Origin of the sequence: Gemmobacter megaterium, from assembly GCF_900156815.1 — a bacterium.
In the GTDB taxonomy this organism is placed as follows: domain Bacteria; phylum Pseudomonadota; class Alphaproteobacteria; order Rhodobacterales; family Rhodobacteraceae; genus Wagnerdoeblera; species Wagnerdoeblera megaterium.
In genome coordinates, this window is the sequence record NZ_FTOT01000002.1 from 1 (window position 1) to 57,671 (window position 57,671).

Here is a 57,671-nt window from a genome sequence, read left to right on the forward strand (position 1 = left end):
CCATCCGTGAAGGCGGCCGCACCGTCGGCGCCGGCGTCGTCGCAAAGATCATCGCTTAATCAGGATCGGAAGGGGGGCGGCTAACCCCGCCTTCCTTGGGACGAAACAGGGGCCGTCCGGGAAACCGGGCGGCCCTTTCGCTGTCATGGTGTCGGCACGCGGCGCACAAACAGCTGTTCCAGCACCTCTGTGCCCCATTGGTTGCCCTGGCGTTCATCCTGCAAGGTGAACCCTGACGTCTCGTACAGGTGACGCGCCGCCGCCAGCCCTGCAAAGGTCCACAGCCGGGTTTCCGCAAAGGCCAGCCCGTCGACATGCGCCAGCGCCGCTGCCAGCAGGCCGCGCCCGGCCCCGCCCCCGCGCAGCCCGTCCTCCATGAGGAACCACCGCAGATGGGCGACACCGGGGCCCATGTCCTGCCCGTCGATGGCGACAGAGCCGACAATCTCGTCGCCACGCAGGGCAAGCCAGATGCCGTTCCCCGGCATGTCCAGCCGTGTGCAGAACTCGGACAGGCCCTGCGCGACCACGGCCTCGAACCCTTGGCCGAACCCCCAGGCGCGGGCATAGTGGCGGGCGTGCATCGCTGTGATCGCACCGATCATCCCGCTGCGATAGCCCTGCACGATATGGATCGGCGCAGCGGTGCCCGGCGCCAGCGCCTCGGCATACAACGACAGCCCCTGCACGACCGCCGCCGCGTCCTCGGGCGTCAGGCGCGACAGCGCGCCCGCCACCTGCCCGCGTCCAAAGGCATGGATGGCCTGCACCCGCATCTGCCCCGTCTCGGTCAGGTGCAGCACTTTCAGTCGTCCATCGTCGGGATCCGCCGATTCGATAAGGTCGCCCATCCGGACCAGCCGCGCCAGCATCCGGCTGACGCTGGATTTGCCCAGCCGCAGGATGCGCGACAGATCTCGGGCCGATCTGGCCCGCCCCGCCCCGATTTCGATCAGGGAATGGACCGCCGAAGGCGAAAGGTCGGTGCCCGCGAACTGCCCGCCCATGAAGCCAAGCTGGCGAACCATCTCGCGCGACGCGGTGCGGATCTCTTCGATCATGTCAGGCATGAGACACCATATGGTTCGCTTGCGCAACCATATGGCATCCGCAGGCAGCCGGTCAATCGCTGGTTCCGGCGCCGGTCACATCCTGGCGTCAGCGCGCCAGCAACCGTTCCGCGACCCAGCCATCAATGCCATCGCCCTGAATACGCACGCGCACCCAGCCGTTGCCCGCGCTTTCGACAACTTCGACCTCTTCGCCCAGCACGACGCGACCGATCACGCCATGCCCGGTGGACGGCCCGCCACGCACATTCGCGCTGGCGACCTGCACGCTGCGATACTCTCCGGGGAGTTCGGCCACCGGCTGGACCAGCGCCACCTGCGGAACCGGCTGCGCCACGCCGATGATCGTCGGACGCAACGGCCCGTCAACCGGCGAGTCGGCCAGCCGTCGCACCGCCGCAGGCAGCCCATGGGTGCCCGGCGCCGTATCGGCGCGCGTCGCCTGGGGCGAATCGACCGCAGCGGTCACGACCTGATCGCGGCGCAAGCCATCACCCTTGCCATAGACCATTGCGGCGCCGTACAGCCCCGCGCCCAGCAACCCCGTCAAGGCCACAAGCCGCACAATTCCCAAGCCAGCCATCCGATCACCCCTTTTCAAATCACCGCGACCCCCGACACTCTGGCGATCACGCTGTCGTCATACAGCGGGAAAACCCGCAACTCGTTCCCCGGTTCCCGACCGGCCCCACACAGGCGCAATTCCTGCTGGACCGGCGATCAGGGGCGGATTACACCCGCCCCATGACGGACATACCAGAAAACGGCCTGACCTCCGAGTCTCTTTCCAGGGCGATCGGCGCGCGCTACCTGACCTATGCGCTTTCGACGATCATGCACCGCGCCTTGCCGGATGCCCGCGACGGGCTCAAGCCGGTGCATCGGCGCATCCTGTATGCCATGCGCGAATTGCGGCTGTCGCCCAGCGGCGGCTTTCGCAAATCGGCCAAGATCGTCGGCGATGTGATGGGCAACTATCACCCGCATGGCGATGCGGCGATCTATGATGCCATGGCGCGTCTGGCGCAGGATTTCGCCATGCGCTACCCGCTGGTCGATGGCCAGGGCAACTTTGGCAATATCGACGGCGACAGCCCCGCCGCCAGCCGCTACACCGAGGCGCGCATGGCCGCCACGGCAGAGGCGCTGCTGGACGGGCTGGACGAGGATTCGGTTGATTTCCGCCCGAACTACGATGGTACGCTGCGCGAACCCGTGGTGTTGCCGGCGGCCTTTCCCAACCTGCTGGCCAATGGCTCCAGCGGAATCGCGGTGGGCATGGCGACGAACATTCCGCCGCACAATATCGGGGAACTTGTCGCAGGCTGTCTGGCAATGATCGAGAGCCCCGAAATTTCCGATGATGCGCTGGTCGACCATATCCCCGGCCCCGACTTTCCCACCGGCGGCCTGCTGGTGGAAGATGCCGCCTCGATCCGCGAAACCTATCGCACCGGGCGCGGCGCCTTTCGCCTGCGCGCGCGCTGGAGCAAGGAGGATCTGGGTCGCGGCAACTGGCAGATCGTCATCACCGAGATCCCCTATCAGGTCGCCAAATCCAAGCTGATCGAAAAGCTGGCCGAACTGATCCAGTTGAAGAAGATCCCGATTCTGGCCGATGTGCGCGACGAAAGCGCCGAGGATGTCCGCATCGTGCTGGAGCCACGGTCGCGCACCGTGGACCCGGACATGCTGATGGGCCAGCTTTACCGCAATTCCGATCTGGAAACGCGGTTCGCGCTGAACATGAACGTACTGATCGACGGCAAGACCCCCAAGGTCTGTTCGCTCAAAGAGGTGCTGCGCGCCTTTCTTGACCACCGGCGCGAGGTGCTGCAACGCCGCAGCCAACACCGGATGGACAAGATCGACCACCGGCTGGAGGTGCTCGAAGGCTTCATCATCGCCTTTCTGAATCTGGACCGGGTGATCGACATCATCCGCTATGACAGCGATCCGCGCGCCGCCCTGATGCGCGAGGAATGGGGCCGCGCCTTTCCGCGCGCCCTGTCCGAAAAGGAATATGTCTCGCCGCCTGCTGGCGAAGGCGAACTGACCGAGGTGCAGGCCGAGGCCATCCTCAACATGCGCCTGCGGTCGTTGCGGCGACTTGAGGAAATGGAACTGCGCCGCGAACGCGACGAACTGATGAAAGAGCGCGCCGCGCTAGAGGCACTTCTGGGATCCGATCGCAAGCAGTGGAAAAAGATCGGCGAGGAACTGCGCAAGATGGCGATGTTCTTCGGCCCCGACACCCCGGCGGGGCGTCGCCGTACCGGCTTTGCCGAAGCGGGCGAGGTTGTCGAAATCCCGATGGAGGCGATGATCGACCGCGAGCCGATCACCGTCATCTGCTCGCGCATGGGCTGGATCCGCGCGATGAAGGGCCATGTGGCGCTGGATGGCGAGTTGAAGTTCAAGGACGGCGACGGGCCGCGCTTTGCCTTTCATGCCGAAACCACGGACAAGATCGTGCTGTTCGCCGCCAATGGCCGGTTCTACACGCTGCTGGGCGCCAATCTGCCCGGCGGGCGTGGCATGGGCGAACCCGTGCGCCTGATGGTCGATCTGCCCAATGATGCCGAAATCGTCGATTTCCTGATCTGGCGGCCGGGGGAAAAGCTGATCGTGGCCTCGGATGCCGGCGACGGGTTCGTTGTCACATCGGATGACGTGCTGGCCCAGACACGGGCAGGCAAGGCGGTTCTGACGGTGGGCGAGGGTGTGCGCGCCAAGCTGATCCGGCGCGTCTCGGGCGATCATGTCGCCGTTGTGGGCGACAACCGCAAGCTGCTGGTGTTCCCGCTGGTGCAGATCCCCGAGATGTCCAAGGGCAAGGGCGTGCGGTTGCAAAAGTTCAAGGACGGCGGCCTGTCCGACCTAACGACGCTGACCCTCGCACAGGGCCTGTCTTGGAAGGATCCCGCCGGGCGCACCCGGACCGAGGCGGATCTGGCCGAATGGCTGGCAAATCGCGCCGGAACCGGGCGGATGGCGCCGCGCGGGTTCCCGCGCGACAACACATTTGATCAGCCCTGACCGCTGCGGCGCGGCCCCCGGGCCGCGCCCAGACGCGGGTGCAGCCGCCGTGCCAGCCCCCAGCATCCGGCCAGCAAGGCGCCCATGGCCAGGAACAGCCACGGCAGCGGCGCGACCAGCAGCACGGCCCAGGCAAGCCCCGGCGACACGATGGCCGACACATCGCGGAAGGTGGAATAGACCGCTGCCATCTCGGTCCGCTCCGATGGTTTGACGGCCAGCAGGAAGGGCAACCCACCCGCCACATCCAGCAGCAGCAGGAACCCCGTCCCGGCCATCAGCACTGCGACCACCCCCCAGGGCAGCCCCGTCACCGCCAGCAGCGTGGCCGCGCAATAGCACAGCGCCGCCCCCATGAAGCCCACCCGAACCGCCCGCCGGACCGATCGTTTCTGCATCCAGCGCAGCATCAGGGGCGTGGCGAACATCATCCCCGACGCAACCGACAGCGCCAGCCCGCCCACGCGCCGGTCCAACCCGGTCTCGACCGCATAGATCGGCAGATAGACCACGAACATCCACCACCCCGACGACCGTATCACCGCAAAGGTCCAACCCACCATCAGCCGCGGCTGGGCAAAGAACCGCCCCAGATAGGCCAGCGGATTGGGGGCCGGACCGGCCGCACGGGCAATCGCCTTGCCATTGCCCAGCCGCAACACCCAAAAGCTCGCCAGCATGACCGCCGCCAGCCCCGCCGCGATCAGAAAGGGCAGCGGGCGCCACAGTTCCAGCGCGGTCACTCCCGCCAGCGGCCCGACCGTCCAGGCGATCCCGGAATACAGCATCCGGGTGGATTCGTTGCGCCCCAGATCCGACTTGGCGATATAGTCCAGCACATAGGCATTCAGGCAGACAAAGCAGGTCACGGTCCCCAGCGCCGCACCGGCCACCGCCAGCGGCATGGCGGCGCCGCCGACGATCCCCGCCATATGCCCCAGCACATACAGCCCCACCCCCAGCGTATAGGTCCAGCGCCGCGCCAACCGGCTGGCCAGCCAGGGCACCATCAGACCAAAACCCAGCGACAACAGGCCGATCACGACATAGATCCCCGACACCCGGTCGGCATCGCCAAAGACCGCATAGATCTCCAGCGGCAGGACAGAGACCAGCATGGCCCGCACCCCCGCCTCCATCCCGCCAAGCAAGGCAAAGGTGCGCACACCCGGCGCAGGTGCAGCGTGGGACCAATCGGTCATCATGGGGGCTGGCATCGGTATCTCCGCAGGCAGGCCGCAGCCTCCCTGCCGCGACACACCTGCCGGTTGCCAAGGCTATCACCGTGCCAGCAGATCGACCAGACGTGCCCGCGCCTCGGGCAAGGGGCGCGCCCCGGCATCGGCGCACAACTCCCTGTGCAGGAAATGCCCCGTCACACGCAACCCGGCCACCAGATCGGCCGGGCCCGCAGGCCCCGCCCCCAGCAGCACCGGCGGCAACGGCAGCAGACGATCCTCCCAGCCCTGCGCCGCCTCGGCCGTCACGGCACGGCCCGTGCGCGGGCTGACCCAGGCCAGCCCCCCGGTTGCGCCCGTCACCGCGCATCGGCCCAGATCCAGCCCAAAGCCCAGATCGCCCAGCAACCCCACCTCCCAGCGCAGATACAGCACCGGCCAATCCGGCACCGTCCCCATCGCCTCCAGCAAGGCCAGCGTCGCGGCATAGAGGCCCGGATGCGGCTCGCGTTCCGGCACTGCACGAGAGATCATGGCACAGACCGCCGACATCCCCGCCAATGCCTTGCGATCGGCCATCAGGGCCGCCGCCCGCGCCTTCAGCGGCTCTGCCGTGAAATGCCCCAGATGCGCCCCCAGCCGTGCCCGCCAGACCGCCGCCACCTGATTGCCCGGCATCAGCACAGGCGCCATGCGCCGCCCCGCGCCGCCCCGCACGACCCCGGCATGGCGCCCCTGCGCTTCGGTAAAGATCTCGACGATGGCCGCGCTCTCGCCATGCGGTCGCACGGCCAGAACCAGCCCTTCTGCGGCCCATTCCATCGTGGCAAGATGCACCCATGCCCCGCCGCCGTCCAGCCGCGACGGAAAAGGCCGGACACCCCGTTGAACCCCCGGAACCGCGCCCCCGCCAGGAGATCCCGATGACCGCCCCGACCGCCTACAGCCGCACGCAAAAGGCGCTGCACTGGTTGACCGCCCTGCTCATCCTAGCCCAGTTCATCTTTCCCGACGCCATCAGCGCCGCCTGGCGCGCCTTTCGCGCGGGCACCCAGATCGCCGCCGACCCGCTGGTCTTCGCCCATATTGCCGGTGGGCTGGCGGTGCTGGCCTTCGCGCTCTGGCGGCTCGTGCTGCGCGCCCGCCACGGCGCCCCCCCGGCCCAGGGCCGCGCATGGGTCGTGCAAGCCGCCCATTTTGGCCACCTCGCCCTCTATGCGGTGATGATCGCCATGGCGGTCAGCGGCGGCGCCGCATGGTTCGGCGGCCTCGCCCTCGCCGCGGATGTGCACGAATTGCTCAAGCCCGTCCTGGTGCTGCTGGTGCTGGGCCATGTCGTCATGGCCCTGTGGCATCAGTTCGTGCTCCGCGACGGAACGCTGGCCCGGATGCGCTGACCCCGGCACCCTGCCGGGCGCCGCCGCGCCACCCTTGCCCGGACCCAAGGCCCCCCGGTCCGGGCAGCGCCATTGAGCAACCGCCCCGCAGCACGGCAGGGACCCGCGGCAGCGCGGATCAGTCGGCCGCGGGTTCCACCGCCCCTGATCCTGCCTCGCCCTCCGGCGCGGGCGCGGGTGCCGTCAGCAAGCCATTGGTCCAGGTGCCCGGCGCCTCTTGCCCCGAGGCATAGCGGGCAACCCCCTGCCCATGCGGTTTCCCCCCCGCGAACGCCCCTTCGTAGACATCGCCCGAGGCCCAGCGGGCCACGCCCTGGCCCGCCGGCTCGCCTGCCAGGAAATCCCCTTCGTAGCGGTAGCCGTCCGGGCGTTCCAACACGCCCCTGCCCTCGCGCAGATCGGCGCGGAACCCACCCTCGTACCGGCTGCCATCGGGATAGACGGCGACACCCTGCCCGTCCCGGCGGCCATCGACCCAATCCCCCTCGAAACGGTACCCATCGGGCAAGGTCAGCACCCCCTTGCCCTGACGCTGGCCGGCCCGAAACGCCCCTTCATAGACCGCCCCATCCGCCAGCCGCGACACGCCCTGCCCCTCGATGGCGCCATCGACCCAGTCCCCCTCATAGCTCGTCCCATCGGGCCAGGTCATGCTGCCGGTCCCCTGCGGCAGATCGGCAACGAACATGCCCAGATAGACCGCCCCATCGGGATGCTGCATCCGCCCGGTGCCCTCGATCCGGCCCTCACGCCAGTCCCCCTCGTAGACCATGCCCGAGGCCGCGCGATAGGTGCCCTTGCCATGCCGCCGGTCGCGGGCGAAATCGCCCTCATAGCTGCCCCCGTCGGCATAGGACACACGCCCCTGGCCGCTGCGCAGCCCCGTCTCGAATCCGCCGTCATACAGATCGCCATTCGGCTGGGTCAGCTTGCCCTCACCGTGCATCTGGCCATCGACCCAGCCCCCGACATAGGTCAGCCCGTCGGGCATGATCAGCGTGCCCTGCCCCTGACGCTGGCCGTCCACCACCGCACCATCATATCGCGCCCCGTCGGGATAGGTGATCAGCGCCATCCCGTCGCGCCGCCCTTCGGACCAGTCGCCCTCGTAGCGATAGCCCTGCGGATCCTCCATGACGCCGCGCCCCTGGGCCAGACCATTGACCATGGCCCCGGTATAGACGACCCCGCCGGGATAGGTCGCCACCCCCTGCCCGGTCATCTGGCCGCCGGTCCAGTCGCCGTCATAGCTGCCACCATCGGGAAAGGTGATCTTGCCGGTCCCTTCGGGCTTGCCCGCCTCGAAAGCACCTTCATAGACCGCCCCATTGGGAAAGCGCGCGCGGCCCTGCCCCCGGATCTCCCCGGCCACCCAGGCCCCCGAATACTCATAGCCATCCGGCAACCGATAAGTGCCCTGCCCGTGCTGGCGCCCGTCCTGGAATGTCCCTTCATAGACCGAGCCATCGGAATATTGCTTGACCGCAACCTCCTGCGCCAGCGCCCCGCCGCCCAGGGCCACCAGCCCCGCCACGATCCAGACCAGACCCTTTTCCGCCATCGCCAGCCCCCCGGTTGCCTCGGACGCCAGCCTACGCCGCCGCCGCCCCGCCTGACAAGCCGCCGGGGATCACGGATCCCTCATCGCTTTCATCTTGCCCGAAATACCCTCGGGCGGGGTCCGGGGAGGGTCGGAAGACCCTCCCCGGCGGGGGGTGCGGGGGGCTGGCCCCCCGCTTTCCCCCTTGATCCGCCCCCCCCAGCGACTAGAACCACCAAAGACGCGAAAGGAACCCCCATGGCCGAACGTTTCCGCCTGCTCATCGCCCAGTGGAATCCCACCGTGGGCGCGCTTGCCGCCAATGCCGCCGCGGCACGGGCCGCCTGGGATCAGGGCCGCGCGGCGGGGGCCGATCTGGTCATGCTGCCCGAGATGTTCCTGACCGGCTACCAAACCCAGGATCTGGTGCTGCGCCGCGCCTTCCTGCGCGACGTGGCCGCCACGCTGGCGCAACTCGCCGCCGATTGCGCCGATGGTCCGGCGCTGGGACTCGGGGCGCCCGATCTGGTGGGCGAGCGGGTCTACAACGCCTGGCATGTCCTGCACGAGGGGCGGATCACCACGGTGATCCGCAAGCATCATCTGCCGAATACCGATGTGTTCGACGAACACCGGCTCTATACGGCGGCGCCGGTCTCCGGCCCCTGGCGTCTGGGGCCGATCCGGATCGGCACCCCGATCTGCGAGGATGCCTGGCATCCCGACGTGGCCGAGACCCTGGCCGAAACCGGGGCCCAGATCCTGCTGGTGCCCAATGGCTCGCCCTATGCGCGGGGCAAGCATGACACACGGATGCAGTTGATGGTCGCGCGTGTGATCGAAACCGGGCTGCCGCTGGTCTATCTCAACATGATCGGCGGTCAGGATGATCAGGTCTTCGACGGCGGATCCTTCGTGCTGAACCCCGGCGGCCGGCTTGCGGCCCAGCTGCCCGCCTTCGACAGCGCGACGCAGGTGATCGACTTTGCCCATACCGATGACGGCTGGCGCGCGGATCCGGCGCCCCGCGCCCTGCTGCCGGATGAGTGGGAATCGGACTACCGCGCCATGGTCGACTCCTTGCGCGACTATTTCGGAAAATCCGGGTTTTCCCGCGCCATCCTTGGCCTGTCCGGCGGTATCGACAGCGCCATCGTCGCCACCATTGCCGCCGATGCGCTGGGGCCGGAAAACGTGCATTGCGTCATGCTTCCGTCCGAATACACCTCGGCCCATTCGCTCGAGGATGCGGCAGCGGTTGCCACCGCACTGGGGGTCAGGCTGGACACCGTGCCGATCGACGATCCCCGCGCGGCGGTAAGCCGCGCGCTGGCCCCGCTGTTCGCAGGCACCGCCCCCGATGTGACCGAAGAGAACATCCAGTCGCGCCTGCGCGGGCTGCTGCTGATGGCACTGTCGAACAAGTTCGGCGCGATGCTGCTGACCACCGGCAACAAATCCGAGGTCGCGGTCGGCTATTGCACGATCTATGGCGACATGGCCGGCGGCTACAACCCGATCAAGGATCTCTACAAGACCCGCGTGTTCGAAACCTGCCGCTGGCGCAACGCGAACCACCGCCCCTGGATGAAAGGCCCGGCGGGCGAGGTCATCCCGCCCCGTGTCATCGACAAACCCCCCAGCGCCGAATTGCGCGCCGATCAGAAGGACGAGGACAGCCTGCCACCCTATCCGGTGCTCGATGCCATCCTCGAAGGGCTGGTCGACCGTGACATGTCGGTTGCCGAACTGGTCGCGGCGGGATTCGACCCCGCCACGGTCAAGCGCATCGAGCATCTGATCTTCATCAGCGAATGGAAAAGGTTCCAGTCCGCGCCGGGCACCCGCCTGACCGGGCGTGCCTTCTGGCTGGACCGGCGCTATCCGATCGTGAATCGCTGGCGGGATTCGGGCCGGGGCTGACACGGGCCAATCTGCCGCAGGGCGGACGGAAAACGCTGCGTTGCGCAACGCGTGTCTTGCACGTTGTGCCAGAGCGTCTACTCTTGGCCAAAGCAGATTCGGAGCGTTGCGATGAGTTGGGTGGTTCTCTTGTTTCTTGTCGGCGTGGTCGCAAGCGCCATTGTCATCTCCGGCGACGACGGGGATGTGGATACGGGCGGCGGCGAAAGTCTCTGACCTGCGGCGCCCCTTCGCGTGACCCGCCTGTCCATCATCGTGCCGTTCTATGACGAAACCGCCTTCATCCGGATGGCGGCACAATCCATCGCAGCCCAGGGCATCGACGACCTGGAGATCCTGATCGTCAATGACAACCCCGACCAGTTCCCCCCCGGCTGGCTGGAGACGCTCGACCTGCCCGGCACGCCGCGCGTCCTGCACCATACGGTCAACCGGGGCCTGTCGGCGGCGCGCAACACCGGCATGGCCGCAGCCTCGGGACGGCTGATCGGGTTTCTGGATGCCGATGACTACTACCTGACCGACGGGCTGGCCGCCCAACTGGAGCTGGCGACCCTCTCGGGCGCCGACATCACCCATGCCAACGCCTGCATCAGCTACCCCGGAAGCCCGGCCCTGAAACCCTTGCCGCGCGATGCGGTGCTGTTTTCCCGCCTGCATCAGGGCGACGGGCTGGCCGGGCTGGAATCGGCGCAGTTCTTCACCTCGTCGTGGTCCAGCCTGTATCGGCGCGATTTCCTGCACCATCACGGCCTGCGCTTCGACGAAGAGCAGACCAAGTTCGAGGATCGCCTGTTCGTGCTGGAAACCGTGACCCGCGCCGACACGATTGCCACGCTGGGCCGCCCGGTGCGATGCTGGCGCCGCCGCGCGGGGTCCATCTCTGTCACGCCGCCGGATCCCGGCATCCTGCGGCTTCAGGTGCAGTTGCTGGAAAAATGCCTCGCCGTCATGCGCCATCATGCGGCGCAGCCCGGCAGCCCCGCACGGTTCCTGAAACGCGAAGTCTTCAACACCGTGTCCCGGCTGATCTGGGACATGGATCTGATCCGCCTCGCCGTCGAGTCCCCGTCACCCGACACCGACGCCCTGATCGCCCGCGTGACGGGCCTGCTGGGCGACGACCGGCTGGGCCATCCGATCTTTGACGATCCGGTCCTCCGCAAGATCAGCCGCGTCGGCCAGCCAAGCCGGCACGGCGTGATTGGCCGGTCCGATTTCTTTGCCCTGCACAAGGCGCTGCGCGACGGCAAGGCCGAGGCCGCGCAGGACATCTTGCGCGCCCGCCAGCCTCCGCCACCGCGTGCCCGCCGCCATTCCGGCAAGGGCGGGCCGCTGAACGGGCGGCGGCTGGTGCTGCATCTGGGCCTGCACAAGACGGCCAGCACCTGGTTGCAACGCCAGCTTTTCGCCCGGCGGACGGAACTGGGGCAGCATGGCATTCTGGTGCCGCTGGCGGGCCTGCCCGACAGCAGCTTTCGCCCGGTGCGGCAGGGCGGTTTTCCCGGCCATCAGGGCCTGCTCAGCGCGCTGCGCTCCGGGGACGAGGCCCCGTGGACCGCGCTGGGGCACGAGATTACCGCCGCGCGATGCGACACGGTGGTGATCAGCTGCGAAAATCTTGCGCTGCCGACCGACCCCGACCGCGCCGCGCTGCTTGAACGGCTGTTCCTGCGCCTGTCCGGCGCGCGCGAGGTGACGGTTGTCGCCTTTGTCCGCAGCCCCGACACCTGGGCCGAAGCCTATTGGGCCGAACAGGTCTGCAACGGCCTGCGCGCCGGGGCCCGCAGTCTGGACGAATTCCTGGTCGATCATGCCGACACCCTGACCGATCTGCCCGCCCTGTTCGCCCCGTTCGAGGCTTTCGCAGGTGCAGAGGTGCGGCTGCTGGATCACGATGCCGCCGCCCTGCGCCGCAGCCATTGGGCCGATTTCGGCCATGCGGCGGACCTGCCGCTGGACCGGGTTGCCCTGCCGCAGGATGCACTGGCGCCGGTCTATCCCGGCCCCGACCGGACACAGATCCAGGCGGCCATGGCGGTCAATGCCCTGATCTCTGCCGAAGGGCTGCGCCAGCGCACCTTGCGCGGGTTCTTTGCGGTCAGCCCGCCCGGCAGCGACCGGCAGTCGCTGCACGCCCCGGCGGAACGGCTGGCGCTTGTGCGGCGCTTTGCCGAACGCTCTGCCGACTGGGCCGCCAGACGCGGCTATGCGCCCGACCTTGCGGCGCTGGAGCGCCGGCTGGCAAGCGAAACCTGGCAGCCCCCGCCCCCTTGCCGACCGATGTGCTGGACCGTCTGCGCCACGCGCGCCTGCAAGCGGAATACGACAGCGCGCCCGCCGCCTCGCCGCGTCCCGAACCGGCCCCGGCCCTGCCCGGCCGGACGGTTGCCCGCGACGGGCTCGTCCTGCGTGTCCGGCTGCGGCCATGGGCGCGCACCGCGCTGCGCGGGCTAGGCGTGCTGCGCGACTGATCCCCCGGCACGCGGATCGGATATCCATGGCGGCAGACGCGCGGCGCCGTCAGGCATGACCACGGGCATCGGGGTCAGCGCCGCCCGCCGACAGCCCGGCGGCGCATCCCTGCCCCCGGACAGGGGCCGCACAACGGCCCCCGCCGGTTCGCCTGTCATGGCCTCACTCGGCCGGAACCGCCTCGGCATCTGCCGACAGCGGATAGGGCAGATGCACCAGCATCTCTCTGGGGCAGACTTGCAGGAAGTTGCTGCGCTCGGTCTCCCAGTTTTGCAGGATGCGCGCGGCCTTGGCGCTGCCGGTCTCTGCGGCATGGCGTTCCACCAGCCCCTTGAGTTGAGCGTCCCAATGCGGATGCGAGACCGCACACGTCACCAGGCTTTCCAGGTTCATCCATTCCTCGGCCGTGCCGTCGGGGTCATGGACATAGGCCATGCCGCCGGTCATGCCGGCCCCGAAATTCGCGCCGATGGTTCCCAGGATCACCGCGACGCCGCCGGTCATGTATTCGCAACCGTTCGAGCCGCAGCCTTCGATCACCACCGTGGCACCCGAGTTGCGCACGGCGAACCGCTCGCCTGCCCGACCAGCCGCGAACAGGAAGCCGTCGGTCGCACCATACAGCACCGTATTGCCGATGATCGTGTTGCGCGAGGCCTCCAGCGGGCTGGCCATCGGCGGGCGCACCACGATCATTCCGCCCGACAGGCCCTTGCCGACATAGTCGTTGGCATCGCCCTGCACCTCGATCTTCAGTCCGCGCACGGCAAAGGCCCCCAGCGACTGGCCGCAAGACCCCGACAGTTTCACCGTCAGATGATCGCGCTGCAATTCGTTGCGCATCCCGAACTTGCGCACGATGTGGCTGCTGGCCCGCGTGCCGATGGTGCGCAGCGTATTGCGCACCGCATAGGACAGCTGCATCTTTTCGCCATCCTCAAAGAAGCGCGCACCATCGCGGATGATTTCGGCATCCAGCGTGTCCGGCACCGCATTGCGCGGCTTGGAACGGTCATAGGTGATGCGGTTCGCGCCATCCACCGTCAGCAGCAGCGGATTGAGATCCAGATCGTCCAGATTGGCCGCACCCCGGCTGACCTGGGCCAGCAGATCCGCCCGGCCGATGATCTCGTCCAGCGAACGCGCGCCGATGCCAGCCATCAACTCGCGGACCTCCTGCGCATAGAAGGTGATCAGGTTGACCACCTTGTCCGCGCTGCCGGTGAACTTGTCGCGCAACGCCTGGTTCTGGGTGCAGACCCCCACCGGGCAGGTGTTCGACTGGCACTGACGCACCATGATGCAGCCCATGGCGATCAGCGCGGCGGTGCCGATGCCGAATTCCTCGGCCCCCATCATCGCCGCGATGATGATGTCGCGCCCGGTGCGCAGCCCGCCATCGGTGCGCAACGTCACCCGCTCGCGCAGGTTGTTCATCGCCAGCACCTGATGCGCCTCGGTCAGGCCCATTTCCCACGGCAGGCCGGCATATTTGATGCTGGTTGCCGGGCTGGCGCCGGTGCCGCCATTGTGCCCGGAAATCAGGATGATATCGGCCTTGGCCTTGGCCACGCCCGCCGCAATCGTGCCCACGCCCGACGAGGACACCAGCTTGACCGTCACCTTGCAGCGCGGGTTGATCTGTTTCAGGTCGTAGATCAGCTGCGCCAGGTCTTCGATGCTGTAGATGTCATGGTGCGGCGGGGGCGAAATCAGCGTCACGCCCTTGGTTGAATGGCGCAGCCGCGCGATCAGGTCGGTGACCTTCATGCCTGGCAACTGGCCACCCTCGCCGGGCTTGGCGCCTTGGGCCACCTTGATTTCCAGCTCTTCGCAGGCGTTCAGATATTCCGCCGTCACGCCGAACCGGCCCGAGGCGACCTGCTTGATCTTGGCGCAGGGGTTGTCGCCGTTGGGGAACGGGTGCTGATGCGCCGGATCCTCGCCGCCTTCGCCGCTGTCGGATTTCGCGCCGATGCGGTTCATGGCGATGTTCAGCGTCATATGCGCCTCGGGCGACAGCGCCCCCAGCGACATGCCTGGCGTCACGAACCGCTTGCGGATCGAGGTGATGGATTCCACCTCTTCGATGGCCACGGGCTTGCCCAGCGGCTTGATGTCCAGCAGGTCGCGCAGATGGATCGGCGGATTGGCCCGCATCGTCGCGGAATACTGCTTCCACAGATCATAGCTGCCCCGGTCACAGGCCGATTGCAGCAGGTGCATGGTCTGCGCTTCCCAGGCGTGTTTCTCGCCCGACCGCCGCGCCTTGTAGAACCCGCCGATGGGCAGCACATCCTGCCCGCCCTGCCAGCCCCTGCGGTGGACCTCCTCTGCCTTGTCCTGGATCCCGTGCAGGCCGATGCCGGAAATGCGGCTGTGCATACCGGGGAAATATTCCGCCACCATGGCGCGGCTCAGGCCGACCGCTTCAAAGTTCAGCCCCCCGCGATAGGAGGAGATGACCGAGATGCCCATCTTGGCCATGATCTTCAGCAGGCCCGCATCCACCGCATCGCGGTAGCGGCGCATCGCGTCGATCAGGCTGCCCTCCAGCAGGCCGCGGTCGATACGGTCGGCAATGCTGTCCTGCGCCAGATAGGCGTTGACCGTGGTGGCGCCGCAGCCGATCAGCACCGCAAAGTAATGCGGATCGATACATTCCGCCGAACGGGTGTTCAGGCTGGTGAAGGTGCGCAAGCCCTTGCGCGTCAGCCAGCTATGCACCGCGCTGGTGGCCAGGATCATCGGCATGGCCACCCTGGCCGGGCCCTGGTGTTCGTCGGTCAACACCAGATGCGCAGCCCCCGAGCGCACGGCATCCTCGGCCTCGGCCCGGATGCGTTCCAGCCCCAGGCGCAGCGCCTCCTGATCGGACCCGGCCGGGAAGGTACAGTCGATCACCGCGACCGATCCGCCGAACTGGCGCACCATTTCCTCGTATTCGGCATTGGCGATGAAGGGGCTTTCCAGCACCAGAATCTCGGTCTGCGCGCTGGATTCGTCCAGCACGTTCTTGAGGTTGCCGAACCGCGTCTTCAGCGACATCACCCGGCTTTCGCGCAAGCTGTCGATCGGCGGGTTCGTCACCTGGCTGAAGTTCTGGCGGAAATAGTGCGACAGCGGCCGATAGACCTTGGAGAGCACCGCAGGCGGCGTGTCGTCGCCCATCGAGGCGATCATTTCCTTGCCGTCCTCGGCCATGGCGGCCAGAACCTGTTCCAGTTCCTCGATGCTGTAGCCCGCCGCGATCTGGCGCTTGCGCAGGTCCGCCCCCTTGAACAGGGCCTTTTCCGGCACGTCGCGCATGATGGCGTTCAGGTCCGTGACCTTTTGCACCCAGTCGCCAAAGGGCTGCGCGGCGGCGAGTTTGTCCTTCATCTCGGCATCGTGGTACAGCTTGCCCTCGGCCATATCGACGGCAATCATCTGCCCCGGCCCAAGCGCGCCCTTTTCGCGCACGGTCATCTCGTCGACCGGCACCATGCCCGCCTCGGACCCGGCGATCAGCAGCCCGTCGCCGGTGATCACATAGCGCATCGGGCGCAGGCCGTTGCGGTCCAGCCCACCGCACACCCAGCGGCCATCGGTCATGGCCAGGGCGGCGGGGCCGTCCCACGGTTCCATCACGGCGTTGCAATAGGCGTACATGTCCTGCCAGGGCTTGGGCAGTTCCACGGTGGATTTGCTCCAGGCCTCGGGCACCAGCATGGTCTTGGCCATCGGGGCCGAGCGGCCCGCGCGCACCATCATTTCAAACACCGCATCCAGCGCGCCGGAATCCGACGTGCCCGCCGGGATGATCGGCTTGATGTCTTCGGCCATGTCGCCAAACGCGCCATGCGCCATGCGGATCTCGTGGCTGCGCATCCAGTTGACGTTGCCTTTCAGCGTGTTGATCTCGCCGTTATGGGCCAACATGCGGAAGGGCTGGGCCAGCCACCATTGCGGAAAGGTGTTGGTGCTGTACCGCTGGTGATAGATGGCAAAGGCCGATTCAAAGCGTTCGTCCATCAGGTCGGGGTAGAACACCGCCACCTGTTCGGCCAGCATCATCCCCTTGTAGATGATCGACCGGCAGGACAGGCTGCACAGATACAGGCCCTGGATATGCGCCGCCATCGCCGCCTTTTCGATGCGGCGGCGGATGATGTACAGCTCGCGCTCGAACTCCTCGTCGGTGATGCCCTTTTCGTTGCGGATCAGGATCTGCTCGATCTCGGGGCGCGTCGCATTGGCCTTGTCGCCCAGCACGCTGGTATCCACCGGAACGTGGCGCCAGCCATAGATGTAATGGCCCATCCGCAGCACTTCGGTTTCCACGATGGTCCGGCAGCGTTCCTGCGCGCCGAAATCCGTGCGCGGCAGGAACACCTGCCCCACGGCGATCAGCTTTTTCGTATCGGGCTCGTGGCCCGTGCGGCGGATCACATCATAAAAGAACCGCACCGGGATCTGCACATGGATGCCCGCGCCGTCGCCCGTCTTGCCGTCGGCATCCACGGCCCCGCGGTGCCAGATCGCCTTGAGCGCGTCGATGCCGGATTGCACCACCTTGCGGCTGGGCTTGCCGCCGATCGACACCACCAGACCAACCCCGCAAGAGGATTTCTCGTCCTCTTCCTTGTAGAGGCCATTCTCGTCCAGCCAGCGGCGCTTGGCCTCTTCGGCGACAACCCAGGCTTCATCATACTTCGTCATGGCTCACTCCTCAGGGCTGGCTGGGATGTTCAGCGAGGCCAGAAACTGCGCCTCGGTCATCTGGTGGGTCGGACCGGCAAAGGCAAAGGCCTCCGGCTTGCGGTCGATGTAGATCTCATGCTCCAGCCTCATGCCCGACAGATCGTCCAGCAGGCCGGCGGCGATATAATAGGTCTGCGGCGCATCCGGCGTGGTCAACCGATACCAGAGCGATGATCCGCAGGTGCCGCAAAAGTGCCGGGCCGCCCAGTCCGACGACTGGAAGGCGCGGATATGTTCGCTGCCCTCGATCGTCATGGCATCTTGCGGCACGGCCAGCGTCAGCAAGGCGCCCCCCGACCAGCGGCGGCACATGCCACAATGACAGGCACCCAGCTTGTGCGCCGGGTCGGTCACAGTCAGCCTGACCGCTCCGCACAGGCAATGTCCCGTCCGTGTCTCTGTCATGTCGGCCCCCTGTCGCTGTCCAGCACCGAAAACTTGTCCACGCAGTCCTGCCGGGTCATCAACCTGCGGCCTTCACCGGCAAAGGCATAGCTGTCGGGCTTGTGGTCGATATAGATCTCGTTCGTCATGTTCAGCCCGTTCGGATCGTCGAACAGGCCGATGGGCAGTTCCACATTGCCGCTGTAGGGCCCGTCCAGCGTCACCTTGAAATACAGGCCCGACCCGCACTCCCGGCACCAGGCCCGCATCGCCCAGTCCGATGTCTGGCGGATGGCGATGTGGTCGGCCCCGGTCCAGTCCACATCGCCGTCGGGCACCGTGATCCCCAGCAGTGCCGAGCCGGTCCAACGGCGGCACATCTCGCAATGGCAAACGCCGAAACCGGCATCCTTCAACCGCGCGACAAAGCGTACTGCGCCGCACAGGCAGCCCCCGGACCGTGTCAGGCTCATGGCGCCACGCCCCTGGCCGGGACAACGGGCAGCGCCGCCAGTTGCTCATCGCAGTCATAGTCCGGCAGCACCGACATGAAGCCGCGATCACCGGGCATGTCAAAGCGCACGGGGCTGCGGTCATAGGCGGCAAACCCGTCGCCGCCGTCCCATTCCGACGGGCCGGAAAAGAACAGACGCCACGCCCGGTGAATATATTCCTTGCCCCGCGCGGCATTCAGAAAGCCGCCCTCTGCCGTGGTCTCGCGGAATTCGAAACTGGTCTCTTCCAGCTCCACCCCGTCGATCACCACCTTGCGCCCGGTCAGCGTGTCAAAGCCCCGCACACGGGTCCGGCTGCCATCGCTGGCCATCTGGCTGAAATCATAGGTATCGGTGCCGCTGTCCAGCAGCGCGCTGAACGAGGCCGGATCGGTCGCGCCCGGCGCCAGTTCCTGCGCCACTCCGGTGGCCAGATCCAGCGAATAGACCCACTGCGCCTCGGCGTCGATGCGGCTGACGAAATAGGGGCCGAACGGCCCGAAATCCACTCGCCACTGATGCCCGGCCGGATCGCCGGAACAGATGTAATGGTGCGACACCTTGCAGCCCCGCGACTGCACCGAGACGAACCCCTCGCAGCCCGGCGGCGGGGTGAACACCTGCGCCATCACCGGCGCAGGACCGAACAGCATCAGGGCCGCCACCGCTGCCCTGATCCATCCTTGCGCTGACATCCGCTGTTTCACCTGTGCTGTCCTTGACCGGCCCCGCAGGGCGATTGCTATTCTGCCGCCACGGCGGCGGACTGGGCCAGCCAGTCCAGGATGGCGCCGCCTGCCTCGCGCCCGTCGCGGATCGCCCAGACCACCAGCGAGGCCCCGCGCACGATATCGCCCACGGCATAGACGCCGGGCAGATTGGTGGCATGGGTCTGGTAATCCGTCTTGATCGTGCCCCAGCGGGTCACGCCCAGCTCTGGCACCCCCCACAGCGCGGGCAGATCCTCCGGCTCGAACCCCAGCGCCTGCACCACCAGATCGGCAGGTTCGACATAATCGGCCCCTTCGATGATCTCGGGGGTCTGGCGGCCGGTGACATCCGGCGCCCCCAGACGCATCTTCTGCACCATCACACCCTCGACCTGCGTGCCGCCGGTGAACCCCTTGGGCGCCGACAGCCAGACGAATTCGACGCCTTCTTCCTCGGCGTTCTGGGTTTCGCGCTGGCTGCCCGGCATATTGGCCCGGTCGCGGCGATAGAGGCACTTGACGCTGACCGCCCCTTGCCGGATCGCCGTGCGCACACAGTCCATCGCCGTGTCGCCGCCGCCGATCACCACCACGCGCTTGCCCTTGGCGTCCAGATCGCCGTTGTCGAATTCGGGCACATCGTCGCCAAAGCTCTTGCGGTTGCTGGCGGTCAGGTAATCCAGCGCCTTGACGATGCCCTTGGCGCCCGAGCCCGGCGCCTCGATGGCGCGCACCTTGTAAACGCCCGTGGCGATGACCACGGCATCATGCTGGCCGCGGATGGCGTCAAAGCTGATATCCTGGCCCACCGCGCAATTCTGCACAAAGGTGACGCCGCCATCCTCCAGTTGGGCGATGCGCTGCATCACCACCGGCTTTTCCAGCTTGAAACCGGGGATGCCATAGGTGAGCAACCCGCCCGCGCGATCATAACGGTCATAGACCGTCACCTGCACCCCCGCGCGGCGCAGCACATCGGCCGCCGCCAGCCCGCCCGGACCCGCCCCGATGATCCCCACCGATTCCGGGCGCTCCTGCGCCGGGCGGATCGGCTTGACCCAGCCGTTTTCCCAGGCGGTATCGGTGATGTATTTCTCCACCGCGCCAATGGTGACGGTGCCATGGCCCGATTGTTCGATCACGCAGTTGCCTTCGCATAGCCGGTCCTGCGGGCAGATGCGCCCGCAAATCTCGGGGAAGGTGTTGGTGGCCTGGCTCAGTTCATAGGCTTCCTCCAGCCGGCCCGTCGCGGTCAGGCGCAGCCAGTCGGGGATATTGTTGTGCAAGGGGCAATGCGACTGGCAATAGGGCACACCGCACTGGCTGCACCGGCTGGCCTGGTCGGCGGCTTTTGCATCCGCGAACTCACGGTAAATCTCGTGGAAGTCCTGTGCGCGCAGATCCGCCGGGCGCTTTTCAGGCATTTCCTTGCCCAGCGAGACGAAACGCAGCATCTTTTCCGTAACCATGGCTGGGCCCCCTACCTTGCGTGCGTTGGAGATACCGCACGGCGCGACAGATGAAAAGTCAGAAGTACTGACCAGTTTCAAGGATAATATCCCACCCGACACTTTGGAGACGAGAATTTTCCGATATTTAGGTCAGTATGAATTCCCTATTCATCCGTGCGCCGCTGATCTACATGGATTTTCACTGCCACAGGCGAATCACCCACTGCCGCGAAAGGCCCCCTCATGCCCCTTCTGACGCTCTGCCTGCTGGCCATCGTGCAGGGACTGACCGAGTTCCTGCCGGTCTCCTCCTCGGCGCATCTGATCCTGCTGCATGAATGGTCCGGCCAGACTGCGGACGCACTGGCGCTGGATGTGGCGGTGCATGTCGGATCGGTGCTGGCGGTGATCCTCTATTTGCGGGCCGAGGTGGGGCGCGTGATGCGCGGCCTGGGTCAGGCGGTGCGTGGGCAGACAGAGGGGGCGGATGCGCGGCTGGCGCTGTATCTGGTGCTGGCGACCATTCCCACGTTGATCGTGGGCGTGATCCTTGCGGCCACCGGACTGATCGACCGGCTGCGTGACCCGGTGATCATCGGGATAACGATGATCGTCTTCGGCCTCTGGCTGTGGTGGGCGCACCGCACCGCGCCGGAAGAGCGCGGCGTGGAAGACTGGCGCCTGCGCGATGTGGTGCGCATGGGCCTGTGGCAGGCGGTGGCACTGATCCCCGGCGTCTCGCGGTCGGGCATCACCATGACGACGGCGCGGCTGCTGCGGTTCGAGCGGCACGCGGCGGCGCGGCTGTCGCTGCTGATGTCGATTCCGGTGACGCTGGCAACAGGCGGTTATCTGGGCATCAAGGTGGTAAAAGAGGGGATGACCGCCGCGCAATGGACCCAGATCGGCTTTGCCGCGCTGCTGGCGCTGATCTCGGCCTGGGTGGCGCTGGTGCTGATGATGCGGTTTCTGAACCGTGTCAGCTTTACCCCCTATGTGATCTACCGCGTGGTGCTGGGGATTGTGCTGTTGGCCGTGGTTCTGTGATCCGGGCGGATGGCCTGTGACCGGCCGACGCTGGAGGGGATCGTTCGATCAGGGACAACGGTGGCGCGGCATCGGAAAGATGCCGCGCCCTTTTGCTGTCAGCGCTTGGGCTTGAAGCCGCCGCGGGGTGCCGGTTTGCCGAATTTCGGGCCGGTGCTGCGCGGCTTGCGCAAGGACTGGCTGGGATCGGAGAAATTCGGCCGGGGCGCTGCTGCACGGGTTGGGCGCGCATCGGCCCCTTTGGCAGCGGCACTGCGAGGGCCGGAATCTTCGCGTTTTGCAAACGGCTTGCGATCGCCATCTTCGCGTTTCGCAAACGGCTTGCGGGGGGCATCCTCGCGTTTTGCAAAGGAACCGCCCCGGCTGTCTTCGCGCTTGACCCAAGGCTTACGGTCGCCATCTTCGCGTTTCGCATAAGGCTTGCGCTCGCCGTCCTCGCGTTTCACGTAAGGCTTACGGTCGCCGTCCTCGCGTTTCGCATAAGGCTTGCGGTCGCCATCCTCGCGTTTCGCATAAGGCTTGCGGTCGCCGTCCTCACGCTTTGCATAAGGCTTGCGGTCGCCGTCCTCGCGTTTCACGTAAGGCTTACGGTCGCCATCCTCACGTTTCGCCCAGGGCTTGCGGTCGCCCTCGTCCCGTGGCGACTGGCTGCGCTCTTGCGGGCGGTCGGCCATCAGCGGGCGCGGGCTGTAGGGGCGGCGGTCGCCCTCGGCCGCGTCACGCGGCGGACGTGGCGCATAGGGTTTGCGGTCGCCAGACTCGGCACGATCCCCGAACGATTTGCGCGCGGGGCCTTGCGGGCGATCAAACGCCTTGTAGGCCGGTTTGCGCGGTGCCGACGGGCGGTCGAGATCCGGGGCAGACTCCATGCGGGTGGCGACAAGGCCGGGTTCCAGTTCCAGCGAGGCGCCCAGTTTCGGGGCCGCGCCTTCGCCGATCTGCACAAAGGTCTCGCGCTGCTGCACCCGGATCGCGCCGATGTCGGTGCGGGTGATGCCCGCACCATCGCAAAGCTTCGGCAACAGCCAGCGCGCCTCGGCCCGGCCTTCGTGACCGACCGAGAGCGCATACCAGACCGAAGGGCCGAAATCGGCCTTGTCGCGGGGCGGACGTGCCTCGCGCGGTTCGGCGGGCGGCAGATCGCCGACAATCTCGGGGGCGGACCGTCCGGCACGCCACAACCGCAGGAAGCCCGCAGCCGCAGCCTCGGGGCTGGCAGATCCCAGGATCGCCTCGACCAGCGGGGCCTCGTCCTCGGTGATCGCATCATGCAGCAGATCGGCAGACAACATGCGGCCATCATCGGCGGCCTGCACTTCGTCTGCGGTGGGCGCCTTGACCCATTCCGCCTCGACCTTGGCGCCTTGCAGCAGGCGCTGCGCCTTGCGGGCATCGGCGGGGGCAACGACCAGAACCGCCGTGCCCTTGGCACCGGCGCGGCCGGTGCGGCCCGAACGGTGCAGCAGGGTTTCCGAGTTCGACGGCAGGTCGAAATGCACCACCAGATCCAGCCCCGGCAGGTCGATGCCGCGCGCAGCCACGTCGGTTGCAATACAGACCTGTGCCCGGCCATCGCGCAGCGCCTGAAGCGCATGGGTGCGCTCGCCCTGGCTGAGTTCGCCCGACAGCGCCACGACCTTGAAGCCACGGTTGGCCATGCGGGCGTGCAGATGCGTCACAGAGGCGCGGGTCTTGGCAAAGACGATGGCCACACGCGCCTGTTGCAGCAGCAGCAGGTTGATGATGGCGTTTTCCTTGTCGCGCGCCATGACCGACATGGCGCGATAGGCGATGTCGACATGCTGGCGGGCTTCACCCTTGACCTGGACGCGGGCGGCATCGCGTTGGTAGCCGCTGGCCAGCGCCTCGATCGCCTTGGGCACCGTGGCCGAGAACATCAGCGTGCGGCGGGTTTCGGGGGCAGCGGACAGGATGAATTCCAGATCCTCCTGGAACCCCAGGTCCAGCATCTCGTCGGCTTCGTCCAGCACGACGGCGCGCAGGTCGCTCAGATCCAGCGAGCCTTTTTCGATATGGTCGCGCAGACGGCCGGGGGTGCCCACCACGATGGCGGCGCCACGATCCAGCGCGCGGCGTTCGGTGCGCCAGTCCATCCCGCCGACGCAAGAGGCGATCTGCGCGCCGGCCTGGCCATACAGCCATTCGAATTCGCGCCGCACCTGCAAGGCCAACTCGCGCGTCGGGGCAACCACCAGCGCACGGGGCGCCCCTGCCACGGCCAGATCGCCGGACAGCAGTTCCGGGGCAATGGCAAGGCCAAAGGCCACCGTCTTGCCCGATCCGGTCTGAGCAGAGACCAGCAGGTCGCGGCCTGCCAGATCCTCGGCCAGCACGGCCTGTTGCACGGGGGTAAGCGTTTCATAGCCCTTGTCAGCAAGGGCGGCGGCCAATGGGGCCGCGAGGGTCGTCTCGGTCATGTCGCGTCTTTCGCGGAAAAAGGGGCCTGCCTGTCGGCCCGGTCACGGCGCGCTCGCCTGTTCCGCCCGACCTCCCGTCGGGGGTGAAGACGCTGGCACCAGCCGCCGCACTTACACCCAATGCCGGGCCGTGTATAGCGGCTTTGTATCTTTCGAAGGGGTCGGGTTGCGACCGGGCGTCGCATCCTTTCTAAATGCCCCTGTTCCTCAGGAGTGCCCGATGCCACGGATCATCGCCCTTGCCCTGCTGGTCGCCGCGCTGGCCGGGCCGTCCCAGGCCGACCATCTTCCGTTGCCAATGCCGCAGGGGCCGGTCGTCCTGACGGTGACGGGCGATATCGCCGTGACCAATGCGGGCGATGCGGCGGTGTTCGACATGGAGATGTTGCAGGATCTGGGCTCCGAGGTGCTGCGCACCTCGACCCCCTGGACCGAAGGAGAACAACTGTTCCGGGGCCTGCCCCTGCACCGGCTGACGGAACGGCTGGGCGTGACCGGAAAGCTGTTGTTCGCGCAGGCGATCAACGACTACACCGCCGAAATCCCGATCGAGGACGCCGCACCCGACCGGGCGATGATCGCCTGGGAAATGAATGGCGCCCCGATTCCCCTGCGCGGTCTGGGGCCGCTGTGGATGATCTATCCGTTCGATCAGAATTCCGGGTTTCAAAGCCAGGTGATGTTCGCGCGCAGTATCTGGCAGCTAGACCGGATCGAGGCCCGCCAGATGGCAGGCACCGCCCCGTGACACGCCAGGCCATGATGCGCCTTGCGGGCGCAATCCTCGGGTTGATCGCCGCGGCGGCCTGTGCGGCGGGCATCGCGGCACTGGCGCGCGACGTGCGCGGAGAGATCGGCGCGCTGGCCACCGCGAATTCGGACAATGCGCAGTGGAGCCTCGCGCAGCTTGATGTAGAATTCCTGGCCTTTCAACTGGAAGTGCGCGCGCTTCAGGCCGGGGCGGGCAGTGCGCAACAACTGCGGCGCCGGTTCGATGTGCTGTACGGCCGTGTCCGCTTGATGGAGACCGGCCCGCTGTATGACCCGCTCCGGGGGCGGCCGGATTTCGACACCGGGCTGAAGGATGCGCGTGCATTGCTGGATTGGGCGGTGCCGCTGGTGGACGGGCCCGATGCCGGGCTGATCGCCGCCTTGCCGGAAATGGCGGAACGGTCGGCCCGGCTGCGACCCGAATTGCGCAACGTGACGCTGAGCGGGCAACGCGCCATCGCTGCCGCCTCTGACGCGCGCCGCGAGGAGGCGGGGGCGACGCTGGTCCGGATCGCGCTTCTGGCATTGGGGCTGGTGCTGGTGCTGGCGGTGCTGGTCGGGGTGCTGGCCCGCCTTGTGCGCCAGACCCGGCAGCGCGCCGCGGAACAGGCGCTGACCCATGGGCGACTGCAAGCCATCGTCGCCACTTCGCTGGATGCCATTCTGGTGGTGGACGGGCACGGCCGGGTGCTGGATTTCAACCGCGCGGCCGAGGCGCTGTTCGGCACCTCCCGCGCGCAGGCGCTGGGGCAGGATGTCGGCGGTTTTGTCGCCTTGCCGGGTCCCGGACAGGCACGGTCGCCGGATGTCGCCCTGCCGGTGACCGGGCGGATGCGCGTCACCGGGCAGCGCCGGGACGGCACGACCTTTCCGGCCGAGATCTCGGTCGGCACGGCGGACAGCGAGGATGGGCCGATCCGCGTCTGCTTTCTGCACGACATCTCGGACCGGCTGGCCGCAGAGCAGGCGTTGATCGAGGCGCGCGACCGTGCGCTGGCGGGAGAGCGGTCCAACGCCGAGATGCTGGCCTTGATGAGCCACGAGATCCGCACGCCGCTGAATGGCATCCTGGGCACGCTGGATCTGTTGCAGGACACCCGGCTGAGCGCACGACAGCGTGACTATCTGCGCATCGTGCGCACCTCGGGCGATCTGCTGATGCGCCATGTGAACGACGTGCTGGACATTGCCCGGCTGGATGCGGGCAAGATGCCGGTCACGCGCACCGCGTTCGATGTCGCGGCCTTGCTTGAAGACATTGCCGACAGCCAGCGGCCCGCCGCGCGGCAACAGGGCAACAGCCTTGCCGTGGCGCCGGGTGGAACAGGTCTGGTGCTGGGCGACGCGCTGAAGCTGCGTCAGGTGCTGCTGAACCTGACAGGCAATGCGATCAAGTTCACGCGCGACGGCCAGATCACCCTGTCGGCCCGCCAACTGGACGGCGACAGGGTGGAATTTTCCGTCACCGACACCGGCATCGGAATCGCCGAACGCGATCTGGCGCGTATCTTCGACGATTTCGTGACGCTGGACAGCTCCTACGGTCGCTTGTCCGAAGGCACCGGGCTGGGCCTGCCCATCGCACGGCGCATGGTGCGCGCCATGGGGGGGACCATCGGGGTCGAAAGTCTGGAAGGCTCGGGCAGCCGGTTCCACCTGGTGCTGCCGCTGCCACCGGCCCCGCAGGACGCGGCGGCCCCCTCGGCCCACCTGCCCAAGCCGGGCCCGCGCGCGGCCCCGCTGACGCGGCGTCTGGCGGTTCTGGTGGTCGAGGACAACCCGATCAACCGCTTCGTGGTGCGCCAGCTTCTGGCGGATGACGGCCATAGCGTGGACGAGGCGACGAACGGGGCCGAAGGCGTCGCCCGCGCCGCCGCCCGGCGCTATGACCTGATCCTGATGGATATCGGGATGCCCCAGATGGACGGCGTGACGGCGACCCGTGAAATCCGCTCGACCGGCGGGGCCAGTGCGGGAACGCCGATCATTGCGCTGACCGCCCATGCCCTGCCCGAAGATCGCGGGCGGTTTGCCGCCGTCGGCATGGCGGGCACGCTGGTCAAGCCGCTGTCACGTGGAACGCTGCGCGATCTGCTGTCGCAGGTCATGGCCATCGAGGGCGACACCCGCGCGCCCGTCGATCTGCCACAGGCGGGGGCCCTGCGCGATGGCCTGGGGCCAGAGGCCTTTGCAACCTTGCTGGCCGAGTTCCTGACCGAGACCGAAGCCGGGCTGGCCAGGCTGGTGGCCGCAACCGGCGCCGACGACGCGGCTGAAACCGCCGATCTGGCGCATCGGCTGGCCGGAAGCTCTGCGGTGTTCGGCGCGGTGCGGCTGCGCGGCAGCCTCGTCGCGCTGGAACAGGCCGCCCGCGCCGGGCAGACGGACCAGATCGCCGCGCTGGCCGCCGCCGCTCAGGCCATCTGGCCCGAGACCCGCAGCGCCTATGGCCAGCTTTAGCCGACCGGGGGCGGCAGCGGCGCTGCGCGCCTGCCTCCGCCCTGCGGCCCACGCGGCACGGGCATGGGTGGCGGCGCCGGACCCGCGGCCCGACGGGGTGCGCCAGCGCACCGCGCGCGGTGCTGGCGGCGACTTGCAGACCGGGCCGCGCGCGGGCATCCTGCCGATGCACAACAGGGGGCGGGCGTGATCGGGCAAGGGCCGATGTCACAGGCAGAGCTACACCCACCACGCGCGCGGCCTGGCGGGACCGGGCGGCGATGATCCTGTTCGCCCGCGACTATCCCTCGACCCTTGCCGGTCTGGTGGCGGATCTGCGCTGTGAACAGGCCGAGATCTGGACCTTTGACGACGAACAGACCCGCCGCGCCGCGGAACGCGCCCTTGCGGGGCGGGGTATCCGGGCGCATTGCCATTCGGCGCTGAAGCCGCTTGTCTGCGCCTTTGTCGAACACATCGAAACAGCGGGATTGCGGCAGGCCCATATCACCTGCCCCCGCCACCCCGATGCCGCCCCGCGCCGGTTCCTGCTGGAAAGCTACCCGCTGGTGGCGATGTTTCCCGACGTGGACTTCACCTTTGACGATGGCCCGGACCTGCGCGACCTGCCGGTCTATGCGTTGCGCCTGACCTATGCCGACGGGCGGCAGATCGACAGGCGCGTTGCCGCCCCCAACCGTCTGCACACCGATGCAACCGGCCGCACGGCCCTGTCACCCTGCGGATGGCTGGCGGTCGATGGCCGGGCCGCTCCAATGGAAACCGAGGTCGAGGCGCTGTTTCACCAGACGCTGGAGGCCATCGCGGCAGCAAACCGGGGCGCGACGCTGCCGTTTCAGGAACTGGCGCTGACCGTGACCCTGCCCATGCAGGACCGCGATCTGGGGTGCGGCGACGAGGTGTTGTCCCTGCGCGAGGCGGTGCATGAGGATCTGTATTTCTCGGTGCTGGAACTGTTCCAGCTCCGCGCGGCCCTGCCGCCGGGCGACCGCAGCCTGCAACCGGGGCAGATTGTGCCCGAAGTGACCCACGGCCCCACCGCATCGGTGCGGATCGCCTTGCGCGACTGGAACCGCGCTGATCTGGCCGAAGCCCTGCAGCGGCTGAAAACGGCAGATCAGGCGCTGTCAGCCGCCCAGATCGCGGCAGAGCTTGGCCGCCTGCCCGGCACGCGGCTGGACTGCCGTTCGGTGGCGGGCCGCATCGTGCAGGCGGTGCATCTGGCGGGCTCCGACCGGGCCGTGCTGGTTTCGGCCGGTCAACATGCCAACGAAACATCGGGGCCGGTAGGGGTGCTGCGGGCCGCGCGGCGGCTGGCGGCGCGGGCAGGCGCGCATCTGGTCGTGCTGCCGCTGGAAAACCCCGATGGCTATGCGCTGCACCGCCGGCTGGCGGCCGACAACCCGCGCCACATGCACCATGCCGCCCGCTACACCGCGCTGGGGGATGATCTGGAACATCGTCAGCCCCCCTGCACGAGGCGGCGCTGCGGGCGCGGGCGTTCCAGCGCGCGGCACCGCTGCTGCATGTCAACTGCCACGGCTACCCCGCCCATGAATGGATCCGGCCCTTTACCGGCTATGTGCCGCATGGCTTTGAAAGCTGGTCGATACCGCGCGGCATGTTCCTGATCCTGCGCCATCGAACAGGCTGGGAGGCCGCGGCGCGATGGCTGGCAGACCGGGTGACAGCGCGGCTGGCGCTGATACCGGGCCTTGCCGCGCGCAACGCCGCGATGATCGACCTGTTCGCCCGGCATGGCGGCGACAGCGGGCTGGAACGGTTGCACGGCATACCCGTCGCCTTTGCCTGCAACGATGCGCAACCCGTACCGCTGACGCTGATCACCGAATATCCCGATGAAACGCTGACCGGCCCGGCGTTCCGCATCGCGCATGAGGTGCAGATGCAGGCCGTTCTGGCGGCCTATGGGGCCGCACAGCAGATGCCCCTGCCACCGATGGCCTAGGCCCCTGCCCCGCCCTTCAGGCCCCCAGCACCTGATCGGCCACCTGATCGGACCGCAGCATGTCTTCGAGCGTCAGGGACTCGATGATCAGCAGATAAGACCAGAACACCTCGGCAAAGACCTTGCGGATCCGGCATGACGCCTCGTCCACGCAATCCTCGCACCGCTGATAGGCGCGACGCGACAGACAGGGCAGCGGCGCAATGGGGCCGTCGATCAGCCGCAGCAGTTCCGATAGCGAGATCTCGTTCGGCTTCTTGACCAGCAGATACCCGCCCGACCGCCCGCGGATCGAGGCGATCACGCCCGCGTTGCGCACCTCCAGCAGGATATGCTCCAGAAACCGCTTGGGCGTGCCCGACCGGCGCGCGACCTGTTCGATCGTCAGCGGCTCGGGGATGTCCCGCGCGGCTTCGTCTGCCAGCACAAGCAAGGCCTTCAGCGCATATTTCATCTTCTGCGTGATCATGCGACGACACTAGGCACAAGCCGGCAGCGACGCAATGTCGGCTTTGGGGAAAATCATCCGCCGACAGGCAGCGCCGGAAAAAACAAGGCGCTGAAAACAAAAGATTTACAAATCTTCTGCCGATGACCCGCACATTCGGAAAACCGCGCCTTCGGTGGGCGCGTGCCCCTGCCCGCAGGCAGGGGCCGTCAGGATCAGGCCGGGGCAAAGGCGGGCAGACGCGTGCCGTCCATCCCGTCGATGAACCGCAGCGCCACCCGCTGGCCGATCCGCAGGCTGTCGGGATCACAGTCCACGATATTGGTGAACAGCGAAATGCCCTCGTCCAGCGTGACATAGGCGGGCACGGTCATGGGCTTGGCCTTGCGCAGCACCGAGAAGGTATAGATCACCCCCTGCCCCGTGCTGTCTTGCCAATGGGTGTCCGCGCTGCCGCAATGGGGACAGATCGCGCGGGGATACCAATGCGCGCTGCCACAGGCACGGCAGGATTTCAGCAGCAACCGCCCCTGCGCGGCGGCCTGCCAGAAGGCGCCGGTTTCGGGATTGTCGAACAGGGCAGGATGGGGGGGATGGGTCATGGTCTACTCCCGTTCCAGAATGACAACGCTGCCCGCATGGCGCATTCCCAGCGAGCCGCCGATCCCGCTGGCCAGCGCCAAAGTGCAATCGGGCACCTGCACGGCGGGATGCGCCTCGCCGCGCAACTGGCGCACGGCCTCGATGATCTTGGTCATGCCGCCCCGGTTGGCCGGGTGGTTGTTGCACAGCCCGCCGCCATCGGTGTTGAAGGGCAGCCGCCCGACGCCGGAAATCAGGTTGCCATCCATCACGAACCGCCCGCCCTGCCCCTTGTCGCAGAACGCCAGATCCTCGATCTGCATCAGCACGGTGATCGTGAAACTGTCATAGAGCGAGGCATAGCGGATGTCGCCAGGCCGCACGCCCGCCTGATCGAAGGCACGTTTCCCCGCAGCGGCAATGGCGGAATATCCCAGATCGACGCGGCCGCCGTTCTGGCCCTTCATCGCCTCGCCCATGCCGCGCACACCAACCAGCGGCCGGGCCAGATTGCGGGCGATTTCCGGCCGGGCAATGACCAGCGCACCACCGCCGTCGGTGATCACGCAGCAGTCCAGCCGGTGCAGCGGATCGGCCAGCAGCGGGGAATTCACCACATCCTCGACCGTCACCACATCGCGCAGCAAGGCGCGGGGATTGTGCTGGGCATGATGCGAGGCGGCGACCTTGATCCAGGCCAGTTGTTCCGAGGTGGTGCCATGGTCGTGCATGTGCCGCTGCGCCACCATGGCATAGGATCCCAGGATCACATTGCCGAACGGCAGCTCGAACGGAATGTCGGGTTGCGCCGGATGGCCGGGGCGGACGGCGGTGCCGGTGGACATGCCATCGGCCCTGGGTCGCCCGCCCAGCGTGACCAGCGCCACGTCGCATTTCCCCGCCGCAATGGCCTGTACCGCATGGGCCACATGGATCTGATAGGAACAGCCCCCCGTGTCTGTGGTGTCGATATGCCGCAGATCAAGGTTGAGGTAATCGACCAGCGCAAAGGCGCCGATCCCCGGCATGTCATTGCCACAGAAGAATCCGTCAACATCGGCAAATGTCAGGCCCGCATCATCCAGCGCGCCCTTGGCCGCTTCGGCATGAAGCTGCGCCACGGTCTTGTCACTGGCCAGCCGGGTCGGATGTTCATAGGCGCCGACGATATGGGCGGGATGCTTGGTCATGGGATGCTCCGTCTCAGTCGATCAGGCGGCCGCCGGTCGCGGCAAGGCGGCGCAGCAGGGCGCTGGGGCGCAGCGTGTCATCGCCCTGCGCCTCTGCCATACGGTCCAGCGTGGCAACGATGGCCGGCAGGCCGCGCGCATCGGCAAACTGCATCGGCCCGCCCCGATGACGTGGCCAACCATAGCCGTGCAGATAGATCACGTCGATATCCCCGGCCCGTTCGACGATGCCTTCTTCGAGGATCCGCGTGCCTTCGTTGATCAGGGGATAGAGCAGCCGCTCTTCGATCTCGGCGGCGCTGACGGCGCGTTGTGTGACGCCCAGCCGGGCCGCGACTTCGGCGACGACGGGGGCCAGCGCAGGGTCATCGACGCCATCCCGCGCGCCGTCGGGGTACAGATACCAGCCCTTGCCGGTCTTTTGCCCCCAGCGGCCCGCATCGGCCAGGGTATCCACCGGCTCCATCCGTTCGCCCCGCGCCTTGCGCAGGCGCCAGGCCACATCCAGCCCCGCCATGTCGCCCATCTGGCACGGCCCCATGCGAAAGCCGAAATCGGTCAGCACCGTATCCACCTGCCGGGGGGAACATCCCTCCAGCAGCAGGCGCTGGGTCTGGACCGTGCGCAGCCACAACATGCGGTTGCCGACAAAGCCATAGCAGACGCCGACCACCACGGGGATCTTGCCGGTCTTGCGGGCCAGATCCAGCACCGTGGCCAGCGTTTCGGGCGATGTGGCCGCACCGCGCACGATCTCCAGCAGCTTCATCACATTCGCCGGGCTGAAATAGTGCATTCCGACCACCCGGTCGGGGCGTTGGGTGACGGCGGCAAGCTCGTCGATATTCTGATACGAGGTGTTCGAAGCCAGAATGGCCGATGGCGGCGCAAGCCGGTCAAGTTGGGCAAAGACCTCCTTCTTCAGTCCCATGTCCTCGAACACCGCCTCGATCACCAGATCGGCCCCGGCGACACCGGCCTCCAGCCCCTGAACCCAGCGGAACCGGGCCAGCGCGGCGGCGGCCGCTTCGGGCGTCAGGCGGTCGCGCGACACCTGGCCGATATAGACGCCTTCGATCCGGGTCTTGGCCGCCTCCAGTGCGGGGGCCGAGGTTTCGACCATGGTGACGGTATAGCCCGCATTGGCGCAGGTGATGCCGATCCCGCCGCCCATGGTGCCCGCCCCGATGATCGAGACCTGGGCCACGGACAGGCGCGGCGTTGCGCGGCTGACACCTGCCACATGGGCGCTGGCGCGTTCGGCCAGAAAGGCATGGATCATGGCCCGTGCCTCTGGCCCCGTGCGCAGGGTGTGAAAGGCCGCATGTTCCCGCGCGATGGCCGCATCGAAATCGGGATCGAAACTGTCCCGCACCGCTGCGATGGCGGCGCGGATGGCTGGCAGCGCGCCCTGCCCCAGCGCGACGGCCCGCGCCTCGAATGCCGCGCGGGCCGAAGGCAGGTCGCCCGCCGGGCCCTGCGGGGTCCGGTCGCGCAGCCGGGGCAAGGGGCGGGGCACCCTGTCCAGCAGCCCCCGCGCCTCGGCCAGCAGATCGCCCGATGTCACCGCATCGACCATGCCAAGGCGCAGCGCCTCGTCCGCCGCGACCTGACGGCCCGACGCGATCAGATCCAGCGCCGCCGCAGCCCCGACCAGCCGGGGCAGCCGCTGCGTACCGCCCGCGCCGGGGATCAGCCCCAGCGTGGTTTCCGGCAGGCCCACCCGCACCCCCGCCGCCGCGATACGCGCGTGGCAGCCCATGGCAATCTCGTATCCGCCTCCCAGCGCCAAGCCCTGAAGCGCGGCCACCACCGGCTTGGTCATCCCTTCGACAAAGGCCAGCAGATCGTTGATCGACGGACCGCTGCGCGGCGCGTCGATCTGTTTGAGATCGGCCCCCGCGACGAACACCTTACCCGTGCCGGTCAGGATCACCCCGCGCACTGCGGCATCCGCCTCGGCCCGGCGCATCAGCTCGTTCAGCGACAGCCGCACATGGGAGCCAAGGGCATTGACCGGCGGATTGTCCACCCGGATGACGGCAATGCCGCCCTGAACGCTGTAATCTGTGCCGGTTCCCGTCATGCCATGTCCCGCCCTGCTGTGTTCCGTCATGCCGCACGCGCCATCGCGCCCAGCCGCGCCCGATGCGCCGCGCCATTGCCCAGCCACGGCCCCCAAGCCATCACCCGCTTGACATACAGGCTGACGTCGCTGGCATCGGTATAGCCGATGGCGCCATGCAACTGGATCGCCTGCCGCACCGCGTCAAAGGCCACGTCGCTGCACCGCGCCTTGCACCCGGCCACCACGCGCGGGCGGTCGGCACTGTCGAACTGCCGCGCGGCATGGGCCAGCACGGAATTGGCCAGTTCGATCTGCACGAACAGATCGACGGCGGTGAACTGCACCGCCTGATTGGCGCCGATCGCCCGGCCGAACTGCTTGCGGTCGCGCAGATAGTCCAGCGTCATGGCAAAGACCGCCTCGGCCGCGCCAACCAGTTCCGCCGACACCGCCATACGGCCCAGATCCAGCACACGGTCCAGCAGCGCGGCCCCCGCATCCGGCCCGGCGATCAGGTCTGCGGCAGGCAGAAACGCGCCGTCAAAATCCAGTTCCGACATTTCGCCGCGATCCACCGCCGTACCGGGGCGCAGCGTCACCCCGGCGGCATCGCGGGACAGCCAGCCCAACAGCACCCCGCCCCCCATGCGCGCCGCAACGATCCAGCCATCGGCCCGCCCGGCCCAAGGCACAAAGGCCGCGCGCCCCGACAGGCGGACCCCATCGCCCGCCGCCTCGGCCACCGGCCCGCACCGATCCGATCCTGTCGCCCCGGCCCCGTCCTGCCAGGCCAGCGTGGCCACCAAACTGCCTTCGGACAGCGCCGCCAGACGTTCGGCAAAGGCGGCCTGGCCCGACCACCCCAGCAGGCTGGCCGCCATCACGCCGCTGGCCACCACCGGCTCGGGCAGCAGACGGCGGCCAAGCTCGCGGTGCAGCGCGACCAGATCGGCGCAGTCCAGCCCCGACCCGGCCTCGGCCAACAGCCCCAGCCAGCCCATGTCCCCCAGCGCGCGCAAAAAGGCCGGATCAAAGGCGCGCCCGGCCGCCAGGTCGCGTTGCGCCGCCAGGGGGCGCCGCCGCTCCAGCCAGTCCCGCGCGCTTTGACGCAGGATGGCGCGATGTTCCGGCTCAAAGGCAGTGATGGCCTGCGCGAACATGTGATCCTCCTGTGATTCCGCCATCAGCTATTGCATGGTGCGGCATCATTGGTCAATAATGTGAATATCATTTCATATTTCGAACGGAATCGCCATGCCAAGCTTCGATTTTCACGGTGCAACGGTCTTCGTCGCCGGGGGCACCAGCGGCATCAACCTTGGCATCGCCCATGGATTCGCGGCCGCCGGGGCGAATGTCGCCGTGATGAGCCGCAACCCCGACAGGGTCGCCCAGGCCCAGGCGGACCTTGCACGCCATGGCGGCAAGGTGCTGGGCCTCACGGGCGATGTCCGCCATATGGATCAGGTGCAGGCGGCCATGACACAGGCGCATCAGGCGCTGGGAGCCTTTGACGTGCTGGTCTCGGGCGCGGCGGGGAATTTCCTGTGCCCCGCGCTGGATCTGTCGTCGAACGGGTTCAAGGTGGTGATCGACATCGACCTGATCGGCACCTTCCACGTGATGCGCGCCGGCTTTGACCATGCCCGCAGGCCCGGCGCCTCGTTCATCAACATCTCGGCCCCGCAATCCACCTCGCCTGCCCCGATGCAGGTTCATGCCTGCGCTGCCAAGGCCGGGCTGGACCAGGTGATGCGGGTGCTGGCGATGGAATGGGGGCCGCTGGGCGTGCGGGTCAATTCCATCATGCCCGGCCCGATCGCAGGCACCGGCGGGCTGGCGAAACTGGTGGCCGCGGACGAGCAGGACGCCTTTGCCGCCCGCGTGCCCCTGCGGCGGGTCGGCGAGTGCGAGGATGTGGCGAACCTTGCCATGTTCCTTGCCTCGCCGCTGGCCAGCTACATCACCGGCGCCCTGATCCCGGCCGATGGCGGCGTCTCGCTGCTGGGCGGGCGGAACTATGCCGGCACCCCTGAACCCACCTCAACCGGAGCCCAGACATGACCCCGATGATCCGAGAGTTGCATGATGGCGTGGCGCTGTGGCGCCTGAACATGCCAGAGCAACGCAATCCCCTGTCGCCCGCCATGAAGGCCGCCTTTACCGAAGGGATCGCCGGATTTTCCACCGATCCGGCGCAGCGCGTTCTGGTGATCACCGGCCAGGACGAGGTGTTCTGTGCCGGCGGCGATCTGCGCAGCATCGACAGCACGCCCGGCACGGTCGCCACCCGCCAGCGCATGGCGGACTCGCACGCCTTCATCCGCGCGATGGCCGCGGTGGAAAAACCCGTGGTGATGGCGGTCAACGGCGCGGCTGTCGGGGCCGGGGCCTCGCTGGCCATGCTGGGCGATGTGATCGTCGCCTCTGACCGGGGCTGGTTCGCCTCTGGCTTTCCCAAGGTGGGGGTGCTGCCGGATCTGGGGCTGCTATATACCCTGCCCCGCATCATCGGCATGGCGCGGGCCAAGGATTTCGTGCTGACCCTGCGCCGCTACGATGCTGCCGAGGCGCTGGCCATCGGCATGGTCAGCCGGGTGTTCGCACATGACACCCTGCTGGAGGACACCATGAAGATGGCCGCAGGCATGGCACGCGGGCCGGGCGTGTCGCTGGGGCTGTCCAAACGGCTGATGAACCTGGGGATGGCCGACACCTTCGACAGCTACCTTGTGCGCGAGGAACTGGGCCAGGCGGTGGTCTTTGGCACCGAGGATTTCCGCGAAGGCGCCCGCGCGTTCCGCGACAAGCGCCCGCCCGAATTCTCGGGCCGGTGATCCCTGTCGCAACCGCGCGCAGGACGCTATAAACCGACAGTTCTCAGAGGAGACCAGAATGGAACAGGACAGCGACGCCACGGCCTATGCCTCGCCCCGGTCAGCCGACCGGATGCTGCGCATTCTGGAAACCCTGGCGCAATCCGACGACGGCCGCACGCTGGCCGCCCTGTCAAAAGACATCGACACGCCGAAAAGCAGCGTGCTCAACCTGATGCGGGCGCTGGTGCAGAACGGCTATGTCGATCATGCCGAAGGGTATTATCGGCTGGGGTCGGGGGCCTATAGCCTGGCCTCTGCCATCCTTGCCCGCCGCAGATGGCCCGAAGTGGCCCTGCCCATCCTGGAGCGGCTGGCCGAAACCTCGGGCGAAACGGCCATGCTGTCGGAAATCGCCAGCACCAAGGACGATTTCGTCTATATCGCCAAGGCGGAATCGCGTCAGGCGCTGCGCTTTGCCGCCACGGTCGGCGACCGCAGGCCGCTTTATGCCACGGCGGGCGGGCTGGCGCTGCTGGCCAACATGCCGCTGGCCTTTGTCGGCGCCTATCTGGACCGCACGCCGCTTGTCCCCCTGACCAGCCACACCCGAACCGACCGGGCCGAGATCGAAACCGCGCTGGATGAGGTGCGGCGCGATGGCTATTGCGTGACCACCGCCGGATCGACCCTTGGCCTGAGCGCGGTCGCCGCGCCTGTCACCGGCAGCGGCGGGCTGGTGGCTGCCGTGGTGCTGGGCGTGCCCACCGAACGGTTTCGCGCCCGCTCGGACGAGTTGATCGCCATGACCTGCCGGACCGCGCAGGAAATCTCGGGGGTCATGGGCCGGATCGGAGACACCAGGGCCCTGTAGCCCTGTGCCGTCGCGTGGCGCCAGCGCCCATTTGCGCTGATCCAGCCCGTCTTGGACGGCGAATGGCTGATGGCCCGGAACGGGCCAGTGGGGGGCCGCCCCCTGCCTGACCGGCAATGCCGCCCCTTGCCCCTCAGGGCGATCTGGATCAGCGCAAAGGGGGCACACGCGCGCCCTGACTACATCCGGTTCGGCAACACCATTACGATCTGCGGAAAGATCACCAGCAACAGCACGACCAGCACCTCGGCCACGATGAACCAGCCCAAGCCCCGAAAGATGGTGCCCAGCGCCACACGATCCCCGACGACCCCCTTCACGACAAAGGCATTCAATCCGACGGGCGGTGTGATCAACCCGATCTCGATGAACTTGATCACCATGATGCCCATCCAGATCTTGTCGAATCCCGCTGCGGTGAAGAACGGCAGAAAGATCGGCACCGTCAGCAGCATCAACCCGATGGGATCAAGGAACATCCCCAGCACCAGATAGACAAAGGCGATGAACATCATCAGCAGGATCGGGCTGACTTCGAGCCCGCGCGCAAGCCCCGCCATGTATTGCGGCAGGCCGCAAAAGGTCAGGAAGCGGCTGAACAGGATGGCACCCAGCGAGATGAACAGCACCGTCGCGGTGCTGCGCAGCGCCTCCCAGACCGACTCGCGGATCATCCCCAGGTTCAGCGCGCCCTTGAAGGCCGCCATCAGAAAGGCCGCCATCGCCCCGACCGCCGCCGCCTCTGTCGTGGTGGCATAGCCGCCATAGATCGAGACGATGACGATCGCCACCAGGACCGGCAGTTGCCAGACGCCCAGCAGCGCCCGGAACCGCTGGCCCCAGGTCAGATCCTCGCGCACCGTGGGGGCAAGGGCCGGATTGGCCACGCAGCGCCCGATGATCATGGCCGCATAGACCACCGCCGTCAGGATCCCCGGCAGCACCCCGGCAATGAACAATTTGCCGATGGAGGTTTCGGTCATCATGCCGAAGATGATCAGCAGCACGCTGGGCGGGATCAGCGAGCCAAGCGTACCCGAGGCCGCCACCACGCCGGTGGCCAGCCCCGGATCATAGCGGTAGCGCAGCATTTCCGGGATGGCGAGGCGCCCCATCGAGGCCGCAGTCGCCATGCTGGACCCGGAGGCCGCGGCAAAGCCCGCGCTGGCAAAGTTGGTGGCGACCGCCAGCCCGCCGGGCAGGCGCGACAGCCACAGGCGCATGGCATGGAAGATCCCGGCCGTCAGCCCGGAATGATAGGCGATGGCCCCCATCAGCAGGAACATCGGCACCGCCGACAATTCCCATTTGGCAATGAAGGTATAGGGCATACTGCGGGCGGCGCCAAAGACGGCGTCCATGCCGCGGACCATGCCGATCCCGACCAGCGACACGCCGCCCAGGGCCACGGCAATGGGCACGCGCAGCGCCAGCAGCACCAGCAGCACGCCGATCCCGAGAAATCCGATCGTCAGCGGTGTCACGTTGCGTTTTCCTTGTCCCGAAGCGGTGGGCGGCGCAGCGACCGCCCGATCTGCACCACGACGACCAGAAGCATCGCCCCCAGCCCAAAGGCCAGGATCCATCGCGTCGGCCAGAGTGGCACGTCCCAGCCGACGATGGCGATCACCTCGCCGCGCTGGGTGGCGCGAAGCGCCTCCCGCGCGCCCCACCATGCGACGAACCCCACATAGATCGCGGTGACGATCTGGGCGAAGATGTCCAGCCGGTGCAATGCAGGCGGTGCGAGGTGCTGCGAGAACACCTCGACGATGACATGCCCGCGATCCACCTGGGTGACAGCAAGCGGCAGGAACACCACCGAGATCATGTAGAGATAGGTCACGAACTCCAGCGTTCCGACGATGGGTGCGCCGAACAGCTTGCGCGCGACGACATCCGCGCAGATGTGCAGCATCATGGCGATCATGGCCAGCGCCCCAACCCACATCAGCAGGTTGGCAGCGCGCGATTCAGGCGGTGTCTTGCCCTGGCGGGGGGAGGTGCCGGACATCCCGCGCTCATTCCGCCGGGAGTTTGTCGAACACCTCGGACTGGATCCGCGCCGCATAGGCGGCCCAGTCGCTGCCGGTTTCCTGAACGATACCGTCCCATTTGGCGATCACCTCCTGGAAGGTGGCAAACACCGGATCGGGATCGGACAGGCCGCGGCTGCGCGCCAGATCGGCCACGCGGGTCAGTTCGTTCTTCTGGAACTCGGCCAGGGCGGTTTCAAGGCTGGGATCGGCAGGCAGGAAGGTCACGCCCGCCTCGGTCGCCTTTTGCCGCGCGTTGGTATTCTCGCGGATGGCGCCCTCGACCAGATTGGCCAGCGCCTGGGGCACCTGGCCCAGCATGGCCGCTTTTTCCTCTGACGACCGGCGCGCCCAGACATTGGTGTTCATGTTGTAGACATGGCCGCCATGAAAGGTGCCGATCGGCATGTCGATCACGTATTTCGCCACTTCCAGCAGCGAATAGTTCGTCAGTGCCGGAACGTTGATCAAGGTGCAATCCACCTGACCGCGCTGCAACGCCTCGTACATTTCGCCCGAAGTCACATTGACCGGCGTTCCGCCCAGATAGGTCACGAAATGCGCCCAGGAACCGGTGGCGCGCACACGGGCACCGCGAAAATCCTCGGCCTTTTCGAACTTCTTGTTGCAGATGAAGTGATAGGGCGAACTGGCATAGATGCCCATCACATGCAGGTTGTTGTCTGCGGCTTCCGTGTCGCAGGTCGGGCAATGCAGAAGCTGCATTTCGGTGACGGCGGCCGTCATCACCGCCTCGTCCGCGCCCAGAAGCGCCAGTTCGGTGAGGATGGAGCTGGTGACCAGTTCGTTCGGCGTATAAAAATCGACGATCATCGACATGTCGACCAGCCCGTCGCGGATCCCCGCCAGCGCATCGCGCCCGCCGACAAGCGTACCGTCTGCGGCAAGGACAAAGGTCAGCGATCCGCCGGTCTGCTGTTCCACCGCACGCATCCAGGGCTCGACGCTGGTGACATTGGTGGCATGGTGTGACGACAGATAGCTGCCGTAGGTGATCGTATCGGCCCCGGCCATGCCGACCGCCCCCAACACGCCCAGAGCGCTGCCCAGCGCCGCCCAAAGTTGCAATCCCATTCTTTCCTCCCTGACGCCGCTGTGCTGCGGCTCTGATTGTCATGTCCACCAGCAAGACATCGGCCGTCACGGTTCTGAACGCCGCCGCGTTCGGCCGACAGGGGAAAGACGGATCGGCAGGGAGACCTGCGTCAGATCCGGCTTGCCCATCTCCGGGTTAGCAGTCGGCAGGCAATCGTTCAAGAAATAAAATGACGTTCTTATAATTGACCATCCCGGCCAGCGGCGCTAGTCTGCGTCCAGATATGCAGCTAAACTGTTCTGCATACTGAACATATTCCTGCCAAACCCGCCCAGCCGCAGTGGAAAAGGTTCCCCGGATGACCATACCGCCCGACTACAACGCCATGCCCGAGACCGAATTCCGCGCGATGATTCGCGCCTTCGTCACCCAGGCCTTTCCGTCAGAGCTGTTGCATGTGGCCCGCCGTGTCGGCCCGCAGGAGGTGGCCGACTACAACCGCCGCATGGCGCAACAGGGCTGGATCGCGCCCGCCTGGCCGGTGGAATGGGGCGGAATGGGGCTGGACACCGCGCATCAGATCGCCTTTGCCGAGGAACTGGCCGCCATCGGCGTGCCGCGCCTGCACGAGATGGGGCTGCAAATGCTGGGCCCCTTGCTGATGCAGTTCGGCACCGAGGCGCAGAAGGCGCAGTTCCTGCCCCGGATCCTTTCTGCCGCGGATGTCTGGTGCCAGGGCTATTCCGAACCCGGCGCCGGGTCGGATCTGGCATCGCTGCGGTTGTCGGCGGTGGAAACCCCGACCGGCTGGGTGCTGAACGGCCAGAAGATCTGGACCACGATGGCCCATCAGTCGAACAGGATGTTCATGCTGGCCCGCACCGACCCGAACCCCGCGCGCAAGCAAGAGGGGATCAGCTTTTTCCTGGTCGATCTGGCCTGGCCCGGCATTACCGTGCGCCCGATCCGCACCCTGTCGGACGAGCTGGAATTCTGCGAGGTGTTCTTTGACGATGTGCAGGTGCCGCGCGACCGGCTGGTGGGGGAACTGCACAAGGGCTGGACAGTCGCCAAGGCGCTGCTGGGGCACGAACGGCTGTTTGTCGGCAGCCCGCGCTATGTGCGTGGCGCCTTTGACCAGTTGACAGAGATGGTCGAGGCACTGCCCCCCGACGCCATCGCCGCACGCGAGCGGCATATGAAACTGCGGCTGGATTACGAGGATTTCCTGTCGCTGTATGCCGATTACTCCGACTTTGCCAAACAGGGCGGCCAGTTGGGTGCCGAAGCCTCGATCCTCAAGCTGCTCAGCTCTGAAATCTATCAGCGCGTGACCGAGGAAATGCTGTCCCTGAGCGCCGAGGCCGGGGTGATCGCCGATGCCAATACGGATCAGGCCGAAGCCGCGACGCATTTCTTTCAGTCGCGCCCTTCGACCATCGCGGGTGGCACCTCGCAAATCCAGCGCGGCATCGTGGCCAAGGCCGTGCTTGGCCTGCCGGTCTAGGGGGACAGAATGGACAGAACCCATGATTTTGCCTCGCTCGGCGCGCTGATCCAGCCGCGTTCGGTGGCGGTGATCGGCGCCTCTGCCGATCCGTCGCGGATTGGCGGGCGCCCGATCCGCTGGATGCTGGAGGCGGGATATGCCGGGCGCATCTTTCCGGTGAACCCCGGCCGGACCGAGGTGCAGGGCCTGACCGCCCATGCCAGCATCGCCGATCTGCCCGAGGTGCCCGAAGCCGCCATCCTGGCCGTGCCCGCCGCCCATGTCGCAGGCGCGCTGGCCGAATTGGGGCAGCGCGGCACAAGGGCCGCCATCGTGTTTTCCTCCGGCTTTGCCGAGATGGGCGAGGCGGGCGCCGCCGAACAGGCCCGGCTGGTCGCCACCGCGCGCGGCCACGGGCTGCGGATCCTTGGCCCCAATTCGCTGGGCCTGTTCAACGGGCGCACACGGTTCTACGCCAGCTTTACCACCACCTTCGAAACCGGCTGGCCCCATGATGGCGGGATCAGCATCGTCAGCCAGTCGGGCGCTTTCGGCTCGCATATCGCCACGCTGGCGCGCAACCGGGGCCTTGGCGCGCCGCTGTGCGTGATGACCGGGAACGAGGCCGATGTGTCGGTCGGCGAGGTGATCGGCTGGCTGGCCTCTGACCCGGCCACCAAGGTGATCGTCGCCTATATGGAGGGCATCAAGCATGGCCCCACCCTGCTGGCCGGGCTGGCCGCCGCACGGGCGGCGCGCAAGCCGGTGATCCTGATGAAGGTGGGGCGCAGCGCGCTTGGCAGCCATGCGGCCCAATCGCATACCGCCTCGATTGCCGGGGATGATCTGGTGGCCGATGCGGTGTTTCGTGACAGCGGGGCGATCCGGGCCGATTCTGCCGAACAACTGCTGGATTTCGCCGAAGTGGCCGCCCATGGCATCTATCCGTCCCGCAACCGGCTGGGGGTGATGACCGTCTCGGGCGGCGCGGGCGTGCTGATGAGCGATGCCGCCGAAGCGCATGGCATAGAGATGCCCGCCATGCCTCAGGCCACCCAGGACCGCCTGCGCGCGGTGCTCCCCTTTGCCGCCTTTCGCAACCCGCTGGATTGCACCGCGCATCTGGTGAACGACCATTCGTTGCTGGACAGCTTTCTTGGCGCGATGATGGACGAAGGCGATTATGACGCCATCCTCAGCTTCTTTGCCCAGATCGCCGGGACCGAACCCTTTGGAACCGCCCTGTTCGACACGCTGGCCCAGATGCGGCACCGCTGGCCCGAACGGTTGCAAGTGCTGGTCGCCGTGGTGAACGAGGCACAACGGCGGCGCTATGCCAACATCGGCGTGCCGGTCTTTGAAGATGCGACGCGGGCGGTGGCCGCCGTCGGCGCCATGATCCGGCTGGGCGCCGCCTTTGGCGCCCCGCCAGCGCCCCGCCCGGCCCTTCCCGCCCCCGCGCCCCTGCCCGCAGGCCCGCTGACCGAGACCACGGCCAAGGCGGTGCTGGCCGCCCATGGCATTCCGGCGGCACCCGAACAGCTATGCACCGATGCCGCCGGGGCCGGGGCCGCTGCCCAGGCCATGGGCTTTCCCGTGGTGATGAAGATCGTCTCGCCCGACATTGCCCACAAGACGGAAATCGGCGGCGTCCTGCTGGGCATTTCCAGCGCCACCGAGGTCGGGGCCAGCTTTGCCACCTTGATCGAACGCGCCCGCACCGCCCGGCCAGAGGCACAGATCGACGGCGTGCTTGTCGCGCGCCAGATCGTCGGCGGCACCGAACTGATCATGGGCATCAAGGCGGATCCGGTGTTCGGCCCCATCGCCATGGTTGGCCTTGGCGGCATCTTCACCGAGGTGCTGGCAGATGTCGCCCTGCGCCAGTGCCCGGTCACGACAGCAGAGGCCGAACGCATGATCCTGTCCTTGCGCGGTGCGGCCCTGCTGACCGGCGCGCGCGGCCGCCCCCCGGCCGACATTCCCGCAGCGGCGCGCGCGCTGGCCGCGCTATCGGTCTTTGCGGCCAGCCAGGGGAGCCGGATCGGCAGCATCGACCTCAATCCGGTGGTGGTATTGCCGCTGGGTCAGGGCGCCTTTGCACTGGATGCGCTGATAGAGCCGGGCGCGCCCCCCGACTGACCATGCCCCAGCGGGTCAAAGATCGCCTGTGCCACCGCCCGGCCCTTGCCGGTCAGCGCCAGCACCTCGCCATGACGCTCGATCAGGCCGCGGTCCAGCCCATGCAGGACAACCCGTGCCGCCACATCGGGTGGCCAGCGCAAATGATCCGACAGCGCGGCCCCCGAACATTCGGTGGCCGCCTCGGGCCCATGCTCATGGGTGAAAAGATGGGCCACCAATGTGCGCGCCTGCTGGTCCGCCGCCTCGGCCCGGCGCCGCATCAGCCGCGCCAGCACACCACGCCGGGGCGCCAGCCCCAGCGCCATCACGAACAGCCCCCCCGCCGTCACCGCCATCATGCCCCCGATGGACACATCCAGTCGGAACGCCAGCCACTGCCCCACCCCCGCCGCCAGCCCCGCAACGATCACCGCCAGCCCCAACGCCCGCGCAGGGCGGTCGGTCAGGAACAACGCCGTTGCCGATGGCACGATGGCAAAGGCAATGAACAGGATCGCCCCCACCGCATCGAAACTCGCCACCGCCGTCACCGAGGTCAGCACCAGCAACCCCTGATGCAGCAGCCCCGGCGCCAGACCCAGCGCCGCCGCCAGCGCCGGATCGAAACTGCCCAGCGTCAACTCTTTCCAAAAGGCGGCGACAAAGGCCATGTTGATCACCGCGACCACGGCCAGCGTCACCACCGAAACCGGCACCTCGACCCCGGCGATCCGCATCGTGTCCAGCCAGACAAAGCCGATCTCGCCCAAAAGAACGCTGTCGACATCCAGATGCACATCCCGTGCATTGAGGTTGATCAACAAGACCCCGGCGGCAAACAGCGCCGGAAACGCCAACCCGATGGCCGCATCCGACCGCACCAGCCCCGAACGCTGCAAGGCGCCGGTCACGGCCACCGTCGCCACCCCTGCCAACGCCGCCCCCAGCATCTGCACCGGCCCCGAGGTGGCGCCGGTCAGCAACCAGACGATGACAATGCCCAGCACGATGGAATGCGATACGGCATCGGTCAGCATCGCTGTCCCGCGCAACACCAGAAACAGCCCCAGCGGTGCCGCCGCCACCCCGACAAGCGCCCCGGTCAGCAAGATCGCCACATGCGCCTCGGCCAGCATCACGCCTTCTCCCCGACCATGGCCAGCCGCGCGCGGCCCTCGGGCGTCAGAACCCAATGCTGCGCCGCCTCGGGTGGATGACACACCGCTGCCACCAGCCCCTCGGCCTGCAACTGCCGCAACTGGCGGTCCACCGGCAGACCATGGGCCGCCGCAATCATGCCAGTCTGGGCCGGATAGTCCGGGTCACCATGCGCCTGCGCCACGGCGCGCAGGGTATCCAGCACCCGCAACCCTTCCAGCCGCGCCGCAAGGCGCCGGTTGCGCACCAGCCGCCAGACCACCCCGCGCCCCGGCGCCAGCAACAACGACACGGTGGCAATCCCCGTCGCAATCAGCACCACGACCGGCCCGGTCGCCAGACCGCGCGCCCCCGCACTCAGCACCGCGCCGCCCACCCCGGCCACCACACCGAACACCGCCGCCAGACCCACCATCGGCGCCAGACGCGACACCCAGACCCGCGCCGCCACCGCAGGCGCGATCAACATGGCGGTCATCAACACGACCCCCACCATCTGCAACCCCACCACGATGGCCATCGCCATCAGCAGCGTCAGCAACGCCTCGATGGCCCCGACCGGCAAGCCCAGCGCCCGCGCATAAGGCGCGTCAAAACACACCGCCGCGATCTCCTTCCAAAAGAGAGCCACCAGCACGGCCGCGCCCCCGCCCACCACCGCCATCGCCACCAGATCGGCCTGCAACATCGCTGCCGCCTGCCCGAACAGAAAGGCCGAAAGCCCCGCCGCCCCGGCCCCGCCCACCGCCTGGACATGGCTCAGCATCACGACACCGGCAGCAAAGAACACCGACAGCACGATCCCCAGCGCCGCATCCGGCTTCAACCGGGTGAACCGCCCCACCGCCAGCACCGACAGCGCCGCCAAGCCGCCGGCCAGCAAGGCGCCGGTCATCAATGGCACCACCGACCGCCCGGCCACCAGCCATCCCAGACACAGCCCCGGCAAGGCCGCATGGGCCAGCACATCGCCCAACAGGCTCTGGCGCCGCAATACCGCAAAAGATCCCAGCATCCCCCCGGTCGCCCCCAGCACCGCCGCCCCCAGCGCCACGATGCCCAGCGTATGATCCAGCCCCGGCGTCATGCCCAACGGCCCCCCGACCTGACAGCCAGCCCGGCGCCCCCTTTCATCTTGCCCCAAATACCCCAGGGGGTCCGGGGGGCAGCGCCCCCCGGCGCGGCGCCACGCCGCGCGCCGCCCGGCAACGGCGGCAGGACGCCACAGCCCCGCCCGGCGGACCGATGCCGCCTCATGCCTCGCCCCCGATCAACGCCACCCGCCCGCCAAAGGCCCGGCGCAGGTTCTCGGGCGTATAAACCTCCGACACCGGCCCTTGCGCGATGACCCGGATGTTCAGCATCACCAGCCAGTCGAAATACCGCTGCACCGTTTGCAGGTCGTGATGCACCACGATCACCGTCCGGCCACTGTCGCGCAGCCCTTTCAGCAGGGCGACGATGGCGGCTTCGGTCACGGCATCGACCCCGGCCATCGGCTCGTCAAGAATGTACAGATCCGCCTGCTGCACCAGGGCGCGGGCGATAAAGACGCGCTGTTGCTGGCCGCCCGACAGATCGGCAATCGGGCGCGCGGCGAAATCGGCCATGGCCACGGCCTCCAGCGCGGCCAGCGCTTGGGCGCGTTCGGCCTTGCCGGGGCGGCGGAACCAGCCCAGCCGACCATAAAGCCCCATCAGCACCACATCCAGCGCGGTTGCCGGAAAGTCCCAATCCACGGTCGAGCGTTGCGGCACATAGCCGACGCGCTGCCGGGCCTTTGCATAGGGCAGGCCGAAAAAGCGCACATGCCCGGCGACGGGCGGCACCAGCCCCAGCGCGGCCTTCAGCAACGTCGATTTGCCTGCCCCGTTCGGCCCGACGACCGCGCACATCACGCCGGGCGGTACATCCAGATCAATGTCCCACAGCACCGGCGCGTGGCGATAGGCGACGGTCAGATCCTCGACATGCAGCGCGAAATGCGGTTCGTGCAGGTCAGTCCCGGTCATGGTGCCACCCCGTATCGTTCGGCCCAGGCGGCCAGGTCCTCGGGCCAGGGCGCAGGCGTGCCGCCAAGCGCCCCGGCGATGGTCAGGGCGTTGGACCGGATCATGCCGATATAGCTGCCCTCGGGCGTGCCCGCCTCGCCCATCGCATCCGAGAACAGCGCGCCGCCCAGGCCGACCTGCGCCCCCTGTGCCGCGACGGCCTCCAGCATGGCCTGCATGGTGCGCGGGTTGATCGTGCTTTCGACAAAGACGGCGGGCACGCCGCTGGACACCACCTCGGAGGCCACATCGCGGATATCGGCCACACTCGCCTCGGATTCGGTGGAAAAGCCCTGGATCGCCACTTCCCGCACACCATAGGCGCGCGCGAAATAGCCAAAGGCATCATGCGCCGTCACCAGCACGCGCTGCGCCTCGGGGATGCTGGCGATGGTCTGTCGCACCCAGCCATCCAGCGCGACAAGTTCCCGGGCAAATACCTCTGTGCGCGCGGCAATGTCGGCGGCGCAGTCGGGGCGCTCGACCGCCAGAACCTCGGCGATCACCGGAACCAGACGCGCCCAAAGCGTGACATCCATCCACAGATGCGGGTCGATCGCGCCATCAGCCTCCAGCAGCAGATCGACAGGCACCGCCCGTTCGCCCACCGCCATCACCACCCGGTCACGTTCCAGCCGTGCCAGAACCGCGCCAAGGCGCCCTTCCAGATTGAACCCCTGATGCAGCACCACCTGCGCCTGTTGCAGCCGCGAGATATCCGAGGCGCGCGGTTGATAGAGATGCGGGTCATTGCCCGGCCCGATCAGCACCTCGACCGCCGCGCAGGTGCCCCCGACGGTCGCCGCCAGATCGCCGATCATTCCCACGGTGGCCAGAACCGGCACCGGCTCCGGTCCGGTGGCGCGCACCGGGCCAGCGGCCATTGTCAGCGCCGCAACCAGAATCCCCGCCTTCACTGCCCTCTGCATATCCATCTCCCCAATCTACATTGAGATTGATAATCATTCTCAATGTAGCTGACAACCCCCTTTCGCATCGCCTGCCCCCGCCATGGGTCGGGCCGGGCCGCGCGTCAGGGCGGCGGCGCCTGCCAGTCGATCCAGCGTCCGTGAAAATCCACCCGGCCCAGCGTGATACGCTGGCCCGACGGCCAGAGGTCCAGCGTCAGCGCCGCGCCGGGCTGGCCCGAACCATCCGCCTCCATCCCCAGCCGGGCCAGTGGTGCCTCTGGCGTGGCGCGGGCGCCATATTCGGCAAGCAGCGCCTCTCCCCGTGCCTGTGCGGCGGCAGGGAAATATTGCCAGGCGATGGTATGGGCCACCAGATGCAACCGCCCCGGCACGGGCAAGGCCAAGCGTTCCGCCAGCCAGTCCACCGCATCGCCGCGCTGGACCGGCGGCCGGTCACGGGCGGCCACATCCAGCGCGGCGCGGGTACGCTCCAGCCGGTCGGCCTGATCGGCCCAGACATAGGACAGCAGGCGCAGCCGGTCCGCCACCGGATCCAGCGGGTTCAGATCCACCCCCGCCCGGTCCACCACCTGCGGCGGGGCGCAGACCGGCACAGCGCCGCGCCAGTCCGGCTTCAGCACGACCGGCCCGTCAACCGGGCCCAGCACTCCGGCGGGGCCGTCCAGCCGCCAGCGATCCCACAACAGATTCAGCCCGGCGCTGGCGCCCAGTTCCGACAGCACCAATGGCAGGCCGAACCGCGCCGTCAGCCAATGCCCTGCCGCAATCAGCGCCGCCGACCGGCGCACCTCGTTGGTCTGGGGTGCGCTGTGCAGCCAGTGCAGGACATGATCCTGATGGCGCTCCAGCGCCTCGGCGAGGACGCGCCACAGGTGATCGTCCGACAGCGCCGCCGCCGCGCCATAGGCATCGGCCAAGGCCCGATCGGCCCCGGTCAGCACCAGCGCATGAAGCGCCCCCATCAACCGCAACGGCACCGAATCGCCGCGGCTGCTGGCGTCGCCGTCCCAGCCCAGCACGGCATCTGCCACCTGGCCACGTTCCAGCCGGTCGGCACACAGGCGGCACAGCCGCGCCGTCAGCGGCGAGCCAAGGCCTTCGCAACTGACCGCCTGATCCCGAAATGCCTCTTGCGGGGTCATCGAAACCGCTCCACCAATCGTTGCAAGGGGGATTTGGCGGGCTCCGGCGCTGCCTCGTCAGCCGGGGCTGCGGGCTTGGTCGGCGCGGCTTCGGCGCCCGGCGCCGGGCGATGCGGGCGCGGCGGGGGCGCCAGCCGCGCATTGACCGCATTCAGGAACCGTGGCCCATCGCCATCGGCCAGCGCCGAAGCGCCATCCGCAATTCCACGCAACAGATCGTCCAGCCAGTCCTGATCGGATTTGGCAAAGTCATGCAGCACATACGAGGCCACGGCATCCTTATGGCCCGGATGCCCGATGCCCAATCGCACCCGGCCATAGGCCTCGCCGACATGGCCATGGATCGAGCGCAAGCCATTGTGCCCCGCATGGCCCCCGCCCTGCTTGAGCCGGATCTTGCCCGGCGCCAGATCCAGTTCGTCATGGAATACCGTCAGGTCAGCCGGGGTCAGCTTGTGAAACCGCAACGCCTCGCCCACGGACTGGCCCGACAGGTTCATGAAGGTTTCGGGCTTTAGCAGCAGCACCTTGTCGCCGCCCAGCCGCCCCTCGGCCACCAGCCCCTGAAACCCGCGCTTCCAGCCGGAAAAGCCGTGATCCGACGCGATCCGGTCCACCGCCATAAAGCCGATGTTGTGCCGGTTGCCCGCGTATTTCGCCCCCGGATTGCCCAGACCGACCCAAAGTTTCATCGCAATCTCCTGCCGCCTGCCCTTGATGTGGCCCATGCCCCGCCACCCGTCAAGCAACCCCCTGCGGCGCGGCGCCCCCTTGACCGCTGCGCCACCAGCCCCGATTGTCGGCACCGCAGCCAGACAGCCGGCCCCCGTCGCCCGGCAATCCAGCCCGAAAACTCCGCCAGACCTGCGAGGATCCCATGTATCTGACCATGAACCGTTTCAAGGTGAAACCCGGCCAGGAAGCCGCATTCGAGGCCGTCTGGACCGGCCGCGACAGCCAGTTGCCCAGCGTTCCGGGCTTTGTCTCGTTCCACCTGATGAAGGGGGCCACGACCGAAACCCATACGCTGTACGCCAGCCATACGATGTGGCGGTCCGAGGCGGATTTCACCGCCTGGACCAAATCCGAGGCGTTCCGCAGCGCCCATCGCGGCGCAGGCGGGCATGGCGACATCTATGCCGACCGGCCAGAGCTGGAGCTGTTCATCTCGGTGCAGGTCATCGACGCGCAGGCCGCCGCCTGAGCCTGCACATGCAAACGGCGCGGAGGTTGCCCTCCGCGCCGCCGCAAATCCCCGATGGGGAAAGATCACTCTTCGGCAGCAGCCTCTTCGGCATCGGCCGAACGCAGGCCCGACGGGGCCGCGATATTGGCGATGACAAAGTTGCGGTCGATGGTGGCCGTCACACCTTTGGGCAGCACCACATCGTTGATGTGGATGACGTCGCCGATCTGCTTGCCTTCCAGATCCACGGTGATGTGATCCGGGATGTCACCGGCGGTGACTTCCAGTTCCACTTCCGGGCGCACGATGGTCAGCGTGCCGCCGCGCTTCAGGCCAGGCGCCTTGTCCTGGTTGATGAAATCGACGTGAATAAACAGGTTGATGCGGCTGGTGCGACGCAGACGCATGAAATCGACATGGGTCGGCAGATCCTTGACCACATCGCGCTGCACGCCGCGGCAGATCACGCGCACATCTTCCTGACCTTCGACCTTGAGGTTGAACAGGGTCGACAGGAAGCGGCCGGCCTTCAGGCGCTTGAGCAGATAGTGGTAGTTCAACTGGATCGCCAGCGGATCGGTGCCACCACCATAGACCACACCGGGAACCTTCATGTCACGACGAGCTTGGCGGGCGGCCCCCTTGCCTGTCCCCGCGCGAACCTCGGCGATGAGATCCGGGATCTCTTTAGCCATTGTCTTTCTCCTTTGACAGTCCGCCGCCCTCCAAGGGTGTGCGGCGCGACCGCGCGGCTATAGCGGGGAACGGGCAGGAAGGAAAGCGGAAATGCCGACTTCAGAACACGATGTTGTCCTCTGTCAGGCTACCGATCGCTACCCCTTCAAGCAAGATCGATCCCCCGTCCCAGCCGACGCGCGTGCCCTCCTCGTGCACCGAGATCCGCATCAGCTTCTCTCCCCACCAACTGCGAAACACCAGCTTGTCCTGAGTCACATCGAAATCGGCAATCCGGTCCCTGCCGGAAAACCCATACTCGATATCAATGAGAAACCTATCGGCCCCCGCACCGCCGAACATGGAATCGTCGCCAAAGTCACCGAAGATCTGATCGTCACCTGCCCCGCCGAACAGCGTATCGTTGCCACTACCGCCGCCAAGCCAATCGTCACCTGCCTCGCCGTAGAGCAGATCTTCGCCGTCGCCTCCGCCAAGCACGTCCTGGCCACGTCCACCGAACAGGCTGTCCTGTCCCTCACTCCCGCTAACGCGATCGTCACCCCTGCCGCCTTTCAGCAGGTCGTCCCCGGCCCCGCCATTCAGCCGATCGTGCCCACCACCGCCAAACACTCGATCCGCCCCGCCCAGTCCCATCAGCACGTCATCACCGGACATGCCCCTGAGCGTATCCGCCGCGTCGGCCGCGCCCAGCGTATCGGCACCGGCACTGCCGGTCAGGTCGAACCGTTCGAACCGTTCCAGTTTGCCTTTGTGTTGCACTCCGCTTTCTGTGGCGGTCGCAGTCAGGATACCGACATTCTGGCGGCCTCCTGTCTGGTAATTCACCTGACCCTCGAAACGCACATCGCGCCAGACGCCACCGCGATAATCGAGCGTCAGAAAATCGACACCATCGTTCCCGTCAAAGTCCCCGACATAATCCCGCGCTGCAAAGCTGTCGTCGCCTCCGGTCAAAACACCACTGACCGCCTCGACACCAGACCATTGGAACTGGTGAGCACCATGCCGAAGGTCCAAGGCAACCGGCGCATGGTCCGACCCGTCGAGCGCCAGGATCAACAGGTCATCGCCTGCACCCCCGCGCACAACGGTGCTCAGGTTTCTGATGCGGATCGTATCGTTCCCTGCGCCGCCCAATACCTCGAAATCGGCATAGGGCGCTACATAGATGGTATCATCGCCCGCACCTGCACGCAGGATGCCGCTTCCCGAGTAAAGCCCGATGTCATCAGCTGCCGAGGTCGCGGTGATGTCGAACCGCTCGAACGCGATCAGATCGCCGGAACTACGCCAGCCAAGGTTCCTGAGGTTGATGGACACATGGGTGAAGCCGGTAGAAATGTCGAACATCGAAGAACGGATCGCCCCTGCATCGGGCAGCCGGGAATAGTCAAGAACCAGCAAATCATCCCCGTCACCGGCGTTCAGCGGCGCCTCTGCCGTCCCATGCCGGGAACGATCCAGCCGTGCGCCCTCGACAAAAATATCGTCATGCTTGGTCAGTCGGCCACCAATCAGTTCGATACCCGTCCATTGGGCGCGCTTGAACTCGCGGTCGATCACGACGCCGAATTCTGACTCCGAGAGGTTGAGGGTCAGGATATCGAAACCCGCGCCGCCGCTGACCCGGTCGGTCAGGCGCGCACCTTCAACCTCGTCATCACCCGTCCCCGCACGGACGACATTGTTGCCGCCGCGCAGAAAGAAATAATCATCCCCCGCGCCTCCGTTCAGCGTGGCCTCACCCATCGGGCCTTCGACAAAGTCGGAACGGTTCGACCCGGTCAGGCGAAGCCGCTCGAACCCACGCGCGACGGCATCAGAATTGAATTCGTCTCCGATTACCCAGTCAAGGTTCGAATACCGGCCCATATTGAACTCGGCCTTGGTCTGACTTTCCGAAAAATCCAACACCAGAAGGTCGTCACCGCCAAGCGCATCGACATCTTGCACCAGTGCGCCTCCGTAAAGAGTGTCGGCGCCTTCGGTCAGTTGGCCCCCTTCCGGGACCCCGTGGAAAACCGATCCGCGTACTGCGCCGATGCCGCTCATGCCGTTCCCTCCGCTCCAGTAGGCGTTGCTCTACCATCCCGATCTCACCGGGGACCGCAAGGGCCTTGCGCGCTACACCAACACCGCGCCGGGGTTCAGGATCCCCGCCGGGTCCAGCGCCGCCTTGATCGTGCGCATCGCCGCCACCCGCGCCGGATCGCCGTAGCGGGCCAGATCGCCGGTCTTGGCCCGGCCCAGCCCGTGTTCGGCACTGACCGATCCGCCCCGCGCATGGACGATGTCGTGCACCAGTTCCTTGATGGCATATGCCTGCCCGGCAAAGTCGGCGCGGGCCGCACCTTTGGGCGGGAAGACATTGTAATGCAGGTTGCCATCGCCCAGATGGCCAAAGCAGTTGATGCGGAACGGCCCCATCGCCGCCAGCGCCTGTCCCGCCTCGTCAATGAAGCCGGGCAGTTCCGACAGCGGCAGCGCCACATCATGCGAGGAAATCGCGCCGATCAGCCGGTTCGCCTCGGGGATATTCTCGCGCAGGTTCCAGAAATCGGCGCGCTGGCTTTCCGACTGGGCGATCAACCCATCGCTGACCAGCCCCGCCTCGGCCCCCTGCCCGAACAGATCCTCCAGCATCTCTGCCGCCGACAGGCCATGCGGCAACCCGAGTTCCACCAGAACCAGCCACTCGGGCGGCTCGGCAAAGGGCTGGCGCAGGTCGGGCATGGTTTCGGCCAGAAAGTCCGGCCCGGTGCGGTGGATCAGCTCGAACGCCGACACGCAGCCGGGCGCCAGCGCCTCGGCCAGCGCCAGCAGCTCCAGCGCCTGCTCCGGCCCCTCGACCACCATCAGCGCGGCCCCCGTCACCGGCGGCGGCGCGACCAGCCGCAGGCTGGCAGCGGTGATGATGCCCAGCGTGCCCTCGGACCCGATCAGCAGGTTGCGCAGGTCATAGCCGGTGTTGTCCTTGCGCAGCCGCTTCAGCCCGCCAAGGATGCTGCCATCGGCCAGCACCGCCTCGACCCCAAGGCACAGATCGCGCGCATTGCCCCAGCGCAGCACGTTGACCCCCCCCGCATTGGTGGCCAGATTGCCGCCAATGCTGCATGTCCCCTCGGAGGCCAGCGACAGCGGGAACATCCGCCCCGCCCCGTCGGCCGCCGCGCGCACCTCGGCCAGCTTGGCGCCGGCTTCGGCAATCAGCACGTTTTCCGATGGCCAGATGCCGCGCACTGCCTTCATCCGTTCCAGCGACAGGATAACCGGGGCCGGGCCCTCGGCCATCACCTGGCCGCCCACCAGCCCGGTGCCACCGCCCCATGGCACGATGCCGACGCGGGCCGCCTGACAGGCACGCACCACCGACGCCACCTCGGCGGTGGACCGGGGCAGCGCCACACAGCCGCCCAGACCGGCCCAGCGGCTGCGCGGCTCTTCCAGATGGCGCGGCTCGGGGGCGCGAATGGTGCCTTCGGGCAGGCTTTGGGCAAGGGTTGCCACGAAATGCTCATCGGCCGGGTTCAACACGGGCGGTCTCCGCTGTCACTGTCGCGCCCATGGCTAGCGCGCAGGCGCAGGGCGCGCAACCGCCAGCGGTCAGGTTGGCAACGGCGCGTCGGGTTTGAACTGGTCCATCACGATCTGGCTTTGCACCCGCGACACTGACGGATGCGGCAACAAAACCTGATGGATCAGCCGGTTCAGCCCCGGCAGATCCGCGCACCAGACGCGCAGCAGATAATCCGCCTCGCCCGTCAGGGTCCAGGCGCTGATGATTTCCGGGCGCAGCGCCACCAGCCCGGCAAAAGCCTGCGCGGCCTTGGGGTCGTGGCTGGCCATCTGCACCTGGACAAAGGCCTGCACATTCAGACCCAGACGGTCGGGGCTGACACGGGCGGCATAGCCGGTGATATAGCCCTCGGCCTCCAGCCGCTGGCGCCGCCGCCCCGCCTGGCTGGCTGACAACCCCAACCGGGTGCCCAACGCGTCCGAGGTCAGCGTGGCATCTTTCTGCACCTCGGCCAGCAACCGCGAATCGATCTCGTCCAGCATTGCGTGAATCCCGCACCTTATTCGCCATTCACGCATATTCTGCGCATCATCGGCACAGATCTCCAGCCACAATGCGCGCATTCCTTGCAACATATGCGGCAAACTCAGGTTAACCCCAGGAACCGGAGGACATACCCATGGGCCCCTTTCCCCACGCCGCCCCCCGCGCGCAGATCACCGAACAGAATCCCGCCGGCACCGACGGGTTCGAATTCGTCGAATTCGCCCACCCCGAACCGGAAAAGCTGCGCGAGTTGTTCGGTCGTATGGGCTATGCCCTGACCGCGCGGCACAAGTCCAAGGCGATCGAGCTTTGGCAGCAGGGCGACATCACCTATGTGCTGAACGACGAACCCGGCAGCCATGCCCGCGCCTTTGTCGAGGAACATGGGCCTTGCGCGCCGTCGATGTGCTGGCGGGTGGTGGACCGTTTCAAGGCGCATGAACGTGCCGTGGCCAAGGGTGCCACCTCTTACGACGGGCCGGGCAAGACGATGGACCTGCCCGCCATCATCGGGATCGGCGGCAGCTTGATCTATTTCACCGATGCCTATGGCGGCGATCTCAAGGGCCCCTATGCGGCCGAATTCGACTTTACCGCCGCGCCCAAGCCTGCGGGCGTCGGATTCTACTACCTCGACCACCTCACCCATAACGTCCACAAGGGCAATATGGATGTGTGGTTCCGCTTTTACGGCGACATCTTCAACTTCCGCGAAATCCGCTTTTTCGACATCGAAGGCAAGTTCACCGGCCTGACCAGCCGCGCGCTGACCAGCCCCTGCGGCCGCATCCGCATTCCGATCAACGAGGATCGCGGCGAAAAAGGCCAGATCGTCGAATATCTGCGCCGCTACAATGGCGAGGGGATCCAGCATATCGCCGTGGGAACCGAAGACATCTACACCACCACCGACACCATTGCCGAACGCGGGCTGAAGTTCATGCCACCACCGCCCAAGGCGTATTACGACCTCAGCCATGGCCGCGTGACCGGGCATACCGAACCGCTGGACAGGATGATGAAACATGGCATCCTGATCGACGGCGAAGGCGTGGTGGATGGCGGCGAAACCAAGATCCTGCTGCAAATCTTTTCGAAAACCGTGATCGGGCCGATCTTCTTTGAATTCATCCAGCGCAAGGGCGATGATGGCTTTGGCGAAGGCAACTTCAAGGCGCTGTTCGAATCCATCGAACGCGACCAGATCGAGCGCGGCGTGCTGACCGCCGACTGATCTGTCGCGCCGGGGCGGGTTCCTGCCCCGGCGCCCTTGGCCCATGGCCCCCCGCAGTCTATATCTGTCGCAAGCACATGGCGTGCACAGATGTTGGGGCTGAAATGATCCGGCTGCCGCGAATGGCCGTATCTCCCTCACGCCCATGCGCCAGGAGGGACAGCCATGACGATCCACACCCCTGCCATTGACCGCGACCCCGCCCGGAGCGAGGCCGAGGCCGCCCTTGCGCTATTGCGCCGCTGGGCGGAACAGACCCCGGCCGACGAGGTGGCGACGCTGGATCCCGCGCTGGGGGTTGTGCTGGCGGGGGGCGCGTTGCGCCGTGACTATCCTGCCGGATTTCGCCCCGATGCGGCCTACAAGGCCACGCTGCCGGATTTGCAGAACGGCCCCTCCAGCCTGATCCGCGGGGCGCGGGCGACGATCCAGCATGTCGGCATCTCGAACTTTCGCCTGCCGCTTCACTACCGCACCCGCGATGGCGGGCCTGTGATGCTGGAAACCTCGGTCACTGGCACTGTCAGCCTGGAGGCGGAAAAGAAGGGCATCAACATGAGCCGCATCATGCGGTCCTTCTACACCCATGCCGAGCGGCAATTCTCGTTCGGCGTGATCGAGGCGGTGCTGGACGATTACCGCCGCGATCTGGACAGTTTCGATGCCCGGATCCAGATGCGCCTGTCCTGGCCAATGCGGATGGAAAGCCTGCGTTCGGGCCTGTCGGGCTGGCAATATTATGACATCGCGCTGGAACTGGTCGATCAGGGCGGGGTGCGCAAGCGGCTGGTCCATCTGGATTACGTCTATTCCTCGACCTGCCCCTGTTCGCTGGAACTGTCCGAACATGCGCGGGCAACCCGTGGGCAACTGGCCACGCCCCATGCGCAGCGGTCGGTCGCCCGGCTGTCGGTCGAGGTGGCCGGCGATGCAACGCTGTGGTTCGAGGATCTGATCGACCTCGCACGCCGCGCCATTCCAACGGAAACCCAGGTGATGGTCAAACGCGAGGATGAACAGGCCTTTGCCGAGTTGAACGCCGCCAATCCGATCTTTGTCGAGGATGCCGCCCGCAGCTTTTGCGCCGCCCTGCGCGAGGATGGCCGGATCGGCGATTTCCGCGTCGTGGCGAGCCATCAGGAAAGCCTGCACAGCCATGATGCGGTCAGCGTGCTGACCGAAGGGCCGACCTTTGCCAGCAGCAGTCTGGATCCGCATCTGTTCGCCAGCCTGATCCATCGCGGCTAGCCAAACAGATCGACAGATGCGGTGGGCCGGGTTATCTATAATCCATGACAGCCCAGCCCACCGAAACCCATGCCGCGCGGATCGCGCGGATCCTTGCAGACCGGATCATCTCGGGCGACCTCGCGCCCGGCGTCCGCTTGCGGCAGGACCATATCGCCACCGAATTCGGCGCCAGCCATGTTCCC

Annotated in this window: 47 protein-coding genes (1 of these 47 running past the window's edge); 18 read left to right on the forward strand and 29 right to left on the reverse strand. The window is 67.1% G+C overall.

All coding sequences use genetic code 11. From position 1 onward, the window contains the following. Positions 1 to 143: 143 nt before the first annotated feature. Positions 144 to 1,070 (reverse strand): MarR family winged helix-turn-helix transcriptional regulator, encoded by a 927-nt coding sequence (locus tag BW970_RS04485; protein WP_076529241.1) that lies wholly within the window; start codon positions 1,068 to 1,070, stop codon positions 144 to 146. A gap of 88 nt (positions 1,071 to 1,158) precedes the next feature. Continuing rightward, the gene (locus BW970_RS04490) at positions 1,159 to 1,653 is read right to left on the reverse strand and encodes an SH3 domain-containing protein (RefSeq protein WP_076529242.1); all 495 of its coding nucleotides are present in this window, start codon (positions 1,651 to 1,653) and stop codon (positions 1,159 to 1,161) included. Positions 1,654 to 1,814: 161 nt separating this feature from the next. Between BW970_RS04490 and BW970_RS04495 the strand changes: the two genes are divergently transcribed. Beyond that, positions 1,815 to 4,109 (forward strand): DNA topoisomerase IV subunit A, encoded by a 2,295-nt coding sequence (locus tag BW970_RS04495; protein WP_076529243.1) that lies wholly within the window; start codon positions 1,815 to 1,817, stop codon positions 4,107 to 4,109. Here BW970_RS04495 and BW970_RS04500 read toward each other — a convergent pair. Both BW970_RS04500 and recO read right to left on the reverse strand, forming a co-directional pair. After that, positions 4,100 to 5,326, reverse strand: coding sequence for an MFS transporter (locus BW970_RS04500; RefSeq protein WP_076529244.1), 1,227 nt, complete (start codon positions 5,324 to 5,326; stop codon positions 4,100 to 4,102). The two genes, BW970_RS04495 and BW970_RS04500, sit on opposite strands and share 10 nt — an antisense overlap. 63 nt (positions 5,327 to 5,389) lie before the next feature. Next, complete coding sequence (recO, locus tag BW970_RS04505) at positions 5,390 to 6,109, reverse strand: DNA repair protein RecO (RefSeq protein WP_076529245.1); 720 nt, start codon at positions 6,107 to 6,109, stop codon at positions 5,390 to 5,392. Between the two features lie 101 nt (positions 6,110 to 6,210). Here recO and BW970_RS04510 point away from each other — a divergent pair, with 101 nt between their 5' ends. After that, a complete protein-coding gene (locus BW970_RS04510; RefSeq protein WP_076530098.1) occupies positions 6,211 to 6,684 on the forward strand; it encodes a cytochrome b in 474 nt (157 codons plus the stop codon). Between the two features lie 118 nt (positions 6,685 to 6,802). Here BW970_RS04510 and BW970_RS04515 read toward each other — a convergent pair whose 3' ends face one another. Further along, complete coding sequence (locus BW970_RS04515) at positions 6,803 to 8,245, reverse strand: MORN repeat-containing protein (RefSeq protein ID WP_076529246.1); 1,443 nt, start codon at positions 8,243 to 8,245, stop codon at positions 6,803 to 6,805. Between the two features lie 237 nt (positions 8,246 to 8,482). Between BW970_RS04515 and BW970_RS04520 the strand changes: the two genes are divergently transcribed. Together BW970_RS04520 and BW970_RS04525 are read left to right on the forward strand one after the other, a co-directional pair. Continuing rightward, entirely contained in the window at positions 8,483 to 10,147 is a 1,665-nt protein-coding gene (locus BW970_RS04520) for an NAD+ synthase (RefSeq protein ID WP_076529247.1), read from the forward strand. A 234-nt stretch (positions 10,148 to 10,381) separates the two neighbouring features. After that, positions 10,382 to 12,604 (forward strand): glycosyltransferase family 2 protein, encoded by a 2,223-nt coding sequence (locus BW970_RS04525; protein ID WP_076529248.1) that lies wholly within the window; start codon positions 10,382 to 10,384, stop codon positions 12,602 to 12,604. 180 nt (positions 12,605 to 12,784) lie between these two features. Here BW970_RS04525 and gltB read toward each other — a convergent pair whose 3' ends face one another. From gltB to BW970_RS04550, 5 genes are read right to left on the reverse strand one after another with little or no spacing between them, the layout of a single operon-like run. Further along, the gene (gene gltB, locus BW970_RS04530) at positions 12,785 to 17,323 is read right to left on the reverse strand and encodes a glutamate synthase large subunit (RefSeq protein WP_076529249.1); all 4,539 of its coding nucleotides are present in this window, start codon (positions 17,321 to 17,323) and stop codon (positions 12,785 to 12,787) included. Positions 17,324 to 17,326: 3 nt separating this feature from the next. After that, positions 17,327 to 17,770 carry a GFA family protein gene (locus BW970_RS04535; RefSeq protein ID WP_076529250.1) on the reverse strand — a complete coding sequence of 148 codons (444 nt, stop codon included), beginning with the start codon at positions 17,768 to 17,770 and terminating at the stop codon, positions 17,327 to 17,329. After that, the gene (locus BW970_RS04540) at positions 17,767 to 18,222 is read right to left on the reverse strand and encodes a GFA family protein (protein WP_229740470.1); all 456 of its coding nucleotides are present in this window, start codon (positions 18,220 to 18,222) and stop codon (positions 17,767 to 17,769) included. Before BW970_RS04540 ends, BW970_RS04535 begins: the two co-directional genes overlap by 4 nt. Continuing rightward, a complete protein-coding gene (locus tag BW970_RS04545; protein WP_229740469.1) occupies positions 18,219 to 18,950 on the reverse strand; it encodes a hypothetical protein in 732 nt (243 codons plus the stop codon). The genes BW970_RS04540 and BW970_RS04545 overlap by 4 nt, the downstream gene beginning before the upstream one ends. Positions 18,951 to 18,985: 35 nt before the next feature. Beyond that, a complete protein-coding gene (locus BW970_RS04550) occupies positions 18,986 to 20,422 on the reverse strand; it encodes an NAD(P)-dependent oxidoreductase (protein ID WP_076529252.1) in 1,437 nt (478 codons plus the stop codon). A gap of 225 nt (positions 20,423 to 20,647) precedes the next feature. On the opposite strand from BW970_RS04550, the gene BW970_RS04555 reads away from it, so the two are divergent. Continuing rightward, positions 20,648 to 21,451 (forward strand): undecaprenyl-diphosphate phosphatase, encoded by an 804-nt coding sequence (locus tag BW970_RS04555; RefSeq protein WP_076529253.1) that lies wholly within the window; start codon positions 20,648 to 20,650, stop codon positions 21,449 to 21,451. A gap of 98 nt (positions 21,452 to 21,549) precedes the next feature. Here the strand turns inward: BW970_RS04555 and BW970_RS04560 are convergent, their stop codons facing one another. Next, complete coding sequence (locus tag BW970_RS04560; RefSeq protein ID WP_076529254.1) at positions 21,550 to 23,889, reverse strand: DEAD/DEAH box helicase; 2,340 nt, start codon at positions 23,887 to 23,889, stop codon at positions 21,550 to 21,552. Positions 23,890 to 24,109: 220 nt separating this feature from the next. Here BW970_RS04560 and BW970_RS04565 point away from each other — a divergent pair, with 220 nt between their 5' ends. The 4 genes from BW970_RS04565 (at position 24,110) to BW970_RS21040 (ending at position 29,089) form a co-directional block, all read left to right on the forward strand. Continuing rightward, positions 24,110 to 24,637 (forward strand): putative pterin-binding protein, encoded by a 528-nt coding sequence (locus tag BW970_RS04565; protein ID WP_076529255.1) that lies wholly within the window; start codon positions 24,110 to 24,112, stop codon positions 24,635 to 24,637. Then, a complete protein-coding gene (locus tag BW970_RS04570) occupies positions 24,634 to 27,120 on the forward strand; it encodes an ATP-binding protein (RefSeq protein WP_083701134.1) in 2,487 nt (828 codons plus the stop codon). The genes BW970_RS04565 and BW970_RS04570 overlap by 4 nt, the downstream gene beginning before the upstream one ends. 260 nt (positions 27,121 to 27,380) lie before the next feature. Beyond that, a complete protein-coding gene (locus tag BW970_RS04575) occupies positions 27,381 to 28,751 on the forward strand; it encodes a M14 family zinc carboxypeptidase (protein ID WP_229740468.1) in 1,371 nt (456 codons plus the stop codon). Beyond that, positions 28,742 to 29,089 (forward strand): M14 family metallopeptidase, encoded by a 348-nt coding sequence (locus BW970_RS21040; RefSeq protein WP_229740467.1) that lies wholly within the window; start codon positions 28,742 to 28,744, stop codon positions 29,087 to 29,089. Before BW970_RS04575 ends, BW970_RS21040 begins: the two co-directional genes overlap by 10 nt. Before the next feature lie 16 nt (positions 29,090 to 29,105). Here the strand turns inward: BW970_RS21040 and BW970_RS04580 are convergent, their stop codons facing one another. The 5 genes from BW970_RS04580 to BW970_RS04600 form a co-directional block, all read right to left on the reverse strand. Continuing rightward, positions 29,106 to 29,558 (reverse strand): Rrf2 family transcriptional regulator, encoded by a 453-nt coding sequence (locus BW970_RS04580; protein ID WP_076529256.1) that lies wholly within the window; start codon positions 29,556 to 29,558, stop codon positions 29,106 to 29,108. A gap of 194 nt (positions 29,559 to 29,752) precedes the next feature. Next, positions 29,753 to 30,139 carry a Zn-ribbon domain-containing OB-fold protein gene (locus tag BW970_RS04585; RefSeq protein WP_076529257.1) on the reverse strand — a complete coding sequence of 129 codons (387 nt, stop codon included), beginning with the start codon at positions 30,137 to 30,139 and terminating at the stop codon, positions 29,753 to 29,755. Between the two features lie 3 nt (positions 30,140 to 30,142). Continuing rightward, the gene (locus tag BW970_RS04590) at positions 30,143 to 31,309 is read right to left on the reverse strand and encodes a thiolase domain-containing protein (protein WP_076529258.1); all 1,167 of its coding nucleotides are present in this window, start codon (positions 31,307 to 31,309) and stop codon (positions 30,143 to 30,145) included. A 13-nt stretch (positions 31,310 to 31,322) separates the two neighbouring features. Then, on the reverse strand, positions 31,323 to 33,395 hold the full coding sequence (locus tag BW970_RS04595) for a 3-hydroxyacyl-CoA dehydrogenase NAD-binding domain-containing protein (RefSeq protein ID WP_076529259.1): 2,073 nt from the start codon (positions 33,393 to 33,395) through the stop codon (positions 31,323 to 31,325). A gap of 26 nt (positions 33,396 to 33,421) precedes the next feature. Further along, on the reverse strand, positions 33,422 to 34,537 hold the full coding sequence (locus BW970_RS04600; RefSeq protein ID WP_076529260.1) for an acyl-CoA dehydrogenase family protein: 1,116 nt from the start codon (positions 34,535 to 34,537) through the stop codon (positions 33,422 to 33,424). 94 nt (positions 34,538 to 34,631) lie between these two features. Here BW970_RS04600 and BW970_RS04605 point away from each other — a divergent pair, with 94 nt between their 5' ends. The 3 genes from BW970_RS04605 to BW970_RS04615 are packed head-to-tail and all read left to right on the forward strand — an operon-like array spanning position 34,632 to position 37,067. Beyond that, entirely contained in the window at positions 34,632 to 35,441 is an 810-nt protein-coding gene (locus tag BW970_RS04605; protein WP_076529261.1) for an SDR family oxidoreductase, read from the forward strand. Continuing rightward, positions 35,438 to 36,214 (forward strand): enoyl-CoA hydratase/isomerase family protein, encoded by a 777-nt coding sequence (locus BW970_RS04610; protein ID WP_076529262.1) that lies wholly within the window; start codon positions 35,438 to 35,440, stop codon positions 36,212 to 36,214. Before BW970_RS04605 ends, BW970_RS04610 begins: the two co-directional genes overlap by 4 nt. Before the next feature lie 58 nt (positions 36,215 to 36,272). Then, positions 36,273 to 37,067: an IclR family transcriptional regulator gene (locus BW970_RS04615; protein ID WP_076529263.1), complete on the forward strand. Its 795-nt coding sequence runs from the start codon at positions 36,273 to 36,275 to the stop codon at positions 37,065 to 37,067. Between the two features lie 179 nt (positions 37,068 to 37,246). On the opposite strand, the gene BW970_RS04620 is transcribed toward BW970_RS04615, so the two are convergent. The 3 genes from BW970_RS04620 to BW970_RS04630 are packed head-to-tail and all read right to left on the reverse strand — an operon-like array spanning position 37,247 to position 40,198. Beyond that, positions 37,247 to 38,551, reverse strand: a complete 1,305-nt coding sequence (locus BW970_RS04620) for a TRAP transporter large permease (RefSeq protein WP_076529264.1) — start codon at positions 38,549 to 38,551, stop codon at positions 37,247 to 37,249. After that, complete coding sequence (locus tag BW970_RS04625) at positions 38,548 to 39,081, reverse strand: TRAP transporter small permease (RefSeq protein ID WP_076529265.1); 534 nt, start codon at positions 39,079 to 39,081, stop codon at positions 38,548 to 38,550. Before BW970_RS04625 ends, BW970_RS04620 begins: the two co-directional genes overlap by 4 nt. A 7-nt stretch (positions 39,082 to 39,088) precedes the next feature. Next, complete coding sequence (locus BW970_RS04630) at positions 39,089 to 40,198, reverse strand: C4-dicarboxylate TRAP transporter substrate-binding protein (protein WP_076529266.1); 1,110 nt, start codon at positions 40,196 to 40,198, stop codon at positions 39,089 to 39,091. Positions 40,199 to 40,518: 320 nt separating this feature from the next. Between BW970_RS04630 and BW970_RS04635 the strand changes: the two genes are divergently transcribed. Both BW970_RS04635 and BW970_RS04640 read left to right on the forward strand, forming a co-directional pair. Then, positions 40,519 to 41,667, forward strand: coding sequence for an acyl-CoA dehydrogenase family protein (locus tag BW970_RS04635; RefSeq protein ID WP_076529267.1), 1,149 nt, complete (start codon positions 40,519 to 40,521; stop codon positions 41,665 to 41,667). A gap of 9 nt (positions 41,668 to 41,676) precedes the next feature. After that, on the forward strand, positions 41,677 to 43,791 hold the full coding sequence (locus tag BW970_RS04640; RefSeq protein WP_076529268.1) for an acetate--CoA ligase family protein: 2,115 nt from the start codon (positions 41,677 to 41,679) through the stop codon (positions 43,789 to 43,791). Here BW970_RS04640 and BW970_RS21220 read toward each other — a convergent pair. The 6 genes from BW970_RS21220 to pth form a co-directional block, all read right to left on the reverse strand. Next, positions 43,737 to 44,909 (reverse strand): metal ABC transporter permease, encoded by a 1,173-nt coding sequence (locus tag BW970_RS21220; RefSeq protein WP_076529269.1) that lies wholly within the window; start codon positions 44,907 to 44,909, stop codon positions 43,737 to 43,739. The genes BW970_RS04640 and BW970_RS21220 overlap by 55 nt on opposite strands. Next, positions 44,909 to 46,018, reverse strand: a complete 1,110-nt coding sequence (locus BW970_RS04650) for a metal ABC transporter permease (protein ID WP_076530104.1) — start codon at positions 46,016 to 46,018, stop codon at positions 44,909 to 44,911. The genes BW970_RS21220 and BW970_RS04650 overlap by 1 nt, the downstream gene beginning before the upstream one ends. 166 nt (positions 46,019 to 46,184) lie before the next feature. Next, positions 46,185 to 46,943, reverse strand: a complete 759-nt coding sequence (locus tag BW970_RS04655; RefSeq protein WP_076529270.1) for a metal ABC transporter ATP-binding protein — start codon at positions 46,941 to 46,943, stop codon at positions 46,185 to 46,187. Further along, positions 46,940 to 47,911, reverse strand: a complete 972-nt coding sequence (locus BW970_RS04660) for a metal ABC transporter solute-binding protein, Zn/Mn family (protein WP_076530106.1) — start codon at positions 47,909 to 47,911, stop codon at positions 46,940 to 46,942. The genes BW970_RS04655 and BW970_RS04660 overlap by 4 nt, the downstream gene beginning before the upstream one ends. A 104-nt stretch (positions 47,912 to 48,015) precedes the next feature. Beyond that, on the reverse strand, positions 48,016 to 49,056 hold the full coding sequence (locus BW970_RS04665; RefSeq protein WP_076529271.1) for a DUF2332 domain-containing protein: 1,041 nt from the start codon (positions 49,054 to 49,056) through the stop codon (positions 48,016 to 48,018). Then, complete coding sequence (gene pth / locus BW970_RS04670) at positions 49,053 to 49,748, reverse strand: aminoacyl-tRNA hydrolase (RefSeq protein WP_076530108.1); 696 nt, start codon at positions 49,746 to 49,748, stop codon at positions 49,053 to 49,055. The genes BW970_RS04665 and pth overlap by 4 nt, the downstream gene beginning before the upstream one ends. A gap of 185 nt (positions 49,749 to 49,933) precedes the next feature. Between pth and BW970_RS04675 the strand changes: the two genes are divergently transcribed. After that, complete coding sequence (locus BW970_RS04675) at positions 49,934 to 50,260, forward strand: heme-degrading protein HmuQ (RefSeq protein ID WP_076529272.1); 327 nt, start codon at positions 49,934 to 49,936, stop codon at positions 50,258 to 50,260. Between the two features lie 65 nt (positions 50,261 to 50,325). Here the strand turns inward: BW970_RS04675 and BW970_RS04680 are convergent, their stop codons facing one another. The 4 genes from BW970_RS04680 to BW970_RS04695 all read right to left on the reverse strand — a co-directional run bounded on the left by BW970_RS04680 (position 50,326) and on the right by BW970_RS04695 (position 55,000). Then, the gene (locus BW970_RS04680) at positions 50,326 to 50,937 is read right to left on the reverse strand and encodes a 50S ribosomal protein L25/general stress protein Ctc (protein ID WP_076529273.1); all 612 of its coding nucleotides are present in this window, start codon (positions 50,935 to 50,937) and stop codon (positions 50,326 to 50,328) included. A 100-nt stretch (positions 50,938 to 51,037) separates the two neighbouring features. Beyond that, positions 51,038 to 52,993 (reverse strand): calcium-binding protein, encoded by a 1,956-nt coding sequence (locus tag BW970_RS04685; RefSeq protein ID WP_076529274.1) that lies wholly within the window; start codon positions 52,991 to 52,993, stop codon positions 51,038 to 51,040. Positions 52,994 to 53,065: 72 nt separating this feature from the next. After that, positions 53,066 to 54,475 (reverse strand): FAD-binding oxidoreductase, encoded by a 1,410-nt coding sequence (locus tag BW970_RS04690; protein WP_076529275.1) that lies wholly within the window; start codon positions 54,473 to 54,475, stop codon positions 53,066 to 53,068. Between the two features lie 69 nt (positions 54,476 to 54,544). Then, positions 54,545 to 55,000, reverse strand: a complete 456-nt coding sequence (locus BW970_RS04695; protein WP_076529276.1) for an Lrp/AsnC family transcriptional regulator — start codon at positions 54,998 to 55,000, stop codon at positions 54,545 to 54,547. 137 nt (positions 55,001 to 55,137) lie between these two features. Here BW970_RS04695 and hppD point away from each other — a divergent pair, with 137 nt between their 5' ends. The 3 genes from hppD to BW970_RS04710 all read left to right on the forward strand — a co-directional run. Beyond that, positions 55,138 to 56,238 (forward strand): 4-hydroxyphenylpyruvate dioxygenase, encoded by a 1,101-nt coding sequence (gene hppD / locus BW970_RS04700; protein ID WP_076529277.1) that lies wholly within the window; start codon positions 55,138 to 55,140, stop codon positions 56,236 to 56,238. Between the two features lie 165 nt (positions 56,239 to 56,403). Further along, positions 56,404 to 57,486 carry a GTP cyclohydrolase FolE2 gene (gene folE2 / locus BW970_RS04705; protein WP_076529278.1) on the forward strand — a complete coding sequence of 361 codons (1,083 nt, stop codon included), beginning with the start codon at positions 56,404 to 56,406 and terminating at the stop codon, positions 57,484 to 57,486. A 44-nt stretch (positions 57,487 to 57,530) separates the two neighbouring features. Further along, positions 57,531 to 57,671, forward strand: partial view of a GntR family transcriptional regulator gene (locus BW970_RS04710; protein ID WP_076529279.1) — the beginning only. The gene runs 528 nt beyond the window's last position; only the first 141 of its 669 coding nucleotides appear in the window; it begins with the start codon at positions 57,531 to 57,533; its stop codon lies beyond the right edge, outside the window.

Coding starts and splice junctions, on each gene's coding strand:
- BW970_RS04485 (WP_076529241.1), bottom strand. CDS start 1,070: ATGCCTGACATGATCGAAGAGATCCGCACCGCGTCGCGCGAGATGGTT.
- BW970_RS04490 (WP_076529242.1), bottom strand. CDS start 1,653: ATGGCTGGCTTGGGAATTGTGCGGCTTGTGGCCTTGACGGGGTTGCTG.
- BW970_RS04495 (WP_076529243.1), top strand. CDS start 1,815: ATGACGGACATACCAGAAAACGGCCTGACCTCCGAGTCTCTTTCCAGG.
- BW970_RS04500 (WP_076529244.1), bottom strand. CDS start 5,326: ATGCCAGCCCCCATGATGACCGATTGGTCCCACGCTGCACCTGCGCCG.
- recO (WP_076529245.1), bottom strand. CDS start 6,109: ATGGAATGGGCCGCAGAAGGGCTGGTTCTGGCCGTGCGACCGCATGGC.
- BW970_RS04510 (WP_076530098.1), top strand. CDS start 6,211: ATGACCGCCCCGACCGCCTACAGCCGCACGCAAAAGGCGCTGCACTGG.
- BW970_RS04515 (WP_076529246.1), bottom strand. CDS start 8,245: ATGGCGGAAAAGGGTCTGGTCTGGATCGTGGCGGGGCTGGTGGCCCTG.
- BW970_RS04520 (WP_076529247.1), top strand. CDS start 8,483: ATGGCCGAACGTTTCCGCCTGCTCATCGCCCAGTGGAATCCCACCGTG.
- gltB (WP_076529249.1), bottom strand. CDS start 17,323: ATGACGAAGTATGATGAAGCCTGGGTTGTCGCCGAAGAGGCCAAGCGC.
- BW970_RS04535 (WP_076529250.1), bottom strand. CDS start 17,770: ATGACAGAGACACGGACGGGACATTGCCTGTGCGGAGCGGTCAGGCTG.
- BW970_RS04540 (WP_229740470.1), bottom strand. CDS start 18,222: ATGAGCCTGACACGGTCCGGGGGCTGCCTGTGCGGCGCAGTACGCTTT.
- BW970_RS04550 (WP_076529252.1), bottom strand. CDS start 20,422: ATGGTTACGGAAAAGATGCTGCGTTTCGTCTCGCTGGGCAAGGAAATG.
- BW970_RS04555 (WP_076529253.1), top strand. CDS start 20,648: ATGCCCCTTCTGACGCTCTGCCTGCTGGCCATCGTGCAGGGACTGACC.
- BW970_RS04560 (WP_076529254.1), bottom strand. CDS start 23,889: ATGACCGAGACGACCCTCGCGGCCCCATTGGCCGCCGCCCTTGCTGAC.
- BW970_RS04565 (WP_076529255.1), top strand. CDS start 24,110: ATGCCACGGATCATCGCCCTTGCCCTGCTGGTCGCCGCGCTGGCCGGG.
- BW970_RS04575 (WP_229740468.1), top strand. CDS start 27,381: ATGATCCTGTTCGCCCGCGACTATCCCTCGACCCTTGCCGGTCTGGTG.
- BW970_RS21040 (WP_229740467.1), top strand. CDS start 28,742: ATGTTCCTGATCCTGCGCCATCGAACAGGCTGGGAGGCCGCGGCGCGA.
- BW970_RS04580 (WP_076529256.1), bottom strand. CDS start 29,558: ATGATCACGCAGAAGATGAAATATGCGCTGAAGGCCTTGCTTGTGCTG.
- BW970_RS04585 (WP_076529257.1), bottom strand. CDS start 30,139: ATGACCCATCCCCCCCATCCTGCCCTGTTCGACAATCCCGAAACCGGC.
- BW970_RS04590 (WP_076529258.1), bottom strand. CDS start 31,309: ATGACCAAGCATCCCGCCCATATCGTCGGCGCCTATGAACATCCGACC.
- BW970_RS04595 (WP_076529259.1), bottom strand. CDS start 33,395: ATGACGGGAACCGGCACAGATTACAGCGTTCAGGGCGGCATTGCCGTC.
- BW970_RS04600 (WP_076529260.1), bottom strand. CDS start 34,537: ATGTTCGCGCAGGCCATCACTGCCTTTGAGCCGGAACATCGCGCCATC.
- BW970_RS04605 (WP_076529261.1), top strand. CDS start 34,632: ATGCCAAGCTTCGATTTTCACGGTGCAACGGTCTTCGTCGCCGGGGGC.
- BW970_RS04610 (WP_076529262.1), top strand. CDS start 35,438: ATGACCCCGATGATCCGAGAGTTGCATGATGGCGTGGCGCTGTGGCGC.
- BW970_RS04615 (WP_076529263.1), top strand. CDS start 36,273: ATGGAACAGGACAGCGACGCCACGGCCTATGCCTCGCCCCGGTCAGCC.
- BW970_RS04625 (WP_076529265.1), bottom strand. CDS start 39,081: ATGTCCGGCACCTCCCCCCGCCAGGGCAAGACACCGCCTGAATCGCGC.
- BW970_RS04630 (WP_076529266.1), bottom strand. CDS start 40,198: ATGGGATTGCAACTTTGGGCGGCGCTGGGCAGCGCTCTGGGCGTGTTG.
- BW970_RS04635 (WP_076529267.1), top strand. CDS start 40,519: ATGACCATACCGCCCGACTACAACGCCATGCCCGAGACCGAATTCCGC.
- BW970_RS04640 (WP_076529268.1), top strand. CDS start 41,677: ATGGACAGAACCCATGATTTTGCCTCGCTCGGCGCGCTGATCCAGCCG.
- BW970_RS21220 (WP_076529269.1), bottom strand. CDS start 44,909: ATGCTGGCCGAGGCGCATGTGGCGATCTTGCTGACCGGGGCGCTTGTC.
- BW970_RS04650 (WP_076530104.1), bottom strand. CDS start 46,018: ATGACGCCGGGGCTGGATCATACGCTGGGCATCGTGGCGCTGGGGGCG.
- BW970_RS04655 (WP_076529270.1), bottom strand. CDS start 46,943: ATGACCGGGACTGACCTGCACGAACCGCATTTCGCGCTGCATGTCGAG.
- BW970_RS04660 (WP_076530106.1), bottom strand. CDS start 47,911: ATGCAGAGGGCAGTGAAGGCGGGGATTCTGGTTGCGGCGCTGACAATG.
- BW970_RS04665 (WP_076529271.1), bottom strand. CDS start 49,056: ATGACCCCGCAAGAGGCATTTCGGGATCAGGCGGTCAGTTGCGAAGGC.
- pth (WP_076530108.1), bottom strand. CDS start 49,748: ATGAAACTTTGGGTCGGTCTGGGCAATCCGGGGGCGAAATACGCGGGC.
- BW970_RS04675 (WP_076529272.1), top strand. CDS start 49,934: ATGTATCTGACCATGAACCGTTTCAAGGTGAAACCCGGCCAGGAAGCC.
- BW970_RS04680 (WP_076529273.1), bottom strand. CDS start 50,937: ATGGCTAAAGAGATCCCGGATCTCATCGCCGAGGTTCGCGCGGGGACA.
- BW970_RS04685 (WP_076529274.1), bottom strand. CDS start 52,993: ATGAGCGGCATCGGCGCAGTACGCGGATCGGTTTTCCACGGGGTCCCG.
- BW970_RS04695 (WP_076529276.1), bottom strand. CDS start 55,000: ATGCTGGACGAGATCGATTCGCGGTTGCTGGCCGAGGTGCAGAAAGAT.
- hppD (WP_076529277.1), top strand. CDS start 55,138: ATGGGCCCCTTTCCCCACGCCGCCCCCCGCGCGCAGATCACCGAACAG.
- folE2 (WP_076529278.1), top strand. CDS start 56,404: ATGACGATCCACACCCCTGCCATTGACCGCGACCCCGCCCGGAGCGAG.